The following is a 48714-nucleotide window of genomic DNA, read 5'->3' on the forward strand; positions in this document are numbered from 1 at the left end:
CCGGGCTATCAGAGCGTGCTCAAACGGCTCAAACCCTCGACCCGACAGCGGTTCCTGTCGATCGCCTTCGACTTCCCCGAACCCGAGGCGGAGACCCGCGTGATCACCGCCGAGACCGGCCTGCCGGTGGCGCAGGTGGTGCCGCTGGTGCGCCTCGCCGGGCATATCCGCAAGCTCTCGGGCATGGATCTCGAGGAAGGCGTCTCGACCCGACTTCTGGTCTATGCCGCGCGGCTGATCGGCGCGGGCATCGCGATCGAGGAAGCGCTGGAGACCGCCGTGGTCCAGGCGCTCAGCGACGAGCCGGATGTGCAGCAGGCGCTGCGCGACCTGATCGCCACGATCTACGGCTGAGGAGCACGCCATGAAACTGATGGACCTGATGGAGCCCGAGGAAACCGTAGGCGAGATCTGGCACGATCTGGCCAAGGATATCGGTCAGGACGACCGCCATCCCGACGCCGCGGTCGCGCTGGCCACGCTGCGCCCCTCGCTCGGGCTGCTGCTGCGCGCGCTTGGCGGCGGTGCGGATGTCGAGATCGTCGAGGCCCCGGCCACCCCGGTCCGTCACCGCCAACCCGTCCGGCGCCGCCTTGGCGCCGGGCGCGAGACCGAGCGCGTCGCGCGTTTCGACGGCGCGCGGCTGCGCCTGCCGCCGGTAATGGATACCTTCCCCCGGCCCGATCTCAACCGTGCCGCCTATTTCTGGCTGACCGCGCTGGCGGCGCTCAGCCGCGACGCGATGCCCGAGCTGCCCGAGGCGGACGGCCCGGCGATGGACTGCGCGCAGATCCGCGCCAATGCGCGGGCCTGCGATCTGGCCTATCGCCGCTGCATCGGCCTGCGCGCGCCCTACCGTGAGATGGCGGCGCTCACCCTCGCAGGTCGACGCCGATTGTCGCGCCCGGCGGCCGAGGCCGCGCTGGAAACGGCACTTTGCGACCAGCTCTCCGCCGACGGCACCCCCGCAGCACTGCCCGAGACGGCGGAGAGCGCGCGCGGTTACATGCCGCTCGCCCCGGTGCCGATCTGGCTGCGCTTCGCCCCCAACACCGCAGGCCGCAGCGCCGCCTTGGAAGAGGCCGATGCACCCGCCTCCGCCCCGACCGCGATGGCCAGCACGCAGCGCAAGCATGGCGAGCGCCGCGACCTCGATCAGGCGCGCCGCCGCGACAGCTTCATCATCCACCGCTTCGAGTCGATCCTGTCCTGGGTCGAGGCGCTCAACGTCAATCGCTCGGTCGACGATGATGATGAGGACAACGCCGCCAAGGCCGCCGAGGATCAGGACCAGATCACCCTGACCCGCCACGATCGCAAAGCCGCGACGCGACTGCGGCTGCATCTCGACCTCTCGCCCGCCGAGGCGGAGCACGAGGCGCTGGCAGGCGCGCATGTCTACCCCGAATGGAACCACCGCAACCGCGCCTATATGGAGGGCCATTGCCGGGTGCTCGACGCGCCCGCGCGCCCCGAGGCCAAGCAGAGTTTCCGCGCCGATCCGCGCTATATCCGCGCCGTGCGCCGCCAGTTCGAGGCGCTGCAACCGCGCCGCATCCTGCGCCCGCGCCAGATCGACGGAACCGAGCTGGACCTCGACGCCCTCATCGCCAGCCGTGCCGATCTGGCCGCGACCGGGCGGGGCAGCGACCGGATCTGGCAAAGCCTGCGCAAGGTGGAACGCGACCTCGCCGTCGCCTTCCTGATCGACACCTCGCGCTCCACCGAGGCCGCGATCGGCGAAAGCTGCGTGATCGACATCGCACGCGAGGCGATGTCCGCGCTGGCCGAGGGGCTGGATGCGGCGGGCGACCGTTTCGCGATCTGGGGATTTTCCTCGCTCCGCCGCGACCGGGTGTTCCTGACGCGGGTGAAAGGCTTCGACGCCCCGATGACGCCGCCGATCCACGCCAATATCGCCGCGCTGCGCCCGGGCCATTACACGCGCCTCGGGGCCGCGATCCGCCACGTCTCGGCACAGCTCGCGCAGGAGAGCGCCAGCCGCAAACTGCTGATCGTGCTGACCGACGGCAAGCCCAACGATCTGGACCATTACGAAGGCCAGCACGGCATCGAGGACAGCCACATGGCCGTGCGCGAGGCCCGCCGCGCGGGCCAGAGCCTGCACGGCGTCATCATCGACGAGGACGGGCAGGACTGGTTCGCACGGATATTCGGGCGCGGCGGCTTCACGCTGCTGCCCCGGCCCGAGAGGCTGCTGCGCGCCCTACCCGACATCTACCGCTCGCTCACACAGGAGACCTGACATGCGCAAACTGACCCTTCTTCTCGTCCTCGCCCCGCTCACCGCACAGGCGGCAAGCTTCGATCGCCCGATCCCGCAGGCGCAATCGGCCACAGCCGAGTTCTGGTTCGCGCTGGCGGCGCTCGCGCTCGTCGCGGCACTGGCGGTGGTGGCGCGGGTGGTCGCCCGGCGATGAGCGCGCGCTGGTCCCCCGCCCGGATTGCGCTGATGCTCTACCCGTTCGGCTGGGGCGCCTTCGCGGTCAACGTGTTCTTCGCCTCGCTCATCGGATCGTGGCTCGGACTGCCGGTCGCGACGCCGGTCGTCTCGCTGGGTCTGGGCGCGGTGGTCGCCGTGCCTGCGACCTACGCTTTCGCATGTCACATCCGGCGGCTGATGGACGCCGCCGAGAGCTGAAAGGAGCCGATCATGGCCCTATCTTCCGCAGAACAAATGCGCCGCTGGCACGGCCCGGCGCTGCTGTCGGGCGGCTTTCGCCCGTTCTTCTTTTTCGGCGCCGTCTGGGCTGCGCTGGCGATGGCGCTTTGGGTGCCGGCACTGACTGGGCTGATCGAGCTGCCGACGCGGCTCGACCCGGTCAGCTGGCACGCCCATGCCTTCCTCTTCGGCTATCTCGGCGCGGCGATTGCGGGCTTTCTGCTGACGGCGGTTCCGAACTGGACCGGGCGGTTGCCGGTCGTGGGCTGGCCGCTCCTCGGCCTCGTCACGCTCTGGGCGCTCGGGCGGCTGGGGCTGCTGGTCTCGGCGCACCTTCCCTTCGCACTGGTCGCGAGCGTCGATCTCGCCTTCCCGCTCGCGCTTGGCGGCGTCGTGCTGCGTGAGATCGTGGCAGGGAAGAACTGGCGCAACCTGCCGGTTCTGGGATTGCTGAGCATCTTCACCCTCGCGGACCTTCTGTTCCTGATCGAAGCCGCGCGCGGCGGCTATGCCGCCGACGGCATCGGGATGCGGCTCGGCCTTGCCGCGGTGCTGATGATGGTCGCGCTGATCGGGGGGCGGATCATCCCCTCCTTCACGCGCAACTGGCTGGTCAAGGAGAACCACCCGGCGCGCCCTGCCCCGCCGATGCAGCGCTTCGACAAGATCGCCATGGTCGCTGCGGGTGCGGCGCTGCTGGCTTGGGTTGCGCTGCCCGAGGCGCGACTGACCGCGGCGCTGCTGCTGGCGACCGGGCTGCTGCATCTCGCGCGGCTCTGGCGCTGGAAAGGCGGGCTGACGCTACGCGCGCCGATCCTGTTCGTGCTGCATCTGGCCTATGTCTGCCTGCCGCTCGGGGCGCTGGCGCTTGGGGTTGCGATCCTGTTCCCCGCCGCCCTCACCCCCGCGACCGCGCTGCATCTGTGGACGGCGGGCGCGCTTGGCGGGATGACGCTGGCGGTGATGAGCCGTGCCTCGCTCGGCCATACAGGCCGCCCGTTGGAGGCCAGCCCCGGAACCGTCGCGGTCTATGCCGCCCTCTTCGTCGCAATGGTCGCGCGGCTCCTCGCGGGATGGCTTGGCCTGAGCGCGCTTTATTCGGTCTCCGGCGTGGCTTGGTGCGCGGCTTTCCTCGGCTTCGCTATCCTCTATGCTCCGGTGCTGTGGCAACCCAGACGGAGGGCGCAATGATGTGGCTGGCTTATGGCGGGGTGTTCGCGGCCTTCCTCGCGACGCATTCGATCCCGACGCGTCCGTCGGTGAAGGCGCGGCTGGTGGCGGCGCTCGGCGCGTCCGGTTTCACCCTTGGCTATTCGCTTCTGTCGACGGCGATGCTGCTGATCCTGATCCGCGCCGCCGCATGGCCGGACCCGATCTACCTCTGGCCCACCACCCTTTGGGCGATTGAGGCGACGCGGGCCGGGATGGCGCTGGTTTGCATCTGGTTTGCCGTCGCGCTCGGCCACCCGAACCCGTTCTCCTTCGGCGGCAGTCGCCGCGAGGAGTTCGACCCCGAGCGCCCCGGCCTCGTGCGCCTCACGCGCCACCCGATGCTGCTGGGCCTCGCGAGCTGGGCCGGGCTGCACCTGATGCCGAATGGCGATCTGGCGCATGTGCTGCTGTTCGGGGCGCTCGGAGGCTTCGCGCTGCTCGGCATGCGCCTGATCGACCGCAAGCGCCGCCGGGAGATGGGGCCGGAGGTCTGGACCCAGACGCTGCGCCGGACGAAAGCGGCGTCCCCCTTCGCGGGCCTCACGCTGGCCGATCTCGGGCGTGCGGCGCTTGGCCTCGTGGCCTACTTGGCGCTGCTGCATCTGCATGAGTATTTCGCTGGTGTCGCCTTGGTGTAGCGGGCGCGCGTTTCGAAAGCCTCGAGGATGACCGTGAAGGCTGACACGCCCCATCAGTTTCCATGACGGGAAGCGGACATTCGTTGCGCTTGGCACTGCCGTCCGGTTCGGGCTGTCAGCTGATAGTCAAACTATAAGTGCGGCCAGCCGATACGCGTTGCGCGCTGGACGAGAGTCTGTCGGCGTATTCCAGAACGCAGCAACGTCTTGGATCAGATACATAAAGAGTATTGATCGCTTCGAGAAGAACTCTCGCTGGGCTTGCGGGGCGTGATCTGCAGTAGTATCTCACATGAGCCGAGAAGATTTCGAGGCCGGTGTGGTTATTCCGGCCCTCTGTCAAACAGAGATCCAGTCGCACCAGTCTGCGAACCCGCGGCATCGACCTATCATTGGTCGGTGTCGGGGGAGTTGCGTCTGCCCCGTCCGACCACAACTTGGAAAAGACGGAAATGAAACGAAAGACTCTCATTCTTGCGCAATTACTGATCACCTTCATGATGGCTTTCCTGATGTCTGGCACCATGTCCCTCATCGCCATTGGGCCGACTGCGGAATGGCTCGCGAACTGGCCGCGGCAGGCGCTCATCGCGTGGCCAATCGCCTTCATCTTCACGCAAGTCACCACCCCTTTGGCCTTCGCGTTGGCGAACCGTGCGACGGCAGAGAGAGCTTAGACTCAAGCTAAAAACATGCACCGGGGTTTTGGCGTCGGTGCATGAAACTCGGCCACTGTGCAGAGATCATTCAGACCAAACCAAGATTTCGGCGCACTTATGCGCGTAAAAGTTTGTGCGGCTAAAACCTCGGAAAGACCCGACCGTCCATCAACTTGCGCGCCGTGCGCACTGTGCCTGCATTGGTAACGCGTCCGGTCTCATCCTGTGCAATCAAAACCTCTGCCGCACCTGTAGGGTGTTCGATTCTGAAGCTGCCACCGGCAGGCAATATTGCGAGCTCCGCGGCTGGCGAGCCCTCCAACGTGCAAGCGGTCGCGACCGACACGGCCGCGAAAACCCCGATCGTCGCGTGGACGCGATGCGGGATTAGGCTGCGGGTCGAAATCGCGCCTCCTGTTCTGGGAGCGGAGACCAGCGTCATCTTCGGCACGGATTTCTCGGTGACATCACCAAGGTTCATCATCGGGCCAACTTCTCTGCGGATCGCCTCGATCCGCGCTTTAACCTCTTCCATCGCCTCAATCTCGTCGCGGCTTTCCTCGCCCGTCAGACCGAAATCGGAGGCGCGCATCACCACGACGGGCATTCCGTTGTCGATGAGAGTGCAATCGATGCCCTGCACCGTGTCACATGTGCGCCCCGTCGGCAGCAGCGCACCACACATCGAGCCCGCGAGCCCTTCGAACATCAGCGGCACCGGAGCGGCCGTGCCGGGCACGCCGTCGATCGCCGCATCACCTTCGTAGCGCACGCGACCGACCGGCGCCTGGATCGTCGCGACCGCCACTTCTCCGGTGTTCACCATGTGGATGCGCACCTGCGTCTCGCCGTCTGTCGCCGCAACCAATCCGCGCTCGATCGCGGCGGGCCCGACCCCTGCAAGGATATTGCCGCAGGCCTGAGCATCCGACACCAGCGCCTGATCGACAAAGACCTGCAGGAAAAGGTAATCGACATCGGCATCGTTGCGCGTGGACGGGGATAGCACCGCAACCTTCGAGGTCAGCGGATCGGCCCCGCCGATCCCGTCGATCTGGTTGGGATCGGGAGAGCCCATGATCCGCAGCAAGAGATCGTCGCGGGCCGCAGGATCAGAGGGAAGATCGGCGGCGAGGAAATAGGCGCCTTTCGACGTGCCGCCCCGCATCCACAGGCAGGGAATACCCTCGTCGTTCATACCTGTCTCCCTTCGACTTGGTCCAAATATCCCGGGGGTGAATTCGCGGAACGCGAAGAGGGGGCAGCGCCCCCGGCCCCGCTCAGACGTATTTCAGCCCCTTCGTCTCGAGCCGCGGCCGCATGTCGTAGATGTCGAGCCCGAGTTCGCCCGCGGCAAGCCGCTTGCGCTTGGCCTCTTCCGCATCGAGGCGCTTTTGCGTTGCGGCGAGGACGGCCTCGGCATCGGCGCGCTTGACGACGCAGACCCCGTCGTCATCGGCCACAACGATATCGCTCGCTTCAATCGTTTGTCCGGCGCAGACGATCGGGACGTTGACCGATCCGAGCGTCTCCTTGACGGTGCCCTGCGCGGAGATCGCCTTCGACCAGACCGGGAAATCCATTTCCTTGAGATCGCGCACATCCCGCACGCCACCGTCGATGATCAGCCCGCGACAGCCGCGCGCTTGCGCCGAAGTGGCCAGAAGATCGCCGAAATAGCCGTTATCGCAGGGCGAGGTCGGGGCCAGCACCAGCACATCGCCTGCCTGCAACTGCTCGATCGCGACATGTATCATCCAGTTGTCACCCGGCGGTGCGGAGATAGTGACTGCCGAGCCAGCGATGCGCGCGCCCGCATAGATCGGGCGCATATAGCTTTGCAAGCAGCCGATGCGGCCCTGCGCTTCGTGAACGGTAGCCACGCCAGCCTCGCCGAGCGCGTCGATGACCGCCTGATCGGCGCGGGCGATGTTCTGAACAACAACGGGCATTCGCCTCTCCTTATTTCTTGACCGGCGGGGTGCCGTGGGTGTGGAAGGTCTCGATCGTCTTGAGGCCCCAGGCCTGCCCCTTCTTGCGGTCGGCTTCGGTCCAGACGATTGGCTCCCAGTCAGGATCGAGGATCAGCCGCGCGCCGGCATTGGCGATCTCGACCCGGTTCCCAGCAGGCTCCCAGACATAGAGGAAGAACGTGTTCTGGATTGCGTGCTTATGTGGGCCGGTCTCGATATGGACACCGTTCTCGAGGAAGATATCGGCGGCGCGCAGGATGTCCTCGCGCTGATCGGCGGCATAGGTGACGTGGTGGAAACGGCCCCGTCCACCACCATGCTCCTCGGTGCAGGCAAGGTCGTAACCCTTGTTGTTCACGGTGAACCAGCAGCCACCGAGACGTCCGTTGTCGAGCTTGATCATCTCGGTCACGCGCGAGCCGAGACAGGTCTCCATGAAGCGCCGGAATTCGGTCACGTCCTCGGACAGCAGGTTCAGGTGATCGAGCCTGCGCGGCGCGGCGCCGGTATGGTGGAAGCGCGAAGCGTTGTTCTTCAGCGCCGGCTTGTCAGCTTCGCCGTGCTGGTATTTCACCGTGTCGAAATAGATCTCGAACACATGGCCGAACGGGTCTTCAAAGCGGAAAGCGCGCCCGTGGCTCAGATCTCCGTCGTTCCAGCCGATCACCTTGAAATCAGACGCCTCGATCGCGGCGACACGGCGTTCCAGCGCGGCCTGCGAACTGGCGCGATAGCCGATATGGCCGACGCCGGTCGTGTCCGACCGGGTGAGTTTCAGCGTCGCGAATTCGTAATCGTCCCAGGCGCGGAGATAGGCCGAGCTCTCGTCCCGTCCCGAGACTGTCAGCCCGTAAACCCGGGTGAAGAAATCGAGGCTCTCCTCGAACTTGTCGGTCAACATCTCGACATGGCCCAGATGGGCGATATCGTAACAGGGCTCTTGGGGTTGGCTCATCGTCTTCCTCCTCTCACGCCCGCCCGGCAAGGCCGCGGCGACGCGTGGCATTGATCCCGTCCCGGCCCGTGCACCCGGGCCGGGGCAAAAACTTCACAGCTCGTCGACCGGTCGCGGGAAGATCGATTGGAAGCCTTCGGCGTATTGGCAGTCGCGCCCGCCTGACATGCCGCCGGAATTTCGCTTGAAGTGGTTCGCACGTTGCTGGGCGACGCGGGTGTAATAGTCCCACAAATGGACCTGCCCGTTCATGCACTCCATCGCGGCGCGCTTCTTCTCCCAGACTGGGGTGATGTCGAGGAATGTGTCGGGCTTCCAGCCCATCTGCTCGGTCTGGTGCGGCTCAAACAGGTAAAGCTGCGGCGCGCCGAGCACCTTCTCGCCCGGATTGTGCCCCCAGGCCTGCGCGATCATCCGCGCCTCAAGCGCGATCTGCGTCGTATACATGTGGTCGGTGTTATAGGGGTCGTATTGCGAATGGCTCAGCATGAAGCGCGGCTGAACCTTCCGGATCACGTCCACCAGCTTCATCTTGTCGTCCTGGCTCAGATGCAGGGGATAGTCGCCCAGATCGAAGGTCACCAGCTCATGCACGCCAAGCGCCCTGGCCGCAGCATCCGCCTCCGCGTGGCGGATGTCCTTGACCTCCTGAAGCGATTTACCTTCCTTCCAGAGCCGCGCGCTTTCGCCGCGTTCGCCAAAGGAGAGGCAGGCGACCGTCACCTCGTAGCCCATCTCGGCATGCAGCGCGATTGCACCGCCGCAACGCCAGACGAAATCGGCGGCATGGGCGGAAATGACGAGGGCGGTTTTCTTCTCCGACATGGGAACCTCTCGAGAAATGCGTTGGCCCGAGATAAGGCGCGGCGGCGCGAAAATCGCAAATTGGAAAGCCTTGCCCGGGTATAAGCTAAGGCTATACTGACTTTGAATTCGGCCCCATTTGCGCGAGATATCCCCCAAGCAGGGAGGGCTTCGCGCATGAAGGAAAATTCGATGCAGGAAATCGCGGTGATCGGCTTCGGCGAGGCGGGCCGCGCATTCGCCACGGGTTGGGGGCGCAAAACCTGCGCGCGTGCAACCTGCTATGACCTCAAGCTCGATACGCCCGAGACCGCCGCACCGATCCGGGAGGCCGCCACGGCGCTCGGACTGCATCCGGCGGCGAACCGGGCAGAGGCGTTAGCCCATGCGCGAATGGTGTTTTGCCTCGTGACGGCGGATCAGGCGGTGACGGCGGCGCGGGAATGCGCTCCCTTTCTTTCGAACGGGGCGCTTTGGCTCGACTGCAATTCCTGCGCGCCCGAAAGCAAGCGCGCGGCGGCGGAGGTGATTGCCGAGGCCGGCGGCCTCTATGTCGATGTCGCGGTCATGTCGCCTGTTCATCCGAAGCTGCATCGCACGCCGCTCTTGCTTTCTGGCCCGGGTGCCACGGAAGCGATTTCCTGGCTCGGCAGGCTGGACATGGAAGCACGCCGGATCGACGATCAGGTCGGATCCGCGTCGTCGGCCAAGATGATCCGCTCGGTGATGATCAAGGGGTTGGAGGCGCTGACGGCGGAGTGCTTTCTCGCTGCACGTAAGGCGGGTGTCGCGGACGAAGTGCTTGGGTCGCTCATGGCATCCAACCCTGAAATGGAATGGGGCCGCCGCGCCGCCTATAACCTCGAACGGATGATGGAGCATGGCATTCGCCGCGCGGCGGAGATGCGCGAAGTGGTGCGCACACTCGACGGGCTGGGCCTTCCCTCAGACCTGACCGCGGCGGTATCCGAATGGCATGTTCGGATCGGCGAGATGGGGCTGAAAGGGCGCGACGGTGACCTCGACACCCGCGCGCGGGAGATCTTGGAGCGACTATGATCGACGCCAACCTTCGCCACCTTCGGGTGTTCCTCGCGGTTGCGGAAGGCGGCTCGATCACCCGCGCGGCGGAGCTCTGTCACGTCTCGCAGCCCGCCGTCACGCAGGCCATTGCCAAGCTTGAGGCGGAAGCGGGCACCGCGCTCTTCACCCGCACGACGCACGGGCTGTTCGCGACCGAGGCGGGCGAGGTGCTGCGCCACCGGACGGCGCGCGCGCTCGACGCGCTCGATACGCAACTGACCGAGTTCGCGCCGCGCCTGAAGCTCACCGCGACCCGCGCGCAATTGCAGGCGCTCATCGCGGCGGCGGAGGCGCAGAACTTCTCGCTCGCCGCGCGGCGCTTGGGCGTCTCCCAACCCACCGTCCATCGCGCGATCACCCAGCTCGAGAAGGAAGCGGGACGCGCGCTGTTTCAACGCAGCCCCTTCGGGATCGTGCCGACGCGCGGCTGCGCCAATCTTGCGCGCATCGCGCGGCTGGCCTTTGTCGAACTGGAGCAGGCCCGCGCGGAACTGGGAGATTTGAGTGGACGCGAGGTCGGCCAGATCGTGATCGGGGCCATGCCGCTTTCGCGCAGTCATGTCCTGCCGAAGGCCATCGTGGCCTTCCGGAAGACGCGCCCGAACATGGCGGTGAAGGTGCTTGAAGGGAGCTATGACGAGCTGCTCGGCGGTCTGCGCCGCGGCGAGATCGACTTCCTGATCGGCGCGCTGCGCGATCCGGCCCCGATCGGGGATATCGTGCAGGAAAAACTCTTCGACGACACGCTGGTCGTCCTGGCGGGGCGCGATCATCCGCTTCTCGGCCAACCGCTTCCCTCGGCGGACGAACTCGCCAATTGGCCCTGGCTCGTGACCCGCGAAGGCACGCCGACCCGCGCACAGTTCGAAGCCGTCTTTGCCGATGCCGGGGCGAGCCTGCCGCACGGGCTGATCGAGACCGGCTCGGTGATCTTGATGCGCGAAATGGTGCAGGACGGCCGCCACCTCGCTTGCGTCTCGCGCGCGCAAGCCGAGGGCGAGATCGAACGCGGGCTCGTCGAAGTCCTTACCGACAACTTCAGCGGCACTCGCCGCCCCATCGGGCTGACCCTTCGCGACGGCTGGGAACCTACGCCCGCGCAGGCGCAGATGCTGATGGCGGTCCGCTCGACCTGAGGCGGCTATAGCCTCCCCTTATGCCTGATCGGATCGTTTCTATTGGTCATGCCGGCCCGCTCGCGCGATGGAAGAGGCATGAAACGTGACGGGTGGAGGAGAGCCTCGCCACGTCCATCCACCGGGAGGAAATTATGACCATTCGCAGCAAAGTCGCGGCTTTGGCCCTGGGCGCAGCACTCGTTGCGGGCAGCGCATCGGCCGAGGAAATGAAATTCGCCAACTTTATGCCGGCGGGGCATCCCTATGTAGGCTCGACCTTCCAGCCCTTCGCGGATGAGGTCGCGGCCAAGACCGATGGCGACGTCACGGTGAAGCTCTACAATGGCGGCGAGCTGGGCGCGGGTCCGGTCGAGCAATATAGCCGTGTCGTCGATGGCGTCGCGGAATTCGCGGTGTCCCTGCCGGGCTATACCGCCTCGCAATTCCCGCTCACGCTACTGGCCGAGCTTCCGGGCGTTCTGGACGAGCAGACCGGCACTGCGGATCTCGACAAGCATCTCGATCTCTTCAGCTCCGAATATCGCCGCACCCATCTGGTGGCGCTGTGGTCGAGCGCGGAGAACCTGCTGTTCACCCGCGACAAGGCCGTGCGCAGCCCCGACGACCTCAAGGGGATGAAAATCCGCGTGCCCTCGCGCAACACCGGCCTGCTGGTCGAAGCCTGGGGTGGCACGCCGGTTTCGATGCCGGTCTCGGAAATCTACAACGCGATGCAGACCGGCGTGATCGACGGCGCGATGATCGACGGCACCGGCATCAACGCCTTCAAGCTCGGCGAAGTCGCCAATTACATCACGATGGGCATGAAGACGACGAACTCGCCCTTCTTCATCTTGATGAACCGTGACGCCTACGCCTCGCTCTCCGACGAGGACAAGGCCGCGATCGACGCCGCCGGCAAGGATGCCGCGATGCACGGTCAGCAAAGCCAGCTCGCCGTTGCGCAGAAGGGCATCGAGGGCTTCAAGAATACCGAGGGCAAGGAAGTGATCGAGCTGAGTGCGGATGAGGCAAAAGCCTTTGACGAGCTCTCGGCCGGTATCGTCTCCGACGTCGTCGAAAAGACCGGCGGCGACGCACAGAAAATCGTCGACACTCTGAAGGCGGACAAGTGAGCGCCACTTCCGAACATACGAAGCTCCCGGCCTGGTTGATATGGTTCAACCGGGCCAACCTCTTGCTGGCCACGCTGTCGGGAATGTTCCTGATGCTCGTGCTGGGGTTGGTCTTTGTCGGGGTCTTCACGCGCTATGCGCTTGCCATGCCGATCCTCGGGATCAACGAGGTGGTGCAGCTGGCCTCGGTGGGCGTGGTGATGCTCGCTCTGCCCTATTGCACCTCCTATGAGGGCCATGTTCGGGTCGACGTGCTCGACGGGGTGATTGGCCGCTGGGGCCGCTTTCTCGGCGACCTGATGTCGCGCGCGCTGTCGGCCTGGGTGCTGAGCGTGCTGGTGCAGCGGGCGTGGCTGAAGATGCTTGATGCGCGCGAATTCGGCGACACCACCAACATGCTCGGCATTCCGCTCTGGCCGTTCTACGCCTTCATCGCCGCCGGCATGACCCTCTGCGTGATCGTGCTTGCAGTGCAATTCCTCATCATCGCTATCGGAAAGGGCCGTCCATGACGCCTCTGGAAGCCGGTTTGACCGGGATCGGCGCGCTCTTCGTGCTGATGATCCTGCGCACGCCCGTCGCCTTTGCCATGCTGCTGGTGGGCTATTTCGGGCTGTGGATTCTCGAAGGGACCCGCGCGGCAGGCGCCGTGATGCTGACCGAGAGCTATTCGGCGGTCTCGAATTATAACCTGATCGTCGTGCCGATGTTCATCCTGCTGGGCAATATCGCCTCGGTCGCGGGGTTCTCGCGCGCGCTATACGACGCGGCCTTCGCATGGGTCGGACGGTTCAAGGGCGGGCTCGCCTCCTCCTCGGTGCTGGGCTGCGCAGTGTTCTCCGCGGTGTCGGGCTCGTCGGTCGCGACCGCCGTCACCATCGGCAAGGTCGCCCTGCCCGAGATGAAGCGTCTGGGCTACGGCGATGCGCTGTCCACCGGCGCGATCGCGGCGGGCGGCACTTTGGGTTTCCTGATCCCGCCTTCGACGGGCTTCGTCCTCTACGCGATCCTCACCGAGGAATCGATCGGGCGGCTGTTCATGGCGGGTATTCTGCCGGGGCTCCTGCTGATGGGGCTGTTCATGGGGACGATCTGGCTGATCGCGACGCTGAACCCCAAGGCCGGCCCGCGCGGCGAACCGGTATCCGCGGGCGAGAAGTTCCGTCTTTTGGTGCGTGCAGGCCCGCTGATGGGGATCATCGCGGTCTCTATCGGCGGCATCTACGCAGGCGTCTTCACCCCGGTCGAAGCCTCGGCCATCGGCGCGGGCCTCGTGCTGCTGCTGGCGATTGCGATGCGCGCGATCGACTGGACGGGCTTCAAATCCGCCGTGCTGGAGACGCTGAAGACCTCGGCGATGCTCTATATGATCGTGATCGGGGCGAATGTGCTGAACCCCTTCCTCGCGGTCACGCATATTCCGGAAACGCTGGGCAATGCGATGGTGGGGCTCGGTCTCGGGCCCTATGGGACTCTCGTCATGATCATCGCGGCCTATGTGGTGCTGGGCATGTTTCTCGACGGGCTGTCGATGCTGGTGGTGACGATCCCGATCGTCTTCCCGGTGATCCAGGAGCTGGGCTTCGACCCGATCTGGTTCGGCGTCGTTGCGGTAATCGTGATCGAGATGGGGATGATCACCCCGCCGGTCGGGCTCAATGTCTTCGTGGTGAAAGGGGTCGCGCAGGATGTGCCGATGACCACCGTCTTCAAAGGCGTGCTGCCCTTCCTCTTCGCGATGATCCTGGCACTTCTACTGATCATCATCTTCCCGCAAATCGCGACGCTGATTCCGGATTCGATGTTCGGGTGAAGCGATTTCCGGCAATCGTTACAGAAAAAACTAAATGCGGACATCGGTCTCGCGGGACATGAATGACAGCAAAGGGCCAACTGCGACGCTCTGACGCCGATGGGCGGGAAATGGAAATTCGCTACGCTTTACCGCAATGTCTGCTATGCGAAGCTGTCCGTTCAGATCAAACGCGCCGGAAATGGCATAGCGCGTCGATTTGCGGTTTTGTGTATCACCTCTGGGTGAGCTCAGAGACCTGCTCCCAAAACGCGTTGAAGTGCTTGGCGTGCGCGCCATGTCCGACACTTCCGAAGCGTGAGGCAAATTGATACGCGCGCCCGCAGCTTCAGCAGCGCCGATTATCGCCTCATCTTCAAAGCCGAAGATACGGCTTGTGGCGATGGCTTTCGGGTCGCCGGATGCGCGGGCGAATGACCCTCAAGAGAGCGCCCCGATCACCGCGAGCGATCGGAGAGCTCCTTCCTCGGGGACCGCGATCCACCCGGTCGTCAGGCGGATTTGCGAATGTCCTCAGCCCGCATCGCCAGCCAGTCTTCGAGCCAAAGCGTCGACACCGAGCCGGAGATGACGTCCGGCGCCATCAACAAGGCGGCATGAAGACTCGCTGTGGTCGGTTTCGGACCGATCTGAAGTTCGCCGAGCGCGCCTGCCAGCTTCGCCAAGGCGCCGTCGCGAGTACGGTCCCAAACGATGAGCTTTCCAAGGAGTGAATCGTAATAAGGAGGGATCGTGTCACCCTCGCAGACGCCGGTGTCGAAGCGCACGCCCGGCCCGCCCGGAACCTTTAAAGTTTCGAGAACACCGGGGGCGGGGAAGAAATTCTTGTCAGGATTCTCGGCGTTGATGCGAACTTCGATGGCATGACCGCGCGCGGTGATATCCTCTTGCTTGAGCGACAGCGGCTCGCCGCCCATAATCAGAAGCATCTCGCGCAGGAGATCGACGCCGGTGATCATCTCGGTGATCGGGTGCTCGACCTGGATGCGCGTATTCATCTCGATGAAATAGAACGCCTCTCGGTCCATGTCGTAGAGATATTCCAGCGTCCCTGCCCCGCGATAGGAAACGCCCTCGGCCAGGCGCACCGCAGCGGCGCAAAGATCGGCGCGCACCGCGTCCGGAAGGGCCACGGCGGGCGCTTCTTCCCAGACCTTCTGACGGCGGCGTTGGAGTGAGCATTCCCGCTCGAACAAATGGACCGCACGGGTGCCGTCGCCGAGAATCTGCACTTCGATATGACGCGCGTTGCGAATGAAGGCCTCGATATAGACCCCGTCATCGCCGAACCCGGCCCGTGCCTCGTTCATCGCCGTGGGGAGTGCGGCGATCAGCTCTTCTCGGGTATTGGCGATACGGATACCGCGCCCGCCACCGCCAGCGGCAGCCTTGATCATCACCGGGTAGCCGATCCGTTCAGCCACCTCGACCGCCGCGTCGAGACCGTCGACACGTCCGTCGCTGCCCGGGACCACTGGCACGCCTGCCTCGATCGCGGCGCTGCGCGCGTTCACCTTGTCGCCCATCCGCTCGATCGTGGCCGCGTCGGGGCCGCAGAATGTCACGCCCAACTCGCTTACGCGGCGGGCGAACTCGGCGCTCTCGGAGAGGAAGCCGTAACCGGGATGCACCGCATCCGCACCGCTCTCCGACACCGCTTTCAGGACCGCGTCGATGTCGAGATAGGACTTCGCCGCCTGCGCCGGGCCGATCACCATCACTTCGTCCGCCAGCCGGGCGGCCAGCATCTCGCGGTCGGCTTCCGACACGACCTGTACGGTGCGAATACCCAAATCTCGGGCTGCTCGGATGATGCGCACGGCGATCTCGCCGCGGTTCGCGATCAGAAGCTTCTTAATGCCGGAACCCTGCGACGTCATTCGGACACCTCGATCTCGCACAGCACATCGCCCGGCTCGATGCTTTCGCCATCGGGCGCTGCGTAACCCTTGAAGGTTCCCGCCACCTCGGCCTCGATCGGAATGTAGGACTTCATGACCTCCACGAGCGCGAGAGTATCCCCCACAGCCACGGCATCGCCGGGCGCCTTGAACGGCTCGGCTTCAGGCGAGGGGCGGTGAAAGACGAGCCCCGGAAGTGCAGCTTCGATTTGCGTGATGGCCATATCGGGCCTCCTGTTGGTCTCGTGTTACTTGATGCGGGCGAGAACCCGGTCGAAGGCGGCCAGGAACTGGTCTGCGTTCTCTCGGGTGAAGACGAGCGGCGGGCGGATCTTGAGCACGTTATGCGTCTTCGAGCAGGCCGAGATCAGCACACGTTCCTCCCGCAGACCGTTGACGATGGCCGACGTCGCGGCCGCATCCGGCGTCTTGGCGGCGCGGTCAGACACGATCTCGACCCCGAGGAACAGCCCCGCGCCCCGCGCGTCTCCGATGCAAGGATGGGCCTCCGCCCGAGCGCGGATCCCGTCCTGAAGATAGGCGCCGATCTCGCGCGCGTTCTCGGTCAGCCCCTCGCCTTCGATCACGTCGAGCACGGCGGTCGCGGCGGCGATCGCGACCGCGTTGCCCCCGAAAGTGTTGAAATACCGCGCCTTGCGCCCGAATTCCTCGACCAGCTCTGGGCGCACGGCAACGCCCGCGACCGGGTAGCCATTGCCCATCGGCTTGCCCATGGTGACGAGGTCGGGGACCACGTCATGACGCTGGAAGCCCCAGAGCGCATCGCCGGTCCGTCCGAAGCCCGACTGCACTTCGTCGGCGATGTAGACAGCACCAGCCGCGTGTGCCGCGTCGACCGCCCCCTTGAGGAAACCGCGCGGCCCGTCGAAGACCCCATCGCTGGCGAATATACCGTCGCAGATGAAGAGTGCGGGCTTGATGCCGTGCCGCTTCAGATCGGCGAAGGCGGCCTCGACGGCGGTGGCAAAATTCGCCGCCATGTCCTCGCCCTGACGATAGGCATCCGGCGCGGGCACGGTACGCACATGCGGACCGAGATCGACATTCGCGCCGAGCGAGGGGGAAAACTCGGACACCGACTGGGTGATGCCGTGATAGGCCGTCTCCGTCACGACGATCCCGAGCCCCCCGGTATAGGCCTGCGCGATGCGCACGGCGAGGTCGTTGGCATCGGACCCGGTGCAGGTGAACATCATGTGCCCGATCTCGTCCGGCATCGTGTTCAGAAGCCGTTCGGCATAATCGAGGATACTGCCGTGGATATAGCGGGTGTTGGTCGCGAGGACGCCGGCCTGAGTCGCGATCGCCTCGACCACCTTGGGATGACAATGGCCGATGGAGGTCACGTTGTTATAGGCATCGAGATAAGCGTTATCTTCTTGATCGAAGAGCCAGGCCCCCTCGCCGCGCACGAGATGCAACGGCTTGTCGTAGAAAAGGCGATACGCCGGGCCAAGCAGCGCCTTGCGCCGCTCGATCATCTCGCGCGTTTCAGGGTCGAGATCCGTGGCACCTTCTTGGAAGGCATTGACCATGCCGGTGTCAATATTCATGCGTTCACTCCATATCGCACGCGCTGAGCAAAGCCCGGGTCACGTCCTGGGTGGGAAGGGTCGCGAAACGGGCCATCGCCGTGCGGGCAGGTCCGTTGTTGCGCAGGATGTAGGCAGCGTTTTCGGGGTAGCGCGCTGCACGCCAGTTGGTGATCGTGATCGAAGCTACGAGGCGCGCCACCGTCAGATCGCGTAGCAGCTCCACCTCCTCGCGCTCGAGCGGCAGGACGGCGTGATAGGAGGCCACGAGACGTGCGATTGCGTCGAGCGGATCGTCTTCGCTCGCCAGATAGGAGGCGGCGACGGCCACATCGATGGCGAGATAAGTGTTCACCATGTCGCCGAAATCGAGAATGCCGGTGATCCGGTCCTGCTCGCTCGCATCCACGAGGATGTTGTGGTGGTTCATGTCGTTATGGATCACCTGACGGCGCAGACCGCCGAGCGCAGGGGCAACCTGCGCCTCGAAATGATCGAGCTCGCGCCGCACCGCATCCGCCACCGCATCCTCGCCGAGGCTCTCGGTCAGTGGGCGCAGGCGCGGGAGATGCTGGATGTCCCACAGCAGTTCATGGCGCGCACCCGGATGGTCGAACCCTTCGAGCGCCCGGCCCAGCCGCGCCGTCATCGCGCCGATCCCGGACTGCATCCGCGCCGTCATCGGCACGTGATGCAGCGGCGTGCCGTCAAGCCAGGACAGAACCCGCACCACGCTGGTGCGCCCCGACGGCAGCTTTAGCCGCTGCGTGAACGCACCGTCGAGCGCAGCCACCGCGCGCGGAAGTGGAAGCTCGGGATCGACCCGGGCAACCCAGCGCAGCGCCGCGGTCTGGAACTCCGTGTTGAGCGGGTCCTCGACCGCATTCGAGATCTTCAGGATGTAGTCCTGCCCAGTCCCGGTCACGATGCGGAAATTCTGGTCTCGCTCGCAGGCGATTTCGATCGCTGAGCCGTCGATCCCCCAGTGATCGCGCAAAAGATCCTGCGCCTGATCGGGCGTCAGCCGCGGCGGCGCGCTGGCCAACAGCCCAGCCAGAAGGGTGTCTTGGTCGACCGCAGAGCCGTCTGTCATCATCGCTTCAGGCATTTTCCAGGATCTCGGGTTTGGTTTTTGCATCGATTTCGGCCCGCAGCGCCGCTGCGCCGTCGCGGTCCACACGGCGGAAACGCAGGGTCTCGTTCGGCTTGGCCTGCGCCAGCTTCCAGAAGGCGGCGCTCGCGATGGTGAAGGGGTTGATGAAGCCGCCGGTGCTCGGCGCGTCATTGACGAGGATGATCGGCGTCTGACCGGCAAGGTTCACAGCCCCCATCGGATAGCCGTGGTCGATGATGTTCGACGGGTCCTGCCCGTGATCCGGGGATTTGTTCAAAGCCTTGTCGGAAAACCCGAAATCCGGGCCGGTCAGGCGAATGCCGGTGCGACTGCTCTTTGTCTGAATCTGCCAGTCGGTCGAAAAGAACATCTCGATCGTCGCCTCGTCGAGCCAGTCGTCATTCGGCCCGCACAGCGCCTCGACCTCCCAAACGCGGTCGGTGCCGATCACCGGGCGCGCGGATTCGGGCAGAACGTAGAGGGCGCTCGTCTCCGAGACGCCGACCGGCAGCGTCTGACCCGCGATGAGGGCATGACCGCCGACGCCCGCCTGATGGAACACGGCGCGCGAACCCAGAACCGGCTCGGTCGCGATCCCGCCGGACACCGCGAGATAGGCCCGCGCGCCGGTCTTGGCGAAGCCCATGGTCAGCGTCTGGCCCGCCGAGACCGCGACGGTCGCGTACATCGGGATCGGCGCGCCATCGAGCGCGGGCGACATGTCCGCGCCGGTGACGGCGATCAGCATGTCGGCATCGAAGGTCAGGGTCGGCCCCATGAACTGGCACTCCAGCGCAGCAGTGTCGCGGTCATTACCGACAAGGATATTGGCCTGGCGGAACGACCAGGCGTCGAAGGGCCCCGAGAGCGGGAACCCCTGCTCCAGAAAGCCCTCGCGCCCCGGAAGCTCCTGCACGCAGGTCTGAAGACCCGGTTTCACCGTGGTGATGGTGCGGCTCATTTGGAGGCCTCCTCTTGCGCCTTGGCCCAGTCGAGATAGCGGTCGACCGAGAAGACCTGGTAATCGACGATGTCGTGACGGAACGTCCCCTCGGCGACGCGCGCTTCGATCTCGCTGTATTCATCGCGTTCGACGGGCTTGAACCGAACCCGGTCGCCAGCCCGGAACAGCGCGAGACTGTCCCTGAAGTCGGGAAGCCGCTGCGCCCCGTCATAGGTCGGCGCCGGCGTATGGCCGATAAGCTGATAGCCGCCCGGCGTCGCGTCCGGATAGATACAGGTTAACGCACCACCAAGACCGACCGCCCCTTTCGGGGTATGGGTGCGCGGCGGATTGTATTTCGGCGCGATGATCCGCGCAGTGGGATTGAGGGCGAGCAACGAGCACAGACCGGGCCAGAAGCCGAGCGCCGCAACCCAGTATTCGGTCGAGGCGTGACGGCGGCGCAGCGCGGCACGATCCGGCAACCCGTTCAACTCGCAGATCAACTCGGGATCGGGCGTCTTCTCGGGATAGTCCTTGCGGTAGTCTTCGACGCAGGCTTCCGTCTTCTCATCGAAATAGAGCACAGGAATGGTGATCAGCCGACTTGCGAGCGATCCCGTCACCCCGCGCCCCATCTCGGCATAAAGCGCTTCGATCTCGTGGCACAGGTCTTCGTAGGAGATACGGTCGGGATCGTAGTTCACCTGGAACGAGGCCAGCTCGGGGATCAGATCGACAAGGCCCGCGATTTGCGCCTCTCGCACAGCAGCGACAAGTCGGTGAACGATGAAGTTGATGGTGAAATCCATCCCGTCACCCAGCTCGACCTCGATCGCGCGATCTCCTCCGGGATAGAATCGCAGAGCTTCGTGAAGCATTCGACCTGTTCTCCTCTCGGCTATTTTTCGACGCATCCGCGCGACTTTGCCGCTGGATCTTCCTCAGTTGGAGTATATGATATATCAATTAGCGTCAACGGCCTTTACCCGTCGACACAAAGTAAGATACCAAGTTGGGAAGCGGACCACGCGCAGCGAAAGGCATTCGAGTGAAGAAGATTGAGCACCAGTCATTGAGCGACCAAGCGTATCACGCGATCCGGGACGGGATGCAGGAGGGCCTTTTTATCCCGATGGAGCCGCTGGTCATCCGCACGCTCGCGGCGAACTACGGAATCTCTGCCACCCCGATCCGCGAAGCGCTTCAACGGCTCGTCGCCGAGCGCCTTTTGACGGTGCTGCCGAATCGGTCGATCGTGGTGCCCCGCATGACCCAGAGACGATTTCGCGAGCTCATGCCAATCCGCGCAGCGCTTGAAGGAATGGCGGCGGAACTGGCCGTCGATAAGTTCACCGAGGACGAGATCGCACAGCTCTCGGAGCTGACCGCGCGAGTGGAAGAGGTCGCGAAACGCCATGATTCCGCGGGCTATCTGACCCTCAACCGCGAATTCCACTTCACCGTCTACCGCCGCGCGAACAATCCAGAACTCCTCCTTCTTATCAATGACTTATGGCTAAAGGTTGGCCCCGTTTTTACCGGCCTTTTCGACGATGAGCACTTCAAACACCACGCCAATGACGAACACCGCAATATCCTCGCAGCGATCGAGCGGCGCGACGCGGAAGCAGCGGGTCGGTTCATGCGGCAGGACATCGACATTGCCGCGAAAGCATTGCTTCCGCTGATGCCGCTGACCGAGGGGGCCTGAACGCGACCCCGGCCAGAACCCAAGTAGACACCCACCGGGGCGGCATCTTGCCGCCCTTATTTTTTTTTGCGCAGCAGGCCCTGCGCAAAATGCCCCGGCAGCACCCGGCGACCAAACCGCGCCTCACCCGCCTCGCTGCCGACATCCGTGCCCTGCCCAAAAAAACAGCCACCCGCCCAGATTCGCTCTCGTCACGCGATTTTCGCTTGCGACGCAAAGAGGCGCCATACGTTTTCGGCCCCGACCTGCTTCCCCTTGGGAAAGATTAACTTGACACAAGGTGGTGATATCGTCGTTATAGGATACATGATATATCATTTGGAGGCGAAGATGGTGACGATCAATTGCGATATGGGCGAGTCTTACGGGATTTACGCGTTCGGCGACGACGCGGCCTGCATGCCCTTCGTCACCCATGCCAACATCGCCTGCGGCTTTCACGCCTCCGATCCCGTGGTCATGTGCGACACCCTGCGCAAGGCGAAGGCCGCCGGCATCAATGTCGGCTCCCACCCCGGCCTGCCCGACCGTGAGGGCTTCGGGCGGCGGCGGATGCAGATGCGGCGCGACGAGATCTACGCGCTCATCATGTACCAGACGGGCGCGCTGCAAGCGCTGGCAGCGGCCGAAGGGCTCACGCTCTCGCACATCAAGCCGCATGGCGCGCTCTTCGGCATGGCTCAGAACGAGATGCACGTGGCGGAAGGGGTTGCGGATGCGGCCGAAGCGCTCGGCCTGCCGGTGATCGCCTATTCCGACTGCTGCATGTCGGAGGTGTTCACCCGCCGCGGAATCCCTTTCAGCTGCGAGTTCTATGCTGATCTCGACTATGGTGACGACGGACGCCAGATCATTTCGCGCGAGCATGAGAGCGTGCCGCCTGAGGCCGTCGCCGAGAAGGTCCGCCGCGCCGTGCTCGAAGGCATGACCACCGCCGTGAGCGGCAAGGACGTGTCGGTCGTCGCCGAAAGCATCTGCGTCCATTCCGACACCCCGAACGCGATCGCCGTCGCGAAGGCCGTTCATCAGGTTCTTATGGATGAGGCGAGGCTGACCACCGCATGACCGCCGTGCGCATCATATCGGGCAATTCGCTTCAGGCAGAGCTGACGGACGATCTCGCGCCGGTTTTGCGCGCGATTGCGGCCAAGCTCGGGCCCGACGGGCGCGCGGCGCTCTACACATTGGGCGCGCGCGTGCGACGCGCCACCACCGGCACGGAAATCGCCCGTCATTTCTGCGCGGACGGAACGAGCGAGGTGCTTCTGCGGGAAGCGCTGGTGTCGGCGGACCGCGATCTGGGCGACGGCACCGCGCGCATGGCCGTGATGACCGGCGCCGCGCTGGCGACCGGACGTCGGTCCGTCGCCGCGGGTGTGCATCCTTCGCGCCTTATCCGCTCTGTCGATGCGTTGCGCCCCGAGATTACGCGCCATTTCGAGGCCGTCACGGAAGACGTCGATGATAACGAAGGCATCCTCGCCGCTGCAGCCCTTCCCCCCGACGCGACGGATGCCCTGCACCGCGCGCTCGAACTCGCAGGGTCCGAGGGTCATGTCGAGCTGAGCGACCAGCCGGAACCCGGACTGCGCCTCGATCATGTCGAAGGTTTTTCCGCCGATATGGAGCCGCTCCTGTCGGGGGTGCTGACGCATATGGATGCGGTCCACGTTCTGGTGGTCAACGACATCCTGACCGATTTCAAACGCCTCGCCCCCGTGATCGAAGGTTTCGCGCAGAGCGGCAAGTCGCTGCTGATCGCGGCGCGGGGGCTCGAGGGCGCCGCCAAGCAGCTTCTGGAGCGCAACCGGCAGGCCGGCGTTCTGCGCGTGGCCGCGATCACGCCGCGCGACAAGGGCCCGCGCGCCGCCGAAATCCTGCGGGACCTCGCGGTCGCGACCGGCGCGGCCCTCGTGGATGACGAGACCGGCCAGACACTCGACACACTCACGCCCGAGCATCTCGGTGCGGCAGAGGCGTTCCGGCGCAGCGGAGATCACGTGACCTTCTCCGCCCCCGCCGGCGACGCCGCGGCCATCGCGCTGCGGCTTCAAGACATCGCCCACGAAATCGAACGCAACCGCTATCTCGCACTCGACCGCGAACATGCTCAACGGCGCTACGCCCGCCTCTCGGGACGCTGGGTCGAGCTTTTCATCGGTCCGCACAGGACCGAACCCGATTTGCGCGCACGGATGGCACGTGCGCTTGCTTCGGTGCGCTCGGCGCGAACTGGCGGCACCCTGACAGGTGGAGGCGTCGGCCTTACCGAAATCGCCGCGCGCCTCGATGCCGAACGTCCGTCCGACCCTACCGATCGCGCCGCCCGAGCCCTTGTTGGCGAGGCTCTGCGCGCGACCGGACGCGCCTTGCGACGCAACGCCGGACTGGAGCCCCTCGACGGCGTCCTTCCTGCCGACTCTGTGCGGGACCCGGCCCGGCTTTCGCGCGACGTGCTCGACCTCGCGCTGTCGCTCGCATTGCGCATTCTGACACTTGAGACGGCCGTGCTGCGCACGCCCCATCACTCTCACTAATCGACTGACTTGAGGACATGAAATGAAGGATATGCACAGCGAACCCATGCTCGAGGTCAGCAATGTCGTCCACAAGTACGGCAGGGTCACCGCGCTGTCCGATGTGTCGCTGTCAGCGGCGAAGGGCGAATTCCTGACGATCCTCGGCTCCAGCGGCTCGGGCAAGACGACGATGCTGCGCGTGATCTCCGGGCTGGAAACTCCCTATTCGGTCGACCGTCTGCGCATCGGGGGCGAAGATGTCGTGGGGCTGCCCGCAGCCAAGCGCAACTGCACCACGGTGTTCCAGAACTACGCGCTGTTCCCGCATATGAACGTGATCGAGAACGTGGCCTACGGCCTGCGCATCCGCGGCCGTACGGCCCAGGACTCGACCGCCGAGGCGAAGCGTGCGCTCGAGATGGTGCAACTCGGGGCCAAGGCCGACCGCTCCATCGGGCAACTCTCCGGCGGGGAACGCCAACGTGTGGCACTTGCGCGCGCGGTCGTCACCCGTCCCGCGATCCTGCTCCTCGACGAGCCGCTCGGCGCGCTGGACGAGCGCCTTCGTCAGGACATGCAGCTGGAGCTCATGGAGCTTCAGCGCAAACTCGGGATGACCTTCATCTACATCACGCACTCCCAGGAAGAAGCGCTGACCATGAGCGACCGCGTCGTTCTGATGAAGCACGGCCGGATCGAGCAAAGCGGCGCGCCGCTCGACCTGTTCGACCGCCCGGTGACGCGGTTCGCTGCGGATTTCATGGGCTACGAGAACATTCTCGACGGCAAGCTTCTGCGCAAGGACGGCGAGATCGGCGAGGTGGAACTGGTCGGCGGTGCAGTCGTGCGCGGCACTCTCGCCACCTCTGACATTCAGCCGGGCGGCGCCATCAACCTTGCCATCCGGGCCGAACGGATCGGACCGGTCGCAGCCGACGAGGACGGGCTCGATGCCACCCTGTCCAACCGCGTCTATCGCGGGAAATACACCGACATGATGGTCGAGACGAAAGCGGGCACGCTGCGTCTGCGGTCCTGGCACGGTGCGCCCAACGAGAAAGGCGCCATCTCGCGGGTCGGCTGGAAGCTATCGGACGCCGTGATTTTCCCCGAACACAAGGGCTGATCGCGTCGATCGGTCCACCTTCGGGAAAACTGGCTTACGCAGCCGCTCGAGACGGCGCGAAGCCCCAACAGGAGAAGGAAAAAATGAAGGACAAGTTCTCTACGTTCGATCAGATCGAACTGACCCGGCGCAACATGCTTCGCGGCATGGGCGCGGTTGCTGGCACGGCAGCCCTCGCGGCTACCGGTCTCGCACCCCGTGGGGCGATGGCACAGGATATGCCCGTCGTGCGGGCTTACGGCGTTCCGACCGCCGCGCTCAAGGATTGGTCGCCGCTCGAAGCCAGCCTTGGCATCAAGTGCGAACTCAACGGCACCTCGAACGATGTCGGCGTTTTCATGCGCGACATCATGGCGTCGAACCTCGGTGACAGCACCGACATCTACATCTTCGAGAGCGGCACCGAAGACATTCTCGGCCCGCGCGGCATGTATGCCAAGATCGAGACGGACCACCCCGAACTCACCCTGTGGGAGCGCACGTCGGATGCTTGGAAACGCTCGCCTGTCGTCACCGACGAAGAGGGCAACCAGTGGGGCGTTCCGGTCATCGGCAACGCCGACAGCTTCGGCTATGTGCCCGAGGCCATCGGCGTCGATCCCGCAAGCGAGGAAGAACTCTCGTGGTCGCTGATGTTCGAAGACGAAGCCACCCGCGGCCGCGTCGCCTACGGGCAGGGCTGGAGCTACTCGATGCCCTCCGCCGCGCTCTACCTGAAGGAAACCGGCAAAGCCGACATTAAGAATGTCTCGGATATGACCGCCGAAGAAGCGGCGGTGGTCGCGGACTTCCTCATCGAGCGCAAGAAAGCGGGTCAGTTCCGCACGCTCTACGGTGCCTTCGAGGAGCAGATCCAGCTTCTGACCAACAAGGAAGTCGACGTGATCAACTGCTGGGAACCGGCAGTGCGTGAAGCCAACAACGTGCTGGGCGAGAACGCGACGCGTTACGCCTACACCGTCGAGGGCTACTTCAAATGGGGCCACGGCGCCTATGTCGCCGCCCCCGCGATGGAACGCGACAATGTCGACAACATCTACAAGATGCTGAACTACTTCCTCGGCGGCGAATACCGTGCGCTTCAGGCCCGCGATCGCGGCTATGCCGGCCCGAACATGGACCTCGGCGTGGCCTATGCCGAAGAGAACGGCTGGAGCGACGCGGAAATCGAAGCCCTGCGCGCCACCGAAGCCAAGGTGAACCGCAAGTTCGAGAAGCCCTTCACCTCGACCACGACGCCGCAGGACGCGTCCGACATCGAGGAGCAGTGGCAGCGGTTCCTCAACGCCTGATCCCTTCGCGTCCTCCGCGCCTGCGGGGGACGCTACCCGGCCTCGCCAAAGGGCCGAACACCACAGGAAGATAGATGACCATGAACGCCGAATTGGATGCGCCCATGACGCAGACCAGACCGAAGGACAAAGGCCGCAAGCCCGCTATGAGAATCCCCGTCGCAACCGTGGCGCTATGGGTGATCTGCGCGGCCTGGACCGTGCTGGTGATCGTTCCGCTCCTCATCCTGTTCGTCTACAGCTTCTTTTCGACCGAGTATTTCCAGACGATCTACGAGCCGAGCCTCGAGACGTGGAAGGGCCTCTTCGCCTCGGGGCGCTGGGAGGTCACGCTACGCACGCTGCGCATCGCGCTGACCGTGACGCTGATCGAGCTCGCCATCGGCTTCCCCTTCGCGCTCTGGCTTGCTAAGGGAGCGCGCAGCCAGATGGCCCGTGCCGTGTTCCTCGCGCTGCTGACCATTCCGTTCTTCCTCGACCTGTCGTCGCGCACGATCGTCTGGCGCGCGATCCTCGGTCAGAACGGCCTGATCAACACCGTCCTCATGTCGACCGGGATCACCGATGCGCCGCTCGACTGGCTGCTCTACTCGGAATTCTCGGTGCATTTCGGGATGATCCCGGCCCTGTTCCCCCCGATGGTCCTGCCGATCTACATGGCCATCATCCTCATCGACGACACCCTGATCGAAGCCTCCAACGACCTCGGGGCGACCCCGGCACAGACCCTTTGGAAGGTGATCGTGCCCCTTTCCCTGCCCGGCGTGATGGCGGGCTTCGTCTTCACGCTCGGACCGGCGCTGGCCGCATGGGTCGAGCCGGGAATGCTGGGCGGCGGCTTCGTGAACCTGCTGTCGAGCTCGATCGAGAGCGCCTACACCGCCCTGCGCTATCCCGTCGTCGCCGCCCTCTCCGCATTCGTGATCGGCCTCCTGCTGCTGATCCTCGCGGTGATGGCTCTCATCCTGCGCCACCTCGGCGGCGCGAGACTCGCGCTGCGCCGATGACCACGGGCAAAAGGAAAGACCAATGACCGACATGACCGCCACGACAGGCCCCGCTTCGCTCGAAACCAGCTACAACCCGAATTGGAAGCGGCTCGGCAAATGGATGGGCATCGCGATGCTCGCGCTGATCTACTTCCCGCTGCTTTGGCTCGTCTTGCTGTCGATCTCGAGCGACCCGCTCTCCGGCATCCCCGGCGCCTTCTCGCTGCGCCACTATCAGGCACTGTTCGCGAGCAGCGACTGGCACATGCCCTTCGTGTCCAGCATCGTGATTGGCCTGATCGTCGGATTGGTTAGCGCAGTCACCGCCACAGTGATCGGGCGCGAAGTACCGCGCATGGCCAGCCCCGGCCCGATGCTCCTCGTCTTCGTCCTGCCGCTCTTCGTGCCCGGCATGTCGATGGGCGCTGCCCTCTTCATCTTCAGCCAGTCCGTGCTCGGTCTCGATCTGGGCTTCTGGTCGATCGCCGTGGGGCACTATGTCTGGGCCCTACCCTTCGCACTCCTGATCGTGCTCGTCGTGACACTGCGCTTCGACCATACCCTGATCGAGGCGGGACGCGACCTCGGGGCGAGCGACTGGCGCGTCTTCAAGGACATCGAGTTTCCGATCCTCATGCCGGGCATCGTCAGTGCGGGCCTCTTCGGCTTCCTGATGTCCTTCAACGAGGTCATGCGGACGATCTTCCTGCGCGGCACATCAGAGACCATGCCGGTCTGGAACTGGGTGCAGGCGGCAGCCCAGCAAAGTCAGGTGCCGATCATCTTCGCCCTGTCCTCTCTCGTGCTGCTGGTGACACTTCCGCTTCTCAGCGCGATGTTCTGGCTGCTGTTCGTGCGGTTGAACCGGACCTGAACTTCCAGTCGCCCGCGATTATCTCCCAACTGAGGCGGCGCTGGACGCGGTTCGCAAGCATTGCATCCGCTCTCCCTGACACACCTGTTTCGCGCGCCGGGAGCGTATTAGGGTACTGTGCGCCAAGATAGAGTGTTGGCCACCATTCCCTTTCGGCCTCTGGAAGACCTCAGCCACCTTCTAAGCGGAGCGGTGCAGACTGCCCATCTGAGAGCCATGTCTGCGGCGCAGTATCGCCCAAACCCGTTGATCAAAGGCACGCGGATCACTTGCCGATCTGTGCTTGGCAGGCTTAGCGACGGCGATACCTTGGATGATCTCTGTGAAGAGCATCCCTCGATCCCAAGAGAAGCATTCGAGGGCGTTGCTACCTATGCCCGCACCCACCCCGTGGGGAATCCTCCGAAGGCAGACCTGGACGACGATGAGCCAGAAGTGTGCCCGACAGAGTTACAGATCTGCTCCTTTTCGGTAATGGCAAATTCGCGAACCGGATTTGGCCTCTTTCACTAACCAACACCCCGTGAGCCAGCGTTTCACGACTGAGAACACAAGTGAGGGCACCTACAATGCTTCGGAGGGAAGGCAGCAGGAGCCTCCTTCAGAAACGTAGCCCAAGCAGTAGGTAGCTGCGACAGGGCGAATTGGCCGGTTTGAGGCCGACAGCATCTCCAGTGAGCTGTGCCTCCGCGGCAATGGTGACCAAGCGATCTTGATTTCAGGCGTTCTCGGAATTGGCACGAAAAATGATCTCGGAATCGGAGCCGCCGAGTTTCCCAGTTTCAAAAATTTGCTAAGAATATGGGCTGGTTTTTCTTTCCATCAAAACAGGAAAAGCTAAGGTCGACTCGGAAAGAATTCGCTTCGTAAGATACCGACTTAAAACGCAAAGTTACGCGAAATTTGCGCAAACCTATGCGCAAAAGACCCGCAAAGCTTTGCTTGAAGCTCGCCAGAATCTACAAACGAATTCAGCGTACAGCCCGCAACATTGCGCGCCGCCCCACAGGCCCTGTGGCCACGCAGAAGTCGAACCGCGCGAGAATACCCTGTTTCCGGAAAGATCTTTGCAATTTTGTCCAGTTGTCGGCCCTCCTTCACGGAGTTGGATATCGCACAGCTATGTGGGAGGAAGTAGGCATAACAAAAAGCATTGGCCTACGGATTTTTCATGACACGCATTCTCCTTCTCGTTGCGACTTTTTCCGGCCTGCTGGCGGGACCGGCAGCGGCCGAAAAGCAAATCTACAAGGTCACGCTGGGCCACCGATCCCTGGGCATGCTGCAATTCGAGGGGCAAGGCAGTAATGCGAAACTGCTGCTCTCGCTCGACAACACGCCGTTCGGCTTGGACGACGGAACCTTCGAGGCGGTGACGCAGGCCAAAGGTCATGAGGTCGATTACCTCGGGACGAGCCGGGGCAGCGAAACGCGCGATATCGCGATTGTCCGCGAGGCGGACACCGTGACGGCCGTTAAGATTACACCGCGCTCTGAGATGACCGAGATGACGGACGCCGGAAAAGTCCCCGCCGGTGTGATCTCCCCGACGGAATTCTTCGCAAAGCTGGCAAACGGTGAAACCTGTCCTTCGCCGATGGCCATGTATGATGGTCGTCGCGTGGTGCAGATGGCGACGACGGCGATGAAGCAAAACGACGACACCGTGATCTGCGACCTATCCTATCGCGTTGTCTTGGGCCCCGGATATGTCTGGCCGTTTTACTTCAAGTCGTTCGATGTGCATGCCGCCTATGACGCACGCAAGCTTGCTACATTCAGCATGAGTGGCGGCGGGTTCACGGTGAGGCTGACCCGGCAGTAGCCGCACGTCCCAGCACGTTCAGGGTGCGGCCACCTGGATCCTCAGTGAGCGGTCCGGCGATGCGGGAGCGACGCCTGACACGGGACTGCGCTCATCGCGCACCGAGGGAACCGCGCTCGCGTGCGAGACCGAGCATCGCAAACACTGCCAGTCCGCTGAACAAGGTGCTCATCACCACGGCCTCGTGCCAGCCCGCGAAGAAGCGCTCGCCATCGCGTCCGGCAATCAGGATCGAGATCAAGGCGATCCCGAGGGCGGAGCCGAGGTAGCGCGCGGTATTGTTGGCGGCCGACCCCATCGCGGCGCGCTCGGGCGGGACGGATTGCACCGCCTCATGCCCCAGCGCGGCGTTCAGGATACCGTTCGAGACCCCGGCAATCAGCAGCCCCGGCACGAGGATCGCCCAACTCGCCGCAGGCGTCGCGAGCAGCATCAGGGCCTGCCCGACCGCGCAGCCGACGATCCCGCCGATCACGCGCTGGCGCGAGCTCCAGCGCCCGGGCAAGCGATGCGCGTTGAGCGCAGCGATCGCGGTCAAAGCCGACCATGCGAGGAGAACGAAAGCGGCCGTAAGTGGCGTCTGCCCCATACCGCGCACCAGCACGGTTGGCACCAGAGACATCAGCGCGAGCACGCCCGCGCCCGAGGCGAAAGCCGCGAGTGTTGCGCCGGTGAAGGGCGCATGGGCAAAGAGATCGAGCCGCAGGATCGGGTTCGGAGCCCGGCGTTCGGTGCGCAAAAAGAGAGCCAGAAAGGCCAGCGCGCCCAATGCGAGCAAGCCCACCACGCCGAAAGCTCCCAACCGCAACTCGGTGAGCGCCGAGAGCAGGCAGCCGAGGCCGAGCATCAGAAGCAGGCCGCCCGTGAGGTCGACCCTATGCGGGCTGCGCGGGCTCTCGGGCAGGCGGGCCGAGGCGCTCAGCGCAAGGATGGTCGCGGCAAGCGCGATCGCCCAATGCCCTGCGGGCCATCCGCCAATCGGCAGCAGCGCCGCGGCGAGGATCGGCCCCAGCGCCACGCCCGCGCCAAGGCCCGCGGCCCAGATCGCGGCGGCACGGCGGCGTGGCTCGCCCTCGTAGATCTGGCCCAGAAGCCCAAGACCACAGGCCATGATCCCGGCGCTGCCGAGTCCCTGCACGACACGCGCGACGATCAGGAACAGACCGGTCGGCGCGAGTGCAGCGGCAACAGAAGCGAGCGCGGTAAGCCACAGCCCGCCCACGAAGGTTCGCCTCCGCCCCAGCGTATCGCCGAAGGCCCCGGCGATCAGAAGCCCGCAGGCCGCCCCCAATGGCATCCCCGACATGATCCACGCCTGCTGCGCGGGGCCGAGCCCGAGCGCGGCGGTCATCGCCTCGAGCGTGGTCAGCGGCAGGGTGAAAACAACGAGGGACAGGAGTGTCGCAAGCGCCACGATGGCGAGCGGGGCTTTGGGGGTAACGGGCATTTCAGCTTTCCTTGGTCACGCGATGCCGAAGCCAGACGAGACCGCTCTCCAGCGTCTCGGTCTGACCCAGTTCCAGCGACTTGGTCGGGCCGGCGATCAGCCCCACCTGGGTGGTCGGGTTTGACAGTTAGGGCATGACTGGCCCTGGTCCATCGGGACAAGGGATTCCGGGGCCGGTGGACGTTAACCCAAAGCACAATGCTGTCTTTGGTGTCGTCGTGCCACCGGCGCGACGGTCCACTTCAGTGGGGGGAACGGAACAGTATGCGGACCGGAAGAGCGACCAGCACACCGCTTTGCATATCGACGGATCTCAGAGTGTGAAGGCGGTGCGGAACGCCTCGAGTGCCGCCTCCTCATCGCCCTGCGCGAAGGCCTCCATGGCGACCGGACCGCGATAGCCCATCTGCTGCAGCGCTTTCGCCACACCGGCATAGTTGATCTCACCCGTGCCCGGCTCGAAGCGCCCCGGATTGTCGGCCACCTGAACCTCGCCGATCCAGGGCAGGCTCGCCTTGCACCAGCGGATCAGATCCCCTTCGCCGATCTGCGTATGATAGAGGTCGAGATTGATCCGCAGCTGCGGGCGATCGACGGTCGAGACCAGCGCCAGCACATCCGCGGTAGAGCCGAAAGGACAGCCCGGATGATCGATCGGGTTGAGGTTCTCGAGCGTGAAGACCACCCCCTCTTCCTCGGCCAGATCGCAAATCCGGTTCAGCGTATCGCAGGCCCGCTGGAACATGCCCGGTGCGAAGCTGCCATGCTGCGGGATCGGGATACCGCCGTCGCCAAGACCCGTGCCATGCAGGTTGAGCCGGTCCACGCCGAGCCGCTTGCCGACCGCCGCGGTCTCACGCGCCGAGCGCAGCAGCATTTCCGCCCCCTCTGGGTCACTCAGCCGCCCCTCCAGATAGCCGTTCATGATCGTGTAATTCGCCCCCACCGCCTCGAGCTTATCGAGGTCGTGATCCGGCCAGTTCCACAACCCCACGCCGAAGCCCATCTCGGTCAGCCGCGCTGCGCGCCATTCGATCGGTCGGTCGCGCCAGAGCATCTCAGCGCAGGCCGCCAGTTGAAACGGTTGTTCCATCATCTTCTCCACCCGGATGCCCTCAGGCATCCCGATCCATGATCCACTGCACAGCCGGATCCGCCTGGAACCGCCAGTTGCGGCGCGGCCCGGCCATCACGTTGAGGTAATACATCTCGAACCCGTAGGGCACCCCGCAGGGATGATGCCCGCGCGGGACCAGCACCACGTCGCCATCCGAGACCGCCATCGTCTCGTCGAGCGTGCCGTCCTCGGTATAGACCCGCTGAATGCCGAAGCCCTGCGCCGGGTTCAGGCGGTGGTAATAGGTCTCTTCGAGATAGGTGATGCGCGGGAAGTCATCCTCGTCGTGACGGTGGCTCGGATAGGACGACCAATGCCCCGCAGGCGTGAACACCTCGGTCACCAGAAGGCTGTCGCAGTAATCCTCCCCCTCCATCGCGATATTGTTGATATAGCGCGTATTGGTGCCGGTGCCGCGCTCGGTCAGGCTGATCCCGTCGGGACCGATACGGCGCGCCTCATGCCCGCCTTTGCCCGGCGCGAGGCAGACCGCGATCGTGCAATCCGTCTCTGCAACGGCCTCCCAGTCCTGATCGTTGGGCACATAGAGGCAATGCGGAGGCGTCTTTTCGAAGACGTCCATCCGCTCGCCCAACACGCCCCAATCCTGCCCGGCGGCCCTGATCGTGGACTTACCCTCGACCATCACGAGGATCGCCTCGCGGTCACCCGTCGCCTCCGCCGCGCTCTCGCCCGCGCGCAGCCGGTAAAGCGAGAAGCCGACATAGCGCCAGTCCGCCGATTGCGGGGTGATCTCGTGCACCTTGCCGTGGGTCCCAAAGGGTTTGCGCAACAGATCGGTCATTTGTCTTCTCTCGGATTGAAGGTCACGAAAAGACGATAGGCGGCATATCCGCCCATCGCGAGGAACAGGATTGCGAAGCCCGGATCACCGGCGACGAGTTCGAACAGCCCCCAACCGAGGGCCACCCCCACCACCAGCAGCCGCTTCCACAGCGGGCGGAACCAGGGCGTGTCGAAATCGAGGAAACGATCGCGGGCCATGCGCTCAGGCCCGTTCAGTGGCGATCAGCCCCGCCTCGACGGCGGCTGACTTGAGGGTCTTGAGCCCCAAGGACTGATACTCAAACGGGTTGCGCTGATCGGGATCCTGCTCGGCCTCGATCACGATCCAGCCATCATAGCCCGCCTCTTTCAGAATCCGCAGGAGCGGTCCGAACTCCACGCCGCCCTCGGGGTCGCCGGGCACGGTGAAGACACCTGCGCGCACCCCGTCCATGAAGGACATGCCGGTGTCGCGTACCTGCCGCATCACCTCGGGGCGAACGTTCTTGGCGTGGAAATGGCGCACGCGGTCGACATATTTGCGCAGCATCGGCGCGGGATCGACGCCGTCGCCGCCGAAATAGCAATGCCCCGCATCGAACAGCAGCTTCGTCGCAGGCCCGGTCGCCGCCATGAACGCGTCGATCTCGACAGGCGTCTCGACGACGGTGCCCATGTGGTGGTGATAGACGAGATCGATGCCCTGCCCGGCCGTGAACGCCGCCAGTTCCTCGACCTTGGCGCAGAATTCGGCCATCTCGGCCGCGCTCAGCACCGCTTTTTCGGACAAAGGCACATCTAGCCCCTGCACCGAATTCGACGTTTCACAGGCAATACAGACGGTGCAGCCATTATGCTTTAGCTTGTCGAGATGCGGCTGGATCGCCGCCTTCTCAGCTTCCACTGATTGGGCCAGAAGGTTGAGCGAATACCAGCCCGAAACGAAATCCAGCCCATAGCCGCGCAGCAGTTGCTTGAGCGCCTCGGGGTCGTCCTGCGGCCAGCGATGGCCGTTCTCGATCCCCTCGAAACCGATCTCGGCGGCTTCGTGCAAGATCTGCTCGGTCGGGATATGCGCGCCGAGGCTCTGGTCGTCATCATTCGCCCAGGCGATCGGGTTCGTGCCGAAACGGATCATCTCTTTCCTCCTCAATTCACCAGCCGCGCGTTTGCGATCTGGGTCAGGTATTCTTCGAAGCGATCGCGCTGCTTCTGGCGGTCCGAGACCTCGGGCACCGCCACGTCCCAGAAGAAACCGTGTTCGCCCGCCGTGGTCTCCAGCCCGGTTCCGGGGAAGTCCTTGGCCACGGTGTCGATCACGATCACCGTCGGGATGTCGCGCTCCCGCGCGGCTTTCACTTCCGCTTCCAGTTGGTCGGTATTGGCCGCCTTCACCGCATGCGCGCCCATTGCCGCGGCATGCGCGACGTAGTCGATCTCCGGCTGCACCTCGACATTGCAATCGACATACATGTTGTTGAAAGGCTCGCCGCCGCAGCCCATCGTCTGCAACCGGTTGATACAGCCATAGCCGCGGTTGTCGGTCAGGATCACCGTGAAGGGCACGCGGCGCATCACCGCCGTCGCGAGCTCTGAATTCGCCATCATGTAGGAACCATCGCCCACGAAGCAGAGCACGTCACGCTCGGGCCGCGCGAGCTTGAGACCCATCGCGCCCGCTACCTCGTAGCCCATGCAGGAATAGCCGTATTCCATGTGATAGCCGCCCTGAGAGGGCTTCCACAGCAGCTTCAGCGCGCCGGGCATCGTGCCCGCCGCACACATCGCGACCGCGTCGTCACCCGTGGCCCGCTGCACCGCGCCGATCACCTGGCCGTCCGTGGGCAGCGCTGCCTGATCCTCGGGACGCGCGCAATAGGCGTCGACCGCGCGCAGCCAGTCTTCACGTGCCGCCGCGTCGGGCGCCGCGGCCTGATAATCGCCAAGTGCGGCGCTCAGCATCTCCAGCGCGACCTTGGCATCTGCCACGAGGCTCTCCGCCCCGTGCTTGGCCGCGTCATAGCCGTGGATATTGATGCTCACCAGCTGCGCCCCGGCCCCGAACAGCGTCCGCGAGCCGGTGGTGAAGTCCTGGAACCGCGTGCCGACCCCGATCACCAGATCGGCGTTTTGCGAGGCGGCATTGGCCGCCGCCGATCCATCGACGCCCGAGGCCCCGAAACTCATCGGATGGCTCTGCGCGAGGCTCGACTTGCCCGCCTGCGTCTCCGCCACCGGAATCCGGTGCTTCGACGCGAACTCGGCCAGAGTGTCCTCGGCTTGGCTATAGACCACACCGCCGCCTGCGATGATCACCGGGTTCTCGGCCGCCTTCACCATCTCCGCGACCCGCGCCAGTTCCCCCGCATCGGGAGCGGGACGGCGAATGCGCCACACGCGGGGCGCGAAGAACTCGACCGGGTAATCATAGGCCTCGGCCTGCGTGTCCTGACAGAAGGCCAGAACGGCGGGGCCGCAATTGGCCGGGTCGGTCATCACCCGCAGCGCCCGCGGCAGCGCGGACAGGATATGCTCAGGCCGCGAGATCCGGTCGTAATAGCGCGAGACCGGGCGGAAGCAGTCATTGGCGCTGACCGTGCCATCGTCGAAATCCTCGACCTGCTGCAGCACCGGATCGGGACGGCGCGTGGCGAACACGTCACCCGCCACGATCAGCACCGGCAGCCGGTTCACATGCGCCAGCGCCGCCGCCGTCACGAGGTTGGTCGAGCCCGGCCCGATGCTTGATGTCACCGCATGCGCCCGCGTGCGCTTGCGGCCCTTGGCATAGGCGATCGCCGCATGGCCCATCGTCTGCTCGTTCTGCCCGCGCCAGGTCGGGAAGACGTCCTTGTAGGCATGCAGCGCCTCGCCGATCCCGGCCACGTTGCCATGCCCGAAGATCGCCCACATCCCTTCGATGAACCGCTCGCCATCCTCGGTCATCTGCACCGAGAGCCACTTCACCATCGCCTGCGCGGCGGTCAGCCGGATCGTCTCGCTCATCTCTCTCTTCCTCTCTGGGGCCACTTCCTCTTGGCCCAAATATCCCGGGGGGCTCCCGTAAGGGAGCGGGGGCAGCGCCCCCTCTCCATTTGGGTCTGCGCGCCTGCGCGCGCGGGGGCAGAGCCCCCTCCCCGTCTCAAACCTCAAGCCGCCTTGGCCGCCTTCGCCCGCGCTGCGTCCCAGATCCCGCAGAGCCGCGTGTAGCGCCGCGCCATCTCGGCCACGGCCTCGGCATCAGTCAGCTCACCGGCCATCCAGGCCCGCGCCACGTCGCCAAAGATTGTCCGGCCCACCGCGAAGCCCTTGACCAAATCGAACCCGGCCGCGACCTCGAAGCTGGCGGCCAGTTCCGCCTCGGGCGCATCCAAGCCCAGCACCACGATCCCGCGGGTGTGCTTGTCGTATTCCTCGATGGCGGCCACGGCCTTGGCCCATCCGGCCGCGTCCGCCATCGGTTCCAGCTTCCACCAATCAGGGTAGACGCCGATCTCGTAGAATTGCCGGATCAGGGTCGCGGTGGTGTCGGCATCGACCGGCCCCACCTTGGACGGAATGACCTCGAGCAGGAATTCCAGCCCGTTCCTGCGCGCCGCGGCAAAGAGGCGCTTCACCGTCGCCTCCTGATTTGCCCGCGTCTCGGCATCGTCGTCGGGGTGGCAGAAGCACAGGACCTTCACCACCTCCTCGCGCGCCCATTGGGTCAGACCGCCGCAATCGGGGCCCAGTTCCGGCTCCAGTTCCAGCGGGCGCGAGCCCGGCCATTCGCAGGGCCGCCCGATCCAGAGGCCCGAGCCGGAGGCCGCATGCAGCGCCGCGCGCCCGATCCGGTCATCGCACAGAATACCATAGCCCGGCCGCCCGTCCTGCACCTCGGTTGCAGCCGACAGGCACAGCTCCTTGAACGCCCCGCCCTTCTCGCGCGTGTAGCCCGGCATCTCTTCGAGCTGCATCCGGTGATCGAAGGCGAAGACCCGGTAATCCGGCCAATCGGGCAGCGAGCGCGTGTGGCGGTTGGTCGACCAGTGGATCTGCTCCAGCTCCGCATCGTTGCGCAGATCGGGTTGCTTCACGCCGCGCTTGAGGAAGAACTCCAGTTCGGTCAGCGAGGGATAAGCCGGCGTGCAGCCATGGCGCGAGACCGCAAACGCCCCGCAGGCATTGGCGTATTCGAGCGCCTTCGGCCAGCTCTCGCCATCGAGCCAGCCCTTCATCAGCCCCGAGAAGAACCCGTCGCCTGCGCCCAGCACGTTGAACACCTCGATCGGGAAGCCCGGACCGGTCTGGCCGTCATCGAGGCTGTCGGGAATGTCGCCCTCGAAGGCCACCGCGCCGGCGGCCCCGCGTTTGCACACGAGCGTGGCATCGGAGACTTTGCGCACCGCGCGCAGCGCTTCGATCGTGGAGGTGCTGCCGCCCGCGATGTGGAATTCCTCTTCCGTGCCTACGATCAGGTCGAAATGGTGCAGCGTGGCCATCAGCTTGGCCGTGACCTCGGCGCTCTCGACGAAGCGGCTCTCGCCCTCACCATGGCCCGCCACGCCCCAGAGGTTCGGGCGGTAGTCGATGTCGAGCGCGGTCTTGGCCCCATGCTTGCGGGCCAGTTCCAGAGCCTTCAGCACTGCCGCCCGCGTGCGCGGATGCGACAGGTGCGTGCCGGTCGCGAGCACGCTCCGCGTCCGCGCGATCAGCGCCTCGTCGATATCTTCCTCGCTCAGCGCCATATCCGCGCAGTTCTCGCGGTAGAAGATCAGCGGGAACTGCTCTTCATCGCGAATGCCGAGGATCACCAGCGCGGTCAGCCGCTCCGGGTCGGTCGCAACCCCGGTCACATCGACGCCCTCGCGCAGCAACTGCTCGCGAATGAAGCGGCCCATATGCTCGTCGCCGACCCGCGTGATCAGCCCCGACTTCAACCCCAGCCGCGCCGTCCCGCAGGCGATGTTCGTCGGAGACCCGCCGATATACTTCTCGAACGAGCCCATATCCTCCAAACGCCCGCCAATCTGCGCCCCATACAAATCAACGCCGGCCCGGCCAATCGTGATCACGTCGAGGTTTTTCATGCCATGTCTCCGATCCGGATCGGGGCACCGTTCGAGCGCGCCATCGCGTGGATCACCGTCTCAATCTCCAGACCCGCGGCGAAATCGGGGCCCCGATTGGGTTCGCCCGCGATGGCTGCGCAGAGGTCGCGCGCCTCGATCACTTTCTGTTCGTTGAAGCCGAAATTATGCCCCGGCGCGGGGCAGAAGGCGGCGAAATCGGGCTGATCGGGGCCGGTCAGGTGACGGGTGAAGCCCGCCTCTCCGGCGCGATGCAGCCACAGCTCGTTCATGTTCTCCTGATCGAAGACCAAGGTGCCGTCCGAGCCATGGATCTCCCATTGCAGGCGGCATTTACGCCCGCGCGCCACCCGCGACGTGGCGAAGGAGCCCTGCGCGCCGCTCGCGAACCGGATTAGAGCCAACGCGCTGTCCTCGTTCTCGACCGGCTTGGGGCCTTCGGAGGAGGTGCGCTCGGGGATCGCGATCTGCGTCATCGCGGTCAGTTCCTCCACCGGCCCCATCAGCGCCACCATCTGCGACACGAGGTGGCAGCCCAGATCGCCCAAAGCGCCCAGACCGCCAGCCTCGCGCGTCATCCGCCATGACCACGGGAGGCGCGGGTCGGCGGAATAGTCTTCGTCATAGACGCCCCGGAAGGCGCGCGGCGTGCCGATCGCACCGTCCGAAATCAGCTTGCGCGCCATCTGAAAGGCGGGCGACCGAAGGTAGTTGTAGCCGAGGATCGTGACCCGCCCGGGATGCTCCGCTGCGAGCCCGGCCATCGCCCGCGCATCCTCGAGCGTCAGCGCCATCGGCTTTTCCAGCCAGACATGTTTGCCCGCACGCAGAGCAGCCTCGGCCATCGGGCGGTGCAACCCGTTGGGCGCGGTGATCGAGACCACATCGACCGCCGGATCGGCACAGGTCGCCTGCCAATCGTCGCTGCCACGTGCGAAGCCGAACTGCGTGGCAAAGGCGCGGGCCTTGTCCGCCGGCGTGTCGCAGAGAATCTCCAACCGGGGATGCGCTCCGCCGAAGACGGTCGCGAGGTTGCGCCACGCCATGGCGTGACATTTGCCCATGAAGCCGGTCCCGATCAGGGCCACGCCAAGCGGAGTTTCGGGCATCGGAAGCGCCATGTCACCCTCAGTTCCTGTCGTCATTGCAGTCCGTGGCAGGGGCACGTCGCGCCCCTGCCCGCGTGTCAGATCGTGCCGCCGAGCGAGCCTTCGAGCTGCGCCATCTCCTGACCACCGGCCATCAGGTCCTGCAGCTCGTTCGGAGTGATCTCGCCCCGCGTCGCGGTGCCCAGCGTCTTGCCGCGATTGAGCACGGTGAAGCGATCGCCCACCGCCATCGCGTGGCGCACGTTATGGCTGATGAAGACCACACCCACGCCCTGCTTGCGCACCTTGTCGATCGTGGCGAGCACGTTCGAGGTCTGGCGCACGCCAAGTGCCGAGGTCGGCTCGTCGAGGATCAGAACTTTCGCGCCGAAATAGACCGCGCGCGCGATGGCGACGGTCTGGCGCTCGCCCCCCGAAAGGGTGCCGACCGCCTGATCGGGACCGCGGAGGTTGATGCCCATGTTGCGCATCTCCTCGACACAGACCTCGTTGGCCCGCGCCACGTCGAAGCGCTTGAACGGGCCCGCCCCTTTCGTGGGCTCGCGCCCCATGAAGAAATTGCGCGTCACGCTCATCAACGGGATCATCGCGAGGTCCTGAAACACCGTGGCGATCCCGGCCTCCATCGCATCGCGCGGGCTCGAGAAGTTCATCGGCTTGTCCTCGAACAGGATCTCGCCCTCGGTCGGTTTGTGCACGCCCGACATCGTCTTGATGAAGGTCGATTTGCCCGCGCCGTTATCGCCGAGAAGGCAGTGGCACTCGCCGGGGCGGATATCGAAGCTGACACCGGCCAGTGCGATCACGTTGCCGAAGTGCTTCTTGATGCCGCGCATCTCGAGGATGGGCTTGGCATCGGCGGCGACGGCGCCGTGGTGGAATGCGGTCTCAATTTCCATATCAGCGTTCCCCCGTCACGCGCTTGCGGATCACGTTGTTGAAGATCACGGCGAGCAGCAGCATCCCGCCCAGGAAGACCTGGAACCAGTCCTGATCGATCGAGGTGTAGGTCAGGCCGATCACGACCATGCCGAAGATGATCGAACCGAAGAAGGCGCCGATCGCCGAGCCGTAGCCGCCGGTCAGCAGCGAGCCCCCGATCACCGCGGCGATGATCGCCTCGAATTCTTTCTGGAAGCCGCGACGCGCATCGGTGGAGCCCGCGTCGATCACGGTCATGATGGCGACGAGCGCGGCGCAGCAGGCGGTCACGATGAAGAGCGTCGTCTTCACCCGGTTGACCGGCACGCCCGAATTGGAGGCCGCGTTCTTGTCGCCGCCGGCAGCGAAGATCCAGTTGCCGGCAGGGGTGCGCAGCAGGATCCAGGTGGCAAACAGCGCGATACCGATGAACCACAGGATCTCGACCGGCACGCCCGGCACTTTCGGCGCGCCCGACTTGAACGTGTCGATCCAGCCCCACTCGGCGAGCTTCGCGAAGAGACCCGTGAACGCATCGCCCGAGAAGAACGGCGCCAGCCAGTCATCGCTCACCGCTTCGCGGACGCCACGCAGCTGGGTCGACCCGCCGGTGAGATATTTCAGACCGACCAGCGACAGGCCACGCAAGATGAAGAGGAACGCCAGCGTCACGATGAATGAGGGCAGGCCCGTGCGGATCACCAGCTGCCCGTTCACCACCCCCATCAACCCCGCAAAAATCAGAGTGCCGGGAATGGCCACGATCAGCGGCAGGCCGAGATTGACGACGAGCGCACCGAAGATCATCCCCGCGAAGGCGACCATCGAGCCGATCGAGAGGTCGAACTCGCCCCCGATCATCAACAGCGACGCGCCGATGGCGAGAATGCCGAGCTGCGCGGCGGGCGTCAGGAAGTTCATGATCCCGGACAGGGTGAACATCGAGCCATTCGCGGTGAAGAGAAAGAAGATCGTCACGAGAATGAGCCCGGCGATCGCGCCCAGCTCAGGCCGCTTCATCAAGCGCGCGAGGAATGACTCCTGACGAACGCGCTCGTCGGTGACCGTGGTGTCGGCTGGCATTTTGCCCTCCCTGAAAATGCTGGTCGATGGCGCGGCGGACCGAGCACGGCCCGTGCAGGCGCCAGTGGGATGCGCGCGCGTTTGCAGGGTCGGCGCGCGCATCGCCTGGTTCATGTCATCCGATGTGGATCAGCGGATGCCCTTGGCCGACAGGTCGACCACCTGGGCGGCCTTGTCCTTGGTGATCAGGTTCGGACCCGAAGAGACGTTCGAGGCGGGGATCAGGCCGTATTTCGCATTGAGTGCGAGGAACGAGACCGGGAGGTAGCCCTGCAGATACTGCTGCTGGTCGATCGCGAAGGCCGCGTCACCATCTTCCACCGCCTTCAGGAAGCCAGGCGACATGTCGAAGCTCGCCACCTTGATCTGGCCGCCGCCCTTGCCGAGCGCTTTCACAGCCGCCACCGAGGGTTCACCCGCAGTCGCCGCACCGAGCGCCATTACCGTGTCGACATCGGGATCGGAATCCAGCGCAGCACGCACCTTGGCCTCGATATCGGTCGGGTCGTTGGTGGTCGGCAGAACGGTCGACTCGCCGAAGCCTTCCGCGAAGCCTTTGCAGCGCAGGTCGAGCGAGACGTTACCGACTTCCTGGTTGACGCAGATCGCCTTTGTGCCGCCCATTTCCTTGAGCTTCTCACCCGCGCGCTTGCCCGCGTCTTCCTCGTCCTGACCGACATGCAGCAGAGCGCCGAGCGACTTCGACACATCCGAACCCGAGTTCATCGAGATCACCGGAATACCCGCTTCGACCGCGCGCTTGATGGACGGGCCGAGCGCGTCCGCATCGGGGATCGAGACGACGAGCCCGTCGGGCTCCTGGTTCACGGCGGCGTCGATCAGCTGGCTCATAGCGACCATGTCGAAGGTCTCGGGCGAGCGGTATTCGACGTTCACGCCGGTATCCTTCGCCGCCTGCTCGACGCCGTTCTTCACGACCGACCAGAACGGGTCATTGGCCTGCCCGTGCGAAACCACGACGATATCCGTCGCGAAAGCCGGCGCAGCGAAGGCGACCGTGGTGGCCGCGACTGCAGCACGCAGAAACTGTTTCATGTAATCCTCCCAGACTCTCTTGTTTGTCACCGCACGACGCCCCTCCATGTCGCGTTCGATGCGGCCTGACCGATCCCTTCGGCCTTTGAACCACAGGCGCCTCCTCGCGCCTGCGATTTCCGTCCGTTCCGAGGCAGAGCCTCAGAACGTCGCCAGATCGACGGCCTCCCCCGTCTTGGCGGATTTCGTTGCGGCCTCGGCCATCGCGAGTGCGGCCACGCCGTCCTCGAGCGTCACCGGCATCGGGCGACCTTCCGCCAGAGCAGTGACGAACACGTCCCATTCCGCGGCATAGGCGGGCATGTAACGTTCGAGGAAGAAATAGGTGGGCTTGGCCGAAGAGACGCCGGCCACGGTCGACTTCGAGACCGTGTTCTCCAGCATGTTCGCCGCGCTCAGCAGCCCTTCCGAACCCAGAACCTCGACCCGCTGATCATAGCCGTAGACGGCCCTGCGCGAGTTCTTGATGACTGCGATGCGTCCGTCGGCATAGGTCAGCGTGACGACGGCCGTATCCACGTCGCCCGCCTCCCCGATCGCCGGGTCGACGATGGAGGAGCCGACCGCGCGAACGCTGACCGGCGCGCTATCCATGATGAAATTCGCCATGTCGAAATCATGGATCATCATGTCGCGGAAAAGCCCGCCCGAAACCTTGATGTAGGAAACCGGCGGCGGCGCCGGATCGAAGGAGGTGACCGAGAGCAGCTCAGGCTTGCCGATCTCACCGGCCTTCAGGGCTGCGCGCAGCGCGCCGAAATTCGGATCGAAGCGCCGGTTGAACCCGATCATCACCGGCCGGCCGGTTTTCGACACGGCTTCGAGGCAGGCTTTCGCCCGCTCCAGCGACAGATCGACGGGTTTTTCGCACAGCACTGCCTTGCCCGCCGCGGTCGCCTTCTCGATCAGGTCCGAATGGGTGTCGGTCGAGCTGGCAATGAGCACCGCGTTGATGTCCGGATTGGCGATGATCTCCTCGGAACCTGCCGCTTTCGCATCGTATTTCGCGGCGAGCGCCTGCGCCGCCTCCGCGTTCACATCCGAGACCGCGACGAGCGTGCTGCCCGGATGTCCGGCAATATTTACCGCATGCACCTGACCGATACGGCCGGCGCCCAGCAACCCGACTTTCAACATGCATTCCTCCCAGAACCGATCCGATTCGACCGATGACTGGCGCTAACATCATCCGTTTTGCACGCGCGTGCAAGAATTTTTTGCACGCGCGTGCAAACGGGACTCCGCTGCCGCTCTTTTCTGTGTGTATGCTGGCAAGAAAGCTGATAGGTCAGCTTTTGAGGAGATCCCGATGAGCGACGTGCGCAGACCGAATTTCGAAAACAACATCACCGCCGATGATGTCGCCGAAGCTGCCGGTGTCTCGCGCTGGACGGTCAACCGGGCCTTCAAGAAAGACGCGTCGATTTCGCCCAAGACCCGGACCAAGGTGATGGAAGCGGCGAGCAAGCTCGGCTACGTGCCCGACCTGCGCGCAGCCGCATTGGCCTCGGATCGGTCGAACCTCGTCGCGCTGCTGGTCGATGACTTCGCCAACCCGCATAAACTGGTGATGATGGAGCGGCTGACGCGCATCCTGCGCAAGCATGGCTGGGATACGCTTCTGGTGAACACGCTCGACCGCGACGATGCGGGCCATGCGATCCTCAACGCCAGCCAGCGCCGCGTCGATGCCGCGATCCTGATCGGGATTCAGTTCGACGATGAGGTTCTCGAGACCGCTCTGCACGCCCGACGATTCCACAAGCTGATTATCTTCGCGCGCACCTCGCGCCATCCCGACACGATCTCGATCGCGGTGGACGACGCTGCCGCGATGCAGGAGATCGCCGCCTATGTTGCGGAACAGGGCTATCGCCGCCCGCTCTTCCTCGCGGGTCCGCGCACCTACTCCGCGCATCTGCTGCGCAAGGAAACCTTCCTTGGCTGCTGGGAGCGGCGTTTCGGGACCATCCCCGAATTCGCTGAAGTGCCCGCCTATGACCCGATCCTCGCCGAGCAGGTCGTGACCCGGATTCTCACCGATCGCCCGCGCGACGAAATGCCCGACATCCTCGTCTGCGAGAACGACGCGCTCGCCATCGGCGCGATCGACGTGATCCGGCACAAGCTCGGCCTGCGCATTCCCGAGGATATCGCGGTGACGGGCTTCGACGACGTGCCGCAATGCCAGAGCCCGAATTACGCATTGACCACCTATCGCCAGCCCCTGACGGAGATGGCCGAATATCTGGTCGAAGTGCTCGAAAGCAGCGAAGACCGTGACTTCGACCGCGCGTTCAAGGGCAAGCTCGTCCCCCGCGCAAGCGCCTGACGCCAGAGGGCAAGCGCATCGGTCGACGGGGATAGAGGGCTGATCATTCGCGGTGCGACGCACGCATGTCGGCTCAGCGCCCGATCAATGCCGGTTCCTGCATGAGAGAGACACCGAAGCGTGCGCGGACCGTCTCTCGGGCGTGATCGGCAAGCGCGATGACGTTCTCAACCGTCGCACCGCCGAGGTTCACGAGGATCAGCGCGTGCGCTTCAGAGAATCCGGCACCGCCCCTGTGGCCCCCCTTCAGACCGCAGAGATCGAGAAGCCTCGCCGCCGAGAGCTTCACGCCGCCCGGCACCGGATGCCCCGGGACGTCCGCCAAGCGTCGTGCGGTCGCGACCGAGACGATCGGGTTGTGAAAGAACGACCCGACATTGCCGATGTCCCTCCAGTCCGGGATCTTCGCCGCGCGTTGGGCCAGAACGGCTTTCATGATCCTGTCCGGGCTGAGCGGGCCGGGCAGGCCGGCCAGACCAGCATAACCGAGATTCGGCTGCCAATCTGTGGGCAGCCGAAGCGTGACCCCGGTGACGAGCTCAACGCCCGGCCGTTCCTTGAAACGGCTGTGCCGATAGGCGAAGCCGCAGTCGCGCGCCGAAAGACGTCGAGCGGTCCATGTCTTCGTGTCGATAATATCGACGCTCTCGACGAAGTCTTTCAGCTCCACTCCATAGGCGCCGATGTTCTGGACTGGCGCCGCGCCGACAGTGCCCGGTATCCCGGCAAGGTTCTCGAGGCCGCCGATACCCTGCTCCACCGTCCAGCGCACCAGGGCATCCGAGTTCTCACCCGCCTTTGCCGTGACGCGCACACCATCGGAAGCACGCGTCACGCTGCGACCAAGCAATCCGTTGATCCCGACCACGCCGTCGATCTCTTCGGCCAGGACGCAGTTGCTCCCGCCGCCCAGAAGGTGAAACGGCAGGCCGAGACGCCCGGCATATTGCGCGGCGGCGATGATCTCGGCTTCTGTGTGCAGCACCCCGCCGAACCGGGCCTGCGACCGCAAGCCCAGCGTGTTGCGGCGGCCCAAGTCGAACGCTGCCTTCAGCGGTGTCGGCGACTGCGTGACGGGGGGCGTCCACGCACCGGGCCTGCCAGCGCGCGCAACGTCGGTCCGCCGCTCCGCGCTCATGTCACGGCGTCGCGGATGACATAGGTGCAGCGGCGACCGCCCTCGACGATATGTTCAACCCGCTCGACCGAGACATCCTCGCCCAAAACAGCCTTGAACACCGCCTGTTCGGCCCGACAAAAGCCCTGACAGAAAGTCGCCGCGGCGCAGATCGGACAATGGTTCTCGACAAGGAGAAGGGTACCGTCCGCATCACGCTCGGCAGATGCCATGTAGCCTTCGGCGTTGCGCAGCTCGGCCAGCTTCTCGACCCGTGCAGCCAGATCGCCACAGCCCGTCATTTCCGCCTCGTAGAGCGCCTGCGTCGTCGCCTCTCGGGCCTCGATGATGCGCTCAAGCGCCTCCTCCCCCAGAACACCGGAAATGCTGCGCAGAATTTCCACGGTCAGCGCAGCATGCGTGTCCGGAAACCGAGCCTGCCCCTTTTCGCTCAGATGCCAAAAAACCGCAGGTCGCCCACGCCCGGAGGCGCGACGTTCATCTGCGACCAGCCCGTCCTCGGCGAGTTTCAGCAGTTGCTGCCGCGCGGCCTCGCCGGTGATGCCGAGGCGGGTCCCGACCTGCGCCGAGGTCAGCGCCCCGTGCATCTTCAACGCCATCAGGATGCGCTCGGAGGCGGAGCGCGGCGACCAGCCTGAATTTTCCATCGCGTATTTTTCCAAGCTACCGCTTGACATATTCGCCTCAATATTTTTCAAAGCCCTTACTTGATTTATTAACCCGCCGCAGGCTGCGGCGCAACCACCCCCGCAGGAGACCTGACATGGCTTTCGAACTTCCCGCACTGAACTTTTCCCATTCCGCGCTGGCTGACCGCGGCATGAGCCAGGAAACGCTCGAACTACACCACGACAAGCACCATCAGGCCTATGTGACGGCGCTCAACGGCTTCGTCGAGAAGACCGCCGACTTTCAGGGCAAGACTCTGGAGGAGATCGTCGTCGCCACTTACGGCGATCCCGCACGCGAAGGCATCTTCAACCAGGCGGGACAGCACTGGAACCACATCCATTTCTGGAACGCCCTTTCGCCGCAGGGTGGCGGCATCCCCGGCGCACTCGAGTCGCGACTGATCGCCGATTTCGGTTCTGTCGACGATTTCAAAGCGGCGTTCAAGGCCGCAGCAACCGGGCAGTTCGGTTCGGGCTGGGCCTGGTTGATCCAGAAGCCGGACGGAAGCCTTAGCGTGACCAAGACGCCCAACGGTGTGAACCCGCTCGCCACCGGCGAGGGCACAGCCCTGCTGGGCCTCGATGTCTGGGAACACAGCTACTACGTCGACTTCCGCAACCGTCGGCCGGACTACGTGACGAACTTCCTCGACAATCTCGCGAATTACGAGTTCGCGGCGTCGAACCTCACCTGATGCACCGAACGCCGTGCGCGTTATCTGCGCACGGCCTCTTCCAAGCTCATGAGCCCCTTCCCATGACATACGTCGTCACCGAAAACTGCATCGCCTGCAAATACATGGATTGCGTCGAGGTCTGCCCGGTCGATTGCTTCTATGAGGGCGAAAATACCCTCGTGATCCACCCCGATGAATGCATCGACTGCGGCGTCTGCGAACCCGAGTGCCCCGCCGACGCGATCCGCCCCGACACCGATCCTGACGGCGAAGGCTGGGTCGACTTCAACCGTAAATATGCAGAGGTCTGGCCTGTCATCGTCGCGATGGGCACCCCGCCCGCGAATGCCGACGAGATGGATGGCGTGCCGAACAAGCTGCAAACACATTTCTCGCCCGAGCCGGGACAAAAGGACAGTCATGAGCACTGAACTCTCACAGGCTTCCGATGCGATGATCGACGCCGGGCTGAACACGCAAGCTGCGTTCCGCGAGGCGATGTCTGCGCTGGCCGCAACCGTTTGCGTTGTGAGCGCCGCGCGGGGCAGCGACCGCGTAGGGCGCACCGTCACCGCAGCGCTCTCGCTGGCGGTCGATCCGCCGTCGCTGCTGGTCTCCATCGACTCCGGCGCCCGCCTGACATCGCTGATCCGCGCGCAGGGCGGGTTTTCCTTCGCCATGTTACAGGCGGACCAACAGGCCGTCGCCAATGCCTTTGCCGGCAAGGTCGCGCCGGAGACACGGTTCGAGCACGGCGCATGGGACACCTGGCCCTCCGGCCACCCGCGCCTGCGCGGTGCCGTAGCCGCGATGGACTGCGCCCTCGTCGGAGAGATCGAGACGACCGATCACGTGCTTTTCGTCGGACGCCCGCGGAAGATCGACCTCTCCGCAAACGCCAAGCCACTGGTCTGGCACGGACGTCAGTTCAATACCGTCAACCCGCTGTAACGGTTTCGACAGCCCCGAGGTCAGGGCGGATTACGCCCGTTGGGGCTATCGCGCCTCGTTCCGCTACATCACCGGCGTGCCGGAATGGTTCGCGGCGCACAAGCCTTCCGATACACTCGCCGGTTCAAGGCCTACCTAGCAACGCAACCAGTCGACATCCGAACAGGGATCGATGGGCTTGTTAACTCCGTTTCGGGGAATTTTGATCTCGACCCTTTCTCAGGGGGCTTCGTCGTGTTCCGCTTGAAGGAACGGGACAAGATCAAGATCAGCTTCGACATTGCTTCCACGGTGTTTATCGCAACGCAAGAAGCCTCGCGGTTAGCGAGGCTAAGCGTTTGATATGGTTCGTAAGATTTGGTTGCGGGAGTAGGATTTGAACCTACGACCTTCAGGTTATGAGCCTGACGAGCTACCGGGCTGCTCCATCCCG

General features: G+C 64.6%; 48 protein-coding genes (1 of these 48 only partly in view). 24 read left to right on the plus strand and 24 right to left on the minus strand.

The genetic code is table 11. The features are described from left to right. From BMI88_RS14005 to BMI88_RS14035, 7 genes are all read left to right on the plus strand, one after another. Positions 1-354, plus strand: partial view of a CbbQ/NirQ/NorQ/GpvN family protein gene (locus BMI88_RS14005; protein WP_078521628.1) — the end only. Its footprint begins 444 nt before the window's first position; 354 of the gene's 798 nt are visible here — the last part of the coding sequence; the start codon falls outside the window, past its left edge; its stop codon occupies positions 352-354. Between the two features lie 10 nt (positions 355-364). After that, positions 365-2266 (plus strand): VWA domain-containing protein, encoded by a 1902-nt coding sequence (locus tag BMI88_RS14010; protein WP_078549585.1) that lies wholly within the window; start codon positions 365-367, stop codon positions 2264-2266. 1 nt (position 2267) lies between these two features. Then, positions 2268-2441 carry a protein NnrT gene (locus BMI88_RS14015; RefSeq protein ID WP_078549588.1) on the plus strand — a complete coding sequence of 58 codons (174 nt, stop codon included), beginning with the start codon at positions 2268-2270 and terminating at the stop codon, positions 2439-2441. Then, positions 2438-2662: an NnrT protein gene (locus BMI88_RS14020; RefSeq protein WP_078549591.1), complete on the plus strand. Its 225-nt coding sequence runs from the start codon at positions 2438-2440 to the stop codon at positions 2660-2662. The genes BMI88_RS14015 and BMI88_RS14020 overlap by 4 nt, the downstream gene beginning before the upstream one ends. Before the next feature lie 12 nt (positions 2663-2674). Continuing rightward, positions 2675-3874: an NnrS family protein gene (locus tag BMI88_RS14025; RefSeq protein WP_078549593.1), complete on the plus strand. Its 1200-nt coding sequence runs from the start codon at positions 2675-2677 to the stop codon at positions 3872-3874. Continuing rightward, positions 3871-4533 carry an NnrU family protein gene (locus BMI88_RS14030; protein WP_078549595.1) on the plus strand — a complete coding sequence of 221 codons (663 nt, stop codon included), beginning with the start codon at positions 3871-3873 and terminating at the stop codon, positions 4531-4533. Before BMI88_RS14025 ends, BMI88_RS14030 begins: the two co-directional genes overlap by 4 nt. 452 nt (positions 4534-4985) lie before the next feature. Continuing rightward, positions 4986-5210 carry a DUF2798 domain-containing protein gene (locus BMI88_RS14035; protein ID WP_078549597.1) on the plus strand — a complete coding sequence of 75 codons (225 nt, stop codon included), beginning with the start codon at positions 4986-4988 and terminating at the stop codon, positions 5208-5210. Positions 5211-5331: 121 nt separating this feature from the next. On the opposite strand, the gene BMI88_RS14040 is transcribed toward BMI88_RS14035, so the two are convergent. The 4 genes from BMI88_RS14040 to BMI88_RS14055 all read right to left on the minus strand — a co-directional run bounded on the left by BMI88_RS14040 (position 5332) and on the right by BMI88_RS14055 (position 8945). Continuing rightward, positions 5332-6390 (minus strand): 4-oxalomesaconate tautomerase, encoded by a 1059-nt coding sequence (locus BMI88_RS14040; RefSeq protein WP_078549599.1) that lies wholly within the window; start codon positions 6388-6390, stop codon positions 5332-5334. An 82-nt stretch (positions 6391-6472) separates the two neighbouring features. After that, the gene (locus tag BMI88_RS14045; protein WP_078549601.1) at positions 6473-7144 is read right to left on the minus strand and encodes a 4-carboxy-4-hydroxy-2-oxoadipate aldolase/oxaloacetate decarboxylase; all 672 of its coding nucleotides are present in this window, start codon (positions 7142-7144) and stop codon (positions 6473-6475) included. Positions 7145-7154: 10 nt separating this feature from the next. Then, positions 7155-8120 (minus strand): VOC family protein, encoded by a 966-nt coding sequence (locus tag BMI88_RS14050; RefSeq protein WP_078549603.1) that lies wholly within the window; start codon positions 8118-8120, stop codon positions 7155-7157. 93 nt (positions 8121-8213) lie between these two features. Further along, on the minus strand, positions 8214-8945 hold the full coding sequence (locus tag BMI88_RS14055; protein WP_078549605.1) for a PIG-L deacetylase family protein: 732 nt from the start codon (positions 8943-8945) through the stop codon (positions 8214-8216). Between the two features lie 156 nt (positions 8946-9101). On the opposite strand from BMI88_RS14055, the gene BMI88_RS14060 reads away from it, so the two are divergent. The 5 genes from BMI88_RS14060 to BMI88_RS14080 all read left to right on the plus strand — a co-directional run bounded on the left by BMI88_RS14060 (position 9102) and on the right by BMI88_RS14080 (position 14074). Next, the gene (locus BMI88_RS14060) at positions 9102-9983 is read left to right on the plus strand and encodes a DUF1932 domain-containing protein (RefSeq protein ID WP_210402032.1); all 882 of its coding nucleotides are present in this window, start codon (positions 9102-9104) and stop codon (positions 9981-9983) included. After that, positions 9980-11143: a LysR family transcriptional regulator gene (locus BMI88_RS14065; RefSeq protein ID WP_078549607.1), complete on the plus strand. Its 1164-nt coding sequence runs from the start codon at positions 9980-9982 to the stop codon at positions 11141-11143. The genes BMI88_RS14060 and BMI88_RS14065 overlap by 4 nt, the downstream gene beginning before the upstream one ends. A 134-nt stretch (positions 11144-11277) precedes the next feature. Beyond that, positions 11278-12261: a TRAP transporter substrate-binding protein gene (locus BMI88_RS14070; protein ID WP_078549608.1), complete on the plus strand. Its 984-nt coding sequence runs from the start codon at positions 11278-11280 to the stop codon at positions 12259-12261. After that, on the plus strand, positions 12258-12773 hold the full coding sequence (locus tag BMI88_RS14075; protein ID WP_246831884.1) for a TRAP transporter small permease: 516 nt from the start codon (positions 12258-12260) through the stop codon (positions 12771-12773). The genes BMI88_RS14070 and BMI88_RS14075 overlap by 4 nt, the downstream gene beginning before the upstream one ends. Next, complete coding sequence (locus BMI88_RS14080) at positions 12770-14074, plus strand: TRAP transporter large permease (protein ID WP_078549610.1); 1305 nt, start codon at positions 12770-12772, stop codon at positions 14072-14074. Before BMI88_RS14075 ends, BMI88_RS14080 begins: the two co-directional genes overlap by 4 nt. 491 nt (positions 14075-14565) lie before the next feature. Here BMI88_RS14080 and BMI88_RS14085 read toward each other — a convergent pair whose 3' ends face one another. From BMI88_RS14085 to BMI88_RS14110, 6 genes are read right to left on the minus strand one after another with little or no spacing between them, the layout of a single operon-like run. Then, positions 14566-15954, minus strand: a complete 1389-nt coding sequence (locus BMI88_RS14085) for an acetyl-CoA carboxylase biotin carboxylase subunit (protein ID WP_078549612.1) — start codon at positions 15952-15954, stop codon at positions 14566-14568. Continuing rightward, positions 15951-16199, minus strand: coding sequence for a biotin/lipoyl-containing protein (locus BMI88_RS14090; protein WP_246831885.1), 249 nt, complete (start codon positions 16197-16199; stop codon positions 15951-15953). The genes BMI88_RS14085 and BMI88_RS14090 overlap by 4 nt, the downstream gene beginning before the upstream one ends. A 24-nt stretch (positions 16200-16223) precedes the next feature. Then, positions 16224-17549 (minus strand): aminotransferase class III-fold pyridoxal phosphate-dependent enzyme, encoded by a 1326-nt coding sequence (locus BMI88_RS14095; protein ID WP_078549614.1) that lies wholly within the window; start codon positions 17547-17549, stop codon positions 16224-16226. Positions 17550-17553: 4 nt separating this feature from the next. Continuing rightward, complete coding sequence (locus BMI88_RS14100) at positions 17554-18636, minus strand: phosphotransferase (protein ID WP_168173988.1); 1083 nt, start codon at positions 18634-18636, stop codon at positions 17554-17556. Beyond that, on the minus strand, positions 18629-19603 hold the full coding sequence (locus BMI88_RS14105; protein WP_078549618.1) for a biotin-dependent carboxyltransferase family protein: 975 nt from the start codon (positions 19601-19603) through the stop codon (positions 18629-18631). Before BMI88_RS14105 ends, BMI88_RS14100 begins: the two co-directional genes overlap by 8 nt. Next, complete coding sequence (locus BMI88_RS14110) at positions 19600-20466, minus strand: allophanate hydrolase subunit 1 (protein WP_168173989.1); 867 nt, start codon at positions 20464-20466, stop codon at positions 19600-19602. Before BMI88_RS14110 ends, BMI88_RS14105 begins: the two co-directional genes overlap by 4 nt. A gap of 170 nt (positions 20467-20636) precedes the next feature. Between BMI88_RS14110 and BMI88_RS14115 the strand changes: the two genes are divergently transcribed. From BMI88_RS14115 to BMI88_RS14155, 8 genes are all read left to right on the plus strand, one after another. Further along, positions 20637-21299 carry a GntR family transcriptional regulator gene (locus tag BMI88_RS14115; protein WP_146673571.1) on the plus strand — a complete coding sequence of 221 codons (663 nt, stop codon included), beginning with the start codon at positions 20637-20639 and terminating at the stop codon, positions 21297-21299. Positions 21300-21605: 306 nt separating this feature from the next. After that, a complete protein-coding gene (pxpA, locus tag BMI88_RS14120) occupies positions 21606-22364 on the plus strand; it encodes a 5-oxoprolinase subunit PxpA (protein WP_246831886.1) in 759 nt (252 codons plus the stop codon). Continuing rightward, on the plus strand, positions 22361-23836 hold the full coding sequence (locus tag BMI88_RS14125) for a TCP-1/cpn60 chaperonin family protein (RefSeq protein WP_078549626.1): 1476 nt from the start codon (positions 22361-22363) through the stop codon (positions 23834-23836). Before pxpA ends, BMI88_RS14125 begins: the two co-directional genes overlap by 4 nt. Positions 23837-23858: 22 nt before the next feature. Beyond that, on the plus strand, positions 23859-24944 hold the full coding sequence (locus tag BMI88_RS14130; protein ID WP_078542421.1) for an ABC transporter ATP-binding protein: 1086 nt from the start codon (positions 23859-23861) through the stop codon (positions 24942-24944). Between the two features lie 83 nt (positions 24945-25027). Further along, on the plus strand, positions 25028-26236 hold the full coding sequence (locus BMI88_RS14135; protein ID WP_078549628.1) for a hypothetical protein: 1209 nt from the start codon (positions 25028-25030) through the stop codon (positions 26234-26236). A gap of 104 nt (positions 26237-26340) precedes the next feature. Further along, the gene (locus tag BMI88_RS14140; protein ID WP_158522149.1) at positions 26341-27243 is read left to right on the plus strand and encodes an ABC transporter permease; all 903 of its coding nucleotides are present in this window, start codon (positions 26341-26343) and stop codon (positions 27241-27243) included. Positions 27244-27265: 22 nt separating this feature from the next. Further along, positions 27266-28099: an ABC transporter permease subunit gene (locus BMI88_RS14145; RefSeq protein ID WP_078549632.1), complete on the plus strand. Its 834-nt coding sequence runs from the start codon at positions 27266-27268 to the stop codon at positions 28097-28099. A 1171-nt stretch (positions 28100-29270) separates the two neighbouring features. Beyond that, entirely contained in the window at positions 29271-29924 is a 654-nt protein-coding gene (locus tag BMI88_RS14155) for a hypothetical protein (RefSeq protein WP_146673572.1), read from the plus strand. A 91-nt stretch (positions 29925-30015) separates the two neighbouring features. Here the strand turns inward: BMI88_RS14155 and BMI88_RS14160 are convergent, their stop codons facing one another. From BMI88_RS14160 to iolG, 12 genes are all read right to left on the minus strand, one after another. Further along, complete coding sequence (locus BMI88_RS14160) at positions 30016-31371, minus strand: MFS transporter (protein WP_078549639.1); 1356 nt, start codon at positions 31369-31371, stop codon at positions 30016-30018. Between the two features lie 313 nt (positions 31372-31684). Continuing rightward, positions 31685-32464 (minus strand): TIM barrel protein, encoded by a 780-nt coding sequence (locus BMI88_RS14165; protein ID WP_078549641.1) that lies wholly within the window; start codon positions 32462-32464, stop codon positions 31685-31687. Between the two features lie 22 nt (positions 32465-32486). Then, positions 32487-33293, minus strand: coding sequence for a 5-deoxy-glucuronate isomerase (gene iolB / locus BMI88_RS14170; RefSeq protein ID WP_078549643.1), 807 nt, complete (start codon positions 33291-33293; stop codon positions 32487-32489). After that, positions 33290-33493: a hypothetical protein gene (locus BMI88_RS14175; RefSeq protein ID WP_078549645.1), complete on the minus strand. Its 204-nt coding sequence runs from the start codon at positions 33491-33493 to the stop codon at positions 33290-33292. Before BMI88_RS14175 ends, iolB begins: the two co-directional genes overlap by 4 nt. A 4-nt stretch (positions 33494-33497) precedes the next feature. Next, on the minus strand, positions 33498-34412 hold the full coding sequence (gene iolE / locus BMI88_RS14180; protein WP_078549647.1) for a myo-inosose-2 dehydratase: 915 nt from the start codon (positions 34410-34412) through the stop codon (positions 33498-33500). A gap of 11 nt (positions 34413-34423) precedes the next feature. Then, positions 34424-36280: a 3D-(3,5/4)-trihydroxycyclohexane-1,2-dione acylhydrolase (decyclizing) gene (iolD, locus tag BMI88_RS14185; protein WP_078549649.1), complete on the minus strand. Its 1857-nt coding sequence runs from the start codon at positions 36278-36280 to the stop codon at positions 34424-34426. A gap of 143 nt (positions 36281-36423) precedes the next feature. Further along, on the minus strand, positions 36424-38343 hold the full coding sequence (iolC, locus tag BMI88_RS14190; protein ID WP_078549651.1) for a 5-dehydro-2-deoxygluconokinase: 1920 nt from the start codon (positions 38341-38343) through the stop codon (positions 36424-36426). Next, complete coding sequence (locus BMI88_RS14195) at positions 38340-39464, minus strand: Gfo/Idh/MocA family oxidoreductase (protein ID WP_078549653.1); 1125 nt, start codon at positions 39462-39464, stop codon at positions 38340-38342. The genes iolC and BMI88_RS14195 overlap by 4 nt, the downstream gene beginning before the upstream one ends. 65 nt (positions 39465-39529) lie before the next feature. Continuing rightward, the gene (locus tag BMI88_RS14200) at positions 39530-40351 is read right to left on the minus strand and encodes an ATP-binding cassette domain-containing protein (protein WP_078549655.1); all 822 of its coding nucleotides are present in this window, start codon (positions 40349-40351) and stop codon (positions 39530-39532) included. Position 40352: 1 nt separating this feature from the next. Then, positions 40353-41456, minus strand: coding sequence for an ABC transporter permease (locus BMI88_RS14205; protein WP_078549657.1), 1104 nt, complete (start codon positions 41454-41456; stop codon positions 40353-40355). Between the two features lie 129 nt (positions 41457-41585). Beyond that, positions 41586-42512 carry a sugar ABC transporter substrate-binding protein gene (locus BMI88_RS14210; protein WP_078549659.1) on the minus strand — a complete coding sequence of 309 codons (927 nt, stop codon included), beginning with the start codon at positions 42510-42512 and terminating at the stop codon, positions 41586-41588. 141 nt (positions 42513-42653) lie between these two features. After that, positions 42654-43649: an inositol 2-dehydrogenase gene (iolG, locus tag BMI88_RS14215; protein ID WP_078549661.1), complete on the minus strand. Its 996-nt coding sequence runs from the start codon at positions 43647-43649 to the stop codon at positions 42654-42656. A 172-nt stretch (positions 43650-43821) separates the two neighbouring features. On the opposite strand from iolG, the gene BMI88_RS14220 reads away from it, so the two are divergent. After that, positions 43822-44844, plus strand: a complete 1023-nt coding sequence (locus BMI88_RS14220) for a LacI family DNA-binding transcriptional regulator (RefSeq protein ID WP_078549663.1) — start codon at positions 43822-43824, stop codon at positions 44842-44844. 73 nt (positions 44845-44917) lie between these two features. Here the strand turns inward: BMI88_RS14220 and murB are convergent, their stop codons facing one another. Together murB and BMI88_RS14230 are read right to left on the minus strand one after the other, a co-directional pair. Beyond that, positions 44918-45982 (minus strand): UDP-N-acetylmuramate dehydrogenase, encoded by a 1065-nt coding sequence (gene murB / locus BMI88_RS14225; RefSeq protein ID WP_078549665.1) that lies wholly within the window; start codon positions 45980-45982, stop codon positions 44918-44920. Then, positions 45979-46659: a metalloregulator ArsR/SmtB family transcription factor gene (locus BMI88_RS14230; RefSeq protein ID WP_246831887.1), complete on the minus strand. Its 681-nt coding sequence runs from the start codon at positions 46657-46659 to the stop codon at positions 45979-45981. The genes murB and BMI88_RS14230 overlap by 4 nt, the downstream gene beginning before the upstream one ends. Before the next feature lie 86 nt (positions 46660-46745). On the opposite strand from BMI88_RS14230, the gene BMI88_RS14235 reads away from it, so the two are divergent. From BMI88_RS14235 to BMI88_RS14245, 3 genes are all read left to right on the plus strand, one after another. Beyond that, positions 46746-47348, plus strand: a complete 603-nt coding sequence (locus BMI88_RS14235) for a superoxide dismutase (RefSeq protein ID WP_078549669.1) — start codon at positions 46746-46748, stop codon at positions 47346-47348. Positions 47349-47410: 62 nt separating this feature from the next. Further along, complete coding sequence (gene fdxA, locus BMI88_RS14240) at positions 47411-47761, plus strand: ferredoxin FdxA (protein WP_078549671.1); 351 nt, start codon at positions 47411-47413, stop codon at positions 47759-47761. Then, complete coding sequence (locus BMI88_RS14245; RefSeq protein ID WP_168173990.1) at positions 47751-48281, plus strand: flavin reductase family protein; 531 nt, start codon at positions 47751-47753, stop codon at positions 48279-48281. The genes fdxA and BMI88_RS14245 overlap by 11 nt, the downstream gene beginning before the upstream one ends. The last annotated feature ends 433 nt before the right edge of the window (positions 48282-48714 follow it).

Source organism: Thioclava sp. F36-6 (assembly GCF_002020305.1).
Classification (GTDB): domain Bacteria; phylum Pseudomonadota; class Alphaproteobacteria; order Rhodobacterales; family Rhodobacteraceae; genus Thioclava; species Thioclava sediminum.

What these genes read in the sequence shown, in the direction of transcription:
- BMI88_RS14040 (WP_078549599.1), bottom strand. Translation starts at nt 6,390, where the DNA reads ATGAACGACGAGGGTATTCCCTGCCTGTGGATGCGGGGCGGCACGTCG.
- iolC (WP_078549651.1), bottom strand. Translation starts at nt 38,343, where the DNA reads ATGAAAAACCTCGACGTGATCACGATTGGCCGGGCCGGCGTTGATTTG.
- BMI88_RS14030 (WP_078549595.1), top strand. Translation starts at nt 3,871, where the DNA reads ATGATGTGGCTGGCTTATGGCGGGGTGTTCGCGGCCTTCCTCGCGACG.
- BMI88_RS14175 (WP_078549645.1), bottom strand. Translation starts at nt 33,493, where the DNA reads ATGGCCCGCGATCGTTTCCTCGATTTCGACACGCCCTGGTTCCGCCCG.
- BMI88_RS14010 (WP_078549585.1), top strand. Translation starts at nt 365, where the DNA reads ATGAAACTGATGGACCTGATGGAGCCCGAGGAAACCGTAGGCGAGATC.
- BMI88_RS14195 (WP_078549653.1), bottom strand. Translation starts at nt 39,464, where the DNA reads ATGGCGCTTCCGATGCCCGAAACTCCGCTTGGCGTGGCCCTGATCGGG.
- BMI88_RS14105 (WP_078549618.1), bottom strand. Translation starts at nt 19,603, where the DNA reads ATGAGCCGCACCATCACCACGGTGAAACCGGGTCTTCAGACCTGCGTG.
- BMI88_RS14095 (WP_078549614.1), bottom strand. Translation starts at nt 17,549, where the DNA reads ATGAATATTGACACCGGCATGGTCAATGCCTTCCAAGAAGGTGCCACG.
- murB (WP_078549665.1), bottom strand. Translation starts at nt 45,982, where the DNA reads ATGAGCGCGGAGCGGCGGACCGACGTTGCGCGCGCTGGCAGGCCCGGT.
- BMI88_RS14015 (WP_078549588.1), top strand. Translation starts at nt 2,268, where the DNA reads ATGCGCAAACTGACCCTTCTTCTCGTCCTCGCCCCGCTCACCGCACAG.
- iolG (WP_078549661.1), bottom strand. Translation starts at nt 43,649, where the DNA reads ATGTTGAAAGTCGGGTTGCTGGGCGCCGGCCGTATCGGTCAGGTGCAT.
- BMI88_RS14245 (WP_168173990.1), top strand. Translation starts at nt 47,751, where the DNA reads ATGAGCACTGAACTCTCACAGGCTTCCGATGCGATGATCGACGCCGGG.
- BMI88_RS14050 (WP_078549603.1), bottom strand. Translation starts at nt 8,120, where the DNA reads ATGAGCCAACCCCAAGAGCCCTGTTACGATATCGCCCATCTGGGCCAT.
- iolB (WP_078549643.1), bottom strand. Translation starts at nt 33,293, where the DNA reads ATGACCGATCTGTTGCGCAAACCCTTTGGGACCCACGGCAAGGTGCAC.
- pxpA (WP_246831886.1), top strand. Translation starts at nt 21,606, where the DNA reads ATGATATATCATTTGGAGGCGAAGATGGTGACGATCAATTGCGATATG.
- BMI88_RS14130 (WP_078542421.1), top strand. Translation starts at nt 23,859, where the DNA reads ATGAAGGATATGCACAGCGAACCCATGCTCGAGGTCAGCAATGTCGTC.
- BMI88_RS14220 (WP_078549663.1), top strand. Translation starts at nt 43,822, where the DNA reads ATGAGCGACGTGCGCAGACCGAATTTCGAAAACAACATCACCGCCGAT.
- BMI88_RS14235 (WP_078549669.1), top strand. Translation starts at nt 46,746, where the DNA reads ATGGCTTTCGAACTTCCCGCACTGAACTTTTCCCATTCCGCGCTGGCT.
- BMI88_RS14055 (WP_078549605.1), bottom strand. Translation starts at nt 8,945, where the DNA reads ATGTCGGAGAAGAAAACCGCCCTCGTCATTTCCGCCCATGCCGCCGAT.
- BMI88_RS14110 (WP_168173989.1), bottom strand. Translation starts at nt 20,466, where the DNA reads ATGCTTCACGAAGCTCTGCGATTCTATCCCGGAGGAGATCGCGCGATC.
- BMI88_RS14155 (WP_146673572.1), top strand. Translation starts at nt 29,271, where the DNA reads ATGACACGCATTCTCCTTCTCGTTGCGACTTTTTCCGGCCTGCTGGCG.
- BMI88_RS14205 (WP_078549657.1), bottom strand. Translation starts at nt 41,456, where the DNA reads ATGCCAGCCGACACCACGGTCACCGACGAGCGCGTTCGTCAGGAGTCA.
- BMI88_RS14200 (WP_078549655.1), bottom strand. Translation starts at nt 40,351, where the DNA reads ATGGAAATTGAGACCGCATTCCACCACGGCGCCGTCGCCGCCGATGCC.
- BMI88_RS14085 (WP_078549612.1), bottom strand. Translation starts at nt 15,954, where the DNA reads ATGACGTCGCAGGGTTCCGGCATTAAGAAGCTTCTGATCGCGAACCGC.
- BMI88_RS14020 (WP_078549591.1), top strand. Translation starts at nt 2,438, where the DNA reads ATGAGCGCGCGCTGGTCCCCCGCCCGGATTGCGCTGATGCTCTACCCG.
- BMI88_RS14230 (WP_246831887.1), bottom strand. Translation starts at nt 46,659, where the DNA reads ATGTCAAGCGGTAGCTTGGAAAAATACGCGATGGAAAATTCAGGCTGG.
- BMI88_RS14135 (WP_078549628.1), top strand. Translation starts at nt 25,028, where the DNA reads ATGAAGGACAAGTTCTCTACGTTCGATCAGATCGAACTGACCCGGCGC.
- BMI88_RS14090 (WP_246831885.1), bottom strand. Translation starts at nt 16,199, where the DNA reads ATGGCCATCACGCAAATCGAAGCTGCACTTCCGGGGCTCGTCTTTCAC.
- BMI88_RS14070 (WP_078549608.1), top strand. Translation starts at nt 11,278, where the DNA reads ATGACCATTCGCAGCAAAGTCGCGGCTTTGGCCCTGGGCGCAGCACTC.
- BMI88_RS14125 (WP_078549626.1), top strand. Translation starts at nt 22,361, where the DNA reads ATGACCGCCGTGCGCATCATATCGGGCAATTCGCTTCAGGCAGAGCTG.
- BMI88_RS14045 (WP_078549601.1), bottom strand. Translation starts at nt 7,144, where the DNA reads ATGCCCGTTGTTGTTCAGAACATCGCCCGCGCCGATCAGGCGGTCATC.
- BMI88_RS14035 (WP_078549597.1), top strand. Translation starts at nt 4,986, where the DNA reads ATGAAACGAAAGACTCTCATTCTTGCGCAATTACTGATCACCTTCATG.
- fdxA (WP_078549671.1), top strand. Translation starts at nt 47,411, where the DNA reads ATGACATACGTCGTCACCGAAAACTGCATCGCCTGCAAATACATGGAT.
- BMI88_RS14145 (WP_078549632.1), top strand. Translation starts at nt 27,266, where the DNA reads ATGACCGACATGACCGCCACGACAGGCCCCGCTTCGCTCGAAACCAGC.
- BMI88_RS14100 (WP_168173988.1), bottom strand. Translation starts at nt 18,636, where the DNA reads ATGCCTGAAGCGATGATGACAGACGGCTCTGCGGTCGACCAAGACACC.
- BMI88_RS14080 (WP_078549610.1), top strand. Translation starts at nt 12,770, where the DNA reads ATGACGCCTCTGGAAGCCGGTTTGACCGGGATCGGCGCGCTCTTCGTG.
- BMI88_RS14210 (WP_078549659.1), bottom strand. Translation starts at nt 42,512, where the DNA reads ATGAAACAGTTTCTGCGTGCTGCAGTCGCGGCCACCACGGTCGCCTTC.
- iolE (WP_078549647.1), bottom strand. Translation starts at nt 34,412, where the DNA reads ATGATCCGTTTCGGCACGAACCCGATCGCCTGGGCGAATGATGACGAC.
- BMI88_RS14165 (WP_078549641.1), bottom strand. Translation starts at nt 32,464, where the DNA reads ATGGAACAACCGTTTCAACTGGCGGCCTGCGCTGAGATGCTCTGGCGC.
- BMI88_RS14160 (WP_078549639.1), bottom strand. Translation starts at nt 31,371, where the DNA reads ATGCCCGTTACCCCCAAAGCCCCGCTCGCCATCGTGGCGCTTGCGACA.
- BMI88_RS14025 (WP_078549593.1), top strand. Translation starts at nt 2,675, where the DNA reads ATGGCCCTATCTTCCGCAGAACAAATGCGCCGCTGGCACGGCCCGGCG.
- BMI88_RS14140 (WP_158522149.1), top strand. Translation starts at nt 26,341, where the DNA reads ATGACGCAGACCAGACCGAAGGACAAAGGCCGCAAGCCCGCTATGAGA.
- BMI88_RS14065 (WP_078549607.1), top strand. Translation starts at nt 9,980, where the DNA reads ATGATCGACGCCAACCTTCGCCACCTTCGGGTGTTCCTCGCGGTTGCG.
- BMI88_RS14060 (WP_210402032.1), top strand. Translation starts at nt 9,102, where the DNA reads ATGAAGGAAAATTCGATGCAGGAAATCGCGGTGATCGGCTTCGGCGAG.
- iolD (WP_078549649.1), bottom strand. Translation starts at nt 36,280, where the DNA reads ATGAGCGAGACGATCCGGCTGACCGCCGCGCAGGCGATGGTGAAGTGG.